We start from the raw sequence: 57,671 nt of genomic DNA on the forward strand, positions 1-57,671 counted from the left end.
CATGCGCCTTTATGACAGGGGCCTTCAAACCGAATAGGCCAGCACCGCCATACTCCGAATAATCCATTTTAATTTTAATGCCCTTTAGTTCCGGTTTGACCATTGCTGCAGCCATCTTACTCTTGAAGTTGCTCATCAAGGCCGTTTTCACCATTTTAAATACACCCATAGCCGTACCTTCAAGTGTCTTCAACACCATATTTCCCGTGAAGCCGTCCGTAACGACAACATCTGCCGGTCCATTTAGAAGGTCCCTGGCCTCTACATTACCTATAAAGGATATCTCCGATGATTGCTGTAGCAATGTAAAAGCCTGCTTAGTCAGTTCATTCCCCTTTTTTTCTTCTGTTCCGATATTCAGGAGTCCGACCCGCGGCTTTTCAATTCCCCGCACTTTTTGAGCATAAACAGATCCCATTATGGCGAATTGCAGCAGATGCTCCGGCTTCGCATCAGAGTTCGCACCTACATCCAGAAATACGAAACCTTTACCATCGATTGTCGGAAGGGTTGGAGCCAATGCGGGGCGTTCAATGCCTTCTATCCTTCCAACAACAAACAAGCCTGCAGCCATTAGCGCACCAGTATTGCCTGAAGAAATGCATGCATCTGCTTCTCCATCAGCCACTTGTTGTGCAGCTAGTACCATCGAGGCACTTTTCTTGCGGCGAACCGCACGAACCGGTTCATCGGTACTTAATATTTTTTCATCAGTATGTACAACCTTTATTCGGCCATGTTTCGTTAAGTATTGATTTATCTCCGCTTCATTGCCCACCAAGGTAATTTCCACATCGGAAAAAGCCTCAACAGCTTTCATCGCTCCTAAAACCTGTGCCTTGGGAGCATTATCGCCACCCATTGCATCTATCGTTATCTTCATTTTCTTTCATCCTTTACTAGAAAGTTAAGAGCGATACATTTCGAACTCGCCTTTAAAAACCAGTTCATTACCAACGTAGCTTCTGACTTCCACCACGGAACGATCGTTGGTGTGGTCCACGTTTTTAACCTTCGCTTTAGCTACCACTCTTTCATTTTCCTTTACAGAACGAGTAAATAAAATGGATGCTTTTGCAGTTAATGCCAGTTCGTCATTAATGACCGCTACAGCCAATGAATTCGCTTGGGCAAAAAGATGATGTCCCCTTGCAATTCCATTCCGCTTAAAGACATGCTCTTTATTTATATCCAAAATCGAAATAGCATTGTCATCTAAATTAAGATCAATTACTTCCCCGATGATTTCATCCAAAGGCAAAGCCCTAATTTCGTCACTGAATTTCTTCTCAGCCACGCTTTTAATACGTTCACGCAGTTCCGGTATCGATAATTCAAGACGATCAAGCCTAATAGTCTGGACGCTCACCGAATATTTTTCAGCCAGCTCCTCATCCGTTACAAAAGGATTCTGTTTAATCGTTTCGATTAATAATTGCTGGCGTTCCTTCTTACTTCTTCGCATCTGAAGGTCACCATCCGTAGTATTATGACTAGGTACTAATAGTAGTATATATATTTTAAAAACAGATTGCAAGATATTGAAGAAATTCTCGCAATCTGCTAATGGATTTTCATTCAGATCAGTCCAGCTTTTCTCCCGTAAATACGCCCGTACCCTCTAAATAGTTCCGTAGCGGTGCATACTCCGGGGAATGCCAAAAGCTTTGTGAGGCTATCAATTTTGAAGCATCCATCCTTGCCACTTCCAAGGTCCTGTAATCATGGACCATGTCGGCTACTTTGAACTCAGGAAGGCCGCTTTGTTTTTTACCGAAGAAATCACCAGGGCCCCGAAGTTCCAAATCTTTCTCGGAAAGAGCAAAACCATCGTTTGTCTCGGTCATGATTTTCATCCGTTCTTTGCCGACTTCCGTTTTCGGGTCAGCCAGGAGGATGCAAAAGGACTGATCACTCCCCCTTCCGACTCTCCCCCGTAACTGATGCAACTGTGAAAGCCCAAAGCGCTCCGCATCATAAATGACCATTACCGTTGCATTAGGAACATTCACCCCAACTTCAACAACCGTTGTGGAGACAAGGATTTGTGCTTCATTGGCACTAAACTGCTGCATCACTTCGTCTTTTTCATCCGTAGGCAGACGTCCATGCATGAGCCCCACTTTATACATGTTCGTAAAGTATTGTGTAAGCATTGCATGAACATCAAGAACATTTTGTAATGAATCAAGTTTCTCCGACTCCTCAATCAAAGGACAGATGACGTAAGCCTGTCTCCCTCGCCTTAGTTCCTTTTCGACGAAAGTTAAAATCCGATCGAGCATTTGGTGTTTCGCCCAATAGGTTTCTATCGCTTTACGCCCTGCCGGCATTTCGTCTATCGTTGAGACGTCCATTTCCCCAAACACTGTAATTGCCAGCGTTCGGGGAATCGGTGTTGCCGTCATGAATAGAACATCTGGATTTGCACCTTTTTCACGAAGGATCCGGCGCTGCTCCACTCCGAAACGATGTTGTTCATCCGTTATGACAAGACCAAGGTTCCGAAAATTCACTTCATCCTGTATCAATGCATGTGTTCCTATCAAAAGATCAAGCTCCCCGGACTCTAGCAATTGCAATAGTTCCTTGCGCTTTTTGCCTTTTACCGAACCAGTCAACAATGCGACCTTTACTCCACTTGGTTCCAACATGGCCCTAAGGGATTGTGTATGTTGCTCAGCCAAGATTTCTGTCGGGACCATAAGTGCACCTTGAAAACCTGCTGTAATCGTCGCCTTCAAGCATATGGCGGCAACCACCGTTTTTCCTGAACCGACATCCCCTTGAAGTAGGCGATTCATCCGATAGGGAGATTTCATGTCGTTCAATATTTCTTCGACGACCCTTTGCTGAGCGTTCGTCAATGGAAAGGGGAGAGTCTCAACGAAGGCCGCCACTTGCCCCACATCAAACTCCTGACCAATCCCTTTTGACTGTTCTCGCTGCACTTTACGAAGCGCCTGCATTTTAAGTTGAAACAATAAAAATTCTTCATATACAAAACGGCGTCGAGCCTTTTTTACATCATTAGCCGAAAGAGGGAAATGCATGGTACGAAGAGCATCGTTACGCGGCATCAGTTTGTATGTCGCCAACAATTGCGGGGGCAGATTTTCTTCTATCATTGCTCCGTACTGAGAAAATGCATTGGAGATAAAGCGGCGTAGCCCTTTAACAGTAATGCTGCCCTTTACTGAATACACAGGTTCGAACTCTTTCTCCCTGCTATGATCACCAACGTGGCATTCCGAGCCTGTAATGGTTTGGCGATGACGATCCCATTTCCCAGTTACAGTAACAGTTTCGCCTATTGCAAGCTTGGGCTTCAGATATGGCTGATTAAAAAAAATGACATTTATTAAATATCTCCCAGTCAATAATTTAATCGTAAGTCTGGATTTTTTCTTCCCAAAGTATCCTAACGTGGGCACCGTATGAACCTTTCCTTCTACAGTAACCCTCTCATCATGCTCGACCGTTTCTAAATCCCTCAATCGATAATCTTCATAGCGATATGGAAGGTGCTCAAGGAGATCCGCGACGGTATGGATCTCCATTTCCTCCAAAGCTGCCGCTGTTTCGCCCCCAATGCCTTTTACTGCTGTTATGGGTTCCTGTAAAGTGGAGTTCACTTCTTATTCAGCGGCAAGCCAAAGATTTTCGCTTCCAACTCCCGTCCAGTCGGTGTAGCCGCTAATCCTCCTTGTGCAGTTTCTCTAAGAGCCGATGGCATCGTTTGCCCAATTTTGTACATCGCATCAATCACTTCATCACACGGTATGCGGCTTGTGATACCCGCTAGCGCCATATCTGCGGCAACCATAGCATTGGCTGCCCCCATGGCATTCCGCTTCACACAAGGCACTTCCACAAGCCCAGCAACAGGATCACATACAAGACCTAGCATGTTCTTTAAGGTTATTGCCATCGCTTCTGCACTTTGTGCCGGTGTCCCTCCTGCCATTTCAACAATTGCTGCCGCTGCCATGCCCGAAGCAGAACCGACCTCCGCCTGACAGCCCCCTGCGGCTCCAGAAATCGAAGCATTATTCGCTACAATAAAACCAAATGCCCCTGCTGTAAAAAGGAACTCAATTTTCTGCTCCCGATTCGGTTTTAATTTATTTTGCAAAGCAAACAGGGTTCCAGGCACAACACCCGCAGATCCAGCAGTGGGCGTCGCACAAATCGTTCCCATCGCTGCGTTCACTTCGTTTGTTGCCACGGCTTTGCTGACCGCATCCAACAGCATCTCACCGGATAAGGAATTTCCGGATTTAATGTAATTCTGAAGAAGGACTGCATCCCCGCCCGTCAGCCCGGAAACGGATCGTACACCTTGGAGTCCCTTTTCAACTGCCTGTTCCATTACATCCAGATTGACTCCCATCTGGTGGATGATTTGTTCACGGCTTTTTCCCGTTACTTCTATTTCTTGTTCTATCATCAGTGTAGATATTTTTTTCTGCTTTGAATCAGCCAATTCTACTAATTCCGCTACATTTCGAAACATGATACCTTCTCCTTCCTAAGTGGAAACGATTGCCCTATCAATCAACAATCCTCGCTACTTGAGTGATATTGGGGAGCGCTGTTATTTCGTTGATGACCTGATCCTCCAAGTTATGATCCACTTCAATGGTCATCAAGGCCATCTTCCCTTTCTCTTTACGGGAGACTTCCATCTGTCCAATATTGATTTGATGCTTGGCTAAAATGTTTGAAACATTGGCAATGGCACCAAATCGATCATCATGAACGACGAGTATGGCAGGATTGTGGCCGGATAGCCTCAATTTAAACCCATTCAGTTCGACAATTTCAATTTTCCCCCCGCCAATCGATATACCGACAAGTTCCAGTTCGCCATCATCATCCCCCACCGTTATTTTTGCTGTATTGGGGTGTTCCGGCACGGCTTCTTCTTCACGAAAAGTGATTTTCATTTTCTTTTTCCGGGCTATTTCCAGCGATTCTTTGATTCTCTCATCAAATGTATCAAAATCAAGTAAGCCTCCTACAATGGCTACATCCGTTCCATGGCCTTTATAGGTTTTAGCAAACGATCCGTAAAAAGAAATATGGGCCCATTTAGGTTCCCGGTCGAATAAATGCCTGGCAACCCTACCGATTCTTGCAGCCCCTGCTGTATGGGAACTAGAGGGACCAATCATAACAGGACCAATTATATCGAACACACTTCTATATTTCATGAATCGCTCCTCCTTTTTTAGAACTGAACCCAAGGGAAACACTGGGAGTTAGTTTAATAATAACGCCAAATTTATTGTAATTCCATTCATGCTGTTCGTAATCCTTCATTTCACAAAAATAAAACTGCATAGCCTAATGACTTATGCAGTTTATTGCCTTTTATTTTTTTCAGGTCCTTCAAACAAAGAGTCGATGAAGTCTCACTTATCTTATGATACTCTTTTTATTCAATTGAAAAAATGAAAGAATATAAAGGTTGTTTCCCATTATGGACTTCAACTTCAACGTCTTCGAAATTCTCATTACAAAACGCAACAAGACCTTCGACATCTTCTGCCGTTGCATCCTCTCCATATAAAATGGTAAGGATTTCGGAATCTTCGTCAATCATATCGGAGAGAAGGTCTTTTGCCGCTTGAGTCATGTCTTTATCCTTGACTTTGATGGTTCCTTCAGCGATTCCCATGAAGTCACCGGTCTCAATTGCAAGGCCGTCAATGCTGGTATCCCTCACAGCATAAGTAATCTGGCCCGTTTTCACATGCGAAAGAGCTTCAATCATCGCTTTTTTATTCTCTTCAGCATCTAGTGAAGGGTTGAAAGCCAACAATGCTGCCATTCCCTGTGGTACCGTTTTCGTTGGTATAACAGTCACATGATCACCAAGTACATCTGCAGCTTGATTGGCCGCCATGATGATATTTTTATTGTTAGGCAAGATGATGACATGATCTGCATATGCCTCTTCAACCGCTTTAACAATATCTTCTGTGCTAGGATTCATCGTTTGCCCGCCTTCGATGACGGACTTAGCGCCGATGCTTTTGAATAACTCGCTTATGCCAGCACCCATAGCTACGGACACTACACCGTACTTCTCTTTGGTTGACGGTTTCGTTTGAAGTGATGTATTCGATTCACCTACTATCGCAGTATGCTGTTCACGCATATTATCGATTTTCAGTTTGATTAAACTACCGTATTGCTGTCCATAATTCAGGCACGTGCCAGGCTGTTCAGAGTGAATATGTACTTTGACAACTTCATCATCAGAGATGACTAATAGGGAATCTCCGAATTCACTTAAATCATTTCGGAATTTTTCTTCATCAAACGATTTATTGGCAAGTTTTTCACTTTCCAATCGGACCATGAATTCCGTGCAGTAACCATACAAGATATCTTCCGTATTCATATGCCCTTGTACGTTCATATGGTGTTCGGCATTGATCATGTCATCCATGCTTGGGCCATTAGCAGAACGGACTGGAAGGGCCTCACCTTTCAGCACAGCAAGGAAGCCTTCATATACAAACACTAACCCTTGCCCGCCGCTGTCTACGACTCCCACTTCTTTTAGGACCGGAAGAAGATCCGGTGTACGTTTTAATGAAGCATTGGCCTCCGTAACGATTTCTTCCATTACCTGAATAAGGTCTTGGTGGTTTGCTGCTGATGAAACCGCTTGCTTTGCTGCATCTTTTGCAACCGTTAAGATGGTTCCTTCAACAGGTTTCATTACTGCCTTATAAGCTGTCTGAACCCCAGCTTCAAAAGCTTGGGCGAATTCTTCACTATTGATTTCCGATTTATGTTCAATCGCTTTAGCAAAACCGCGAAAAAGTTGAGAAAGGATAACACCTGAATTCCCGCGAGCGCCCATTAACAGTCCTCTTGAAAGAGATGTACCCACTTTCCCAATATGTTCCTGGACGTTATTTTGCACTTCCTTCGCTCCGGAAGTCATCGATAAATTCATATTCGTCCCAGTATCTCCATCTGGAACAGGGAAAACATTCAACGCATCAACCATTTGGGCGTTAGCCGCTAAATGGTTGGAACCTTGAATGATCATTTCGGCAAAGCGCTTTCCGTTTAAACTTGTAATTGACACAAAACTTTCCTCCTATTACTTAAGGGTTCGTCACACGAACACCCTGTACAAAAATGTTAACGGAATCAACAGCCAATCCTACAGTTTTGTTCAAAGTGTATTTTACCTTTGATTGCACATTATGAGCAACTTCCGAGATTTTCGTTCCATAACTTACGATAATAAACATATCGATATGAACTTCTTCCTCTTCTTGACGGACTATTACACCCTTAGTAAAGTTTTCTTTTCTTAAAATTTCGGCAATGCCGTCTTTAAATTGTTTTTTGGAAGCCATTCCTATAATTCCGTAGCAATCCACAGCTGCGCCGCCTGCTACAGTAGCGATAACATCATTAGAGATATCAATTTGTCCATATTTCGTTTGTAATTCGATAGACATTTTCTTTTCCCTCCCAAAAAATCAAGTCAACTATAGACATTTTACTATAATGTCAATGGTTTTAAAAGTAAATGTCGTACGGCACTTTATATAATTCAATTTTAAAGTATGTATGTCAAGGTATTTTTCTTGAAAGTAATTAACTGAAGTATTGCATTCTAACGGTAGGTATGATAAATTATTAAAGTATTTTACAAAGACTTAAGACGACTGCGAAAAACTTAAGCTTGTTGTAGTTAGGAGGGAATTTAACATGGCACGTAAATGTGTAATCACTGGAAGAAGAACTCGTTCTGGTAACAGCCGCTCTCACGCAATGAACGCTAGCAAGCGTACATGGGGCGCTAACCTTCAAAAAGTACGTATTTTAGTTGACGGTAAACCTAAACGTGTATACGTTTCTGCAAGAGCTCTTAAATCGGGCAAAGTAGAACGCGTATAATGTTACGGCATCCTCTTAGGATGCCTTTTTACTTGTATTGGCCGGCATTTTAATGGGGATGGTTTTATTTTCGATGATCAGGTCTAGTCTGCATCAAGAAAAGAAGTCATCACCCATTAATAGATGGCCAACCCCTTTCATCATCCCCCAGAAATCCCGAAGAATAACACCTCCCTGAATTTGAGAGGTGTCATGGAGATAAGTATCAGCCTTTTTTAAACGCTCCGAGCATAGCCCTTACCAAACTGCCCAGAACTTTTGGCAATTTAATCGTATAAAATTTCATCATGCCCCTCCTCTTTGCATCCCACATTAAAAGATGAAGTGGAATTTTTCTATTACAACATAAGCTTTTAAGCGGATATAGGATGATTGAAAATTATATCCGAATCTGCTCTAAGCATGAATTTTAATCACTGCTTCTTATCACCATTAATATGCCTTTCTCAAATGAAACATTCCCAGATTCGGAAATTAGTTCATTGCTGATGCAAAGCGTCGAACCCATTTCCAGGCTTGCATCACTCAGTGGGTATTTGAAGCCTGATAGTGTAATGCCGCTGACTTCCGCCGTTACTGGGAGCAATGACATGTATTTCTTATCTTTCAAAGCAGCGACCTCATATGAGCCCGCTGTTTTCACTGTGAATATATTTTGCTGATCGACTATGTATATATCAATGTCTTCATGAAAAGGGAGGACACTTTCTTTTTGGAGCAGCTGGATATTACCAAGAAAATGATCCATTCTTCCCCCTGTAGCGCCCAGAATGTGAATTTCACTTGGTTTTTGCCCTAGAGCCCATTTAAATGCAATTTCTAAATCCGTTTCATCCTTTTCTGAAGAATATAGATTGATTTGTTCCAGTGTTTGCTCAATCTTCTTATATTCATCTTCCGAAACTGAATCAAAATCCCCAAAACCGTACTTAGGTTCGATACCTTTTTCAAGCAAGGCCCAGACTCCCCTGTCAACCCCGACCCAAAGATCAGTCATCTCCTTATACCACGTCAGATCCGGCCAAAAACATTCCGGACCTCCAGCCATTATACTAATAATCATCGAAATCATCCTTTTCTATGTATATTCATATCCAAGATGCCTTTGTTTAATTGATAAAAAAAGCCGATCACTATCATATGAATATGATAGTGTCGGCTTATATCACTTTCCCCGAATCTTTTGAATCGCTGCGTGTCGATCTTCTTGATTATAGATTGCCGATCCGGCCACCAGGACTGTCGCCCCTTGTTCAATACATAGTTTAGCCGTTTCTTCGTTTACTCCACCATCAATCTCTATTTCCAGATTTTGATTATACATTTCTGCCATCGCCTTCACCTCGGCAATTTTGGGCAGTACGGATGTAATGAACTTTTGCCCGCCAAAACCCGGGTTAACTGTCATCAACAATACCATATCAATATCTTCAATTATAGGTTGGATCAAGGAAGCTGGTGTGGCTGGATTAAGCACCACTCCTGCCTTTACACCAAAAGATTTAATCAATTGGATCGTCCGATGCAAATGGGTGCATGCCTCTAAATGCACAGTTATATAATCGGCTCCTGCTTTCGCAAATGCCTCGATATAACGATCAGGTTGTGCAATCATTAAGTGAACATCAAGCGGAAGTTTCGTCACCGGTCGGATAGCATGGACGATTAACGGACCTATCGTAATATTCGGCACGAAATGTCCATCCATGACATCTATATGGATTAAATCCGCTCCGCCCCTTTCTACATCTAGAATTTCTTCCCCCAATTTTGCAAAGTTAGCTGATAAAATGGATGGTGCGATTTTAACCATTTTAATACCTCGGCTTTCTATCTCTGATTTCCTCTAAGAATTGCATATAATGCTCATATCGATAAAGTGGAATTTCCCCGGAATCCACCGCTCCCTTCACAGCGCACTTCGGTTCTTTATCATGCAGACAAGCCCGAAATTTACAGTCCTCCCCATGCTTATGCATTTCCGGGAAGCAATAGGATAACCGTTCAGCTTCCATTTCCATGAATTCAAGTGAACTGAAACCTGGTGTATCCGCGACAAGCCCAGAGCCAATGTGAATCAATTCAACATGGCGGGTGGTATGCTTCCCACGTCCTAGGTGTGACGAAATATCATCCGTCTTTAAAGCCAATTCAGGATTGATTGCATTCAGCAAAGAAGATTTCCCAACACCGGACTGACCGGCAAATACACTCGTTTTTCCTTCTAAATACGGTACTAGTACTTCAATGCCTCCAGCGGTAACTGAAGATGTCTCCAGTACAGTATAGCCAAGTTTCTGGTAGTCCTTGATATACTGAGACAATTTCTGCTGGTTTTCAGAAGTAACCAAATCAAGTTTGGTCACAACGATAATGGGTTCGATCTCGTTATCTTCAATTAGTACGAGAAATCGATCAAGCAAAGCTGGACTGAAATCAGGTTCTACTGCCGAAAAGACTAGGATGGCTTGGTCTACATTTGATATTTGCGGTCGGATCAATTCATTCTTTCGCGGTTTTATTTCGGTAACGGTCCCATCCGTTTTATTTTCCGCTTGAAAAACAACATAATCACCTACAAGTGGAGTTACCTTATTTTTCCTGAATACTCCCCGTCCCCGGCATTGATAGACCTCTTCTCCATCAAGGACATAATAAAATCCACTTAATGCTTTGATAATTTTTCCTTCGGGCATAACCACACTCCTAATTATTAAATTTATTCTGGATAAGAGACGGCCTGGTCGATGATGACCTGATTATCCCGCATGACTTTATATCCTGCTTTCTTATCCGGGGAAACCGTTAATTCGATCGTTCGCTTGGCATTTTCCACGATAAAGAATGTTTCTTTAGGCTCCGTCATGCTATTGTTGATATCCTCAATGAAAATTTGTATCTTTTGGGCTTTGCCCGGCTCAACCGGATCATACTCGATTTTGATTTCCTCCGTTACCTTCTTAGGAGGAATCTCTTCTTTCCCTTTTGAAAGGACCACTTTCACCGTACTGCCCCTTTCCACCTTCGTACCCGGTTCTGGTGACTGGGAAATGACAAGCCCCTCTGCAACGGAATCATCATAGACTTCTTTTTCCACATCGACCTTTATTCCACTATCACTGGAATAATCATTAAGGCCAGTTTCATTGAACCCTGTTAAGTTCTTCAAGCTCAATAAATCTTCCCCTTTACTGACCGTTAACTCAAGCTCCGTTTCCGATGGTACGATATCAGTGGCACCCGAAGGCCTTTGTTCTATGATTGTACCGGGAGCACTGTCATCATATTTTTCGGTCACGATTATGTTTTTGAATCCCATTTTATCAAGCAATGATTTAATATCTGAGTAATCTCGGCCTTCATAGCTGGACAATGAAATCGTTTCTTTACCAATGCTTTGGTAAATATCGACTTCTGCGCCTGCCTTGACAGTCTTACCTGCCTTAGGGTTGGTTTTGATCACAAGGTCCGCATCAACCTCTTCATCTTCAATCTCAATCGTATCTCCGATGACCAAATCCAATTTAAGCAATTCAGTAATGGCATCATCCAATTCTTTCCCTTTAAGGTCAGGGATTGTCACTTCCTTCGAACCAAAGAGGGAAGGTAAAACAGTGACAGATAAAACAGCAAGTAGGGCAAGTACTAAAAAGGTGGTCACCAAAATGGCAGGCATTTTCTTTCGTTTTTTATCTTTTTGTTCTGACTTCGTTTTTTGTTTTTTCTGTTTCTTCTGTTTCTTTTGTTTCTTCGATTTACTCTCTGCTTCTGATCCACTTTCCCCATCATCCGCATAGACTAAAGTATTTTTTTCCGGACCTCTAATGATAGTCTCATCTATGCTTGAAAGCTGATCGTCCGTAATGACAGGGATGGCTTTGGTCGCATCATGATCTTCAGGAATCGTAAAAGGCAGTTCATTTGAACGTTCAGGATTAAGTGACGTCCGAATGTCATCTTCCATTGAGTCTACGCTCTCATAGCGGTAATATGAATCTTTGGCTGTCGCTTTCAAGATAATATTTTCCACACTCTGAGGTATTTCAGAGTTCCAGCGTTTTGGCGAAGGAGTTTCCGATTGTAAATGTTTAAGAGCTATCGAAACGGCAGATTCACCCGAAAAAGGCAATCTCCCCGTCAGTAATTCAAACATGACGATGCCAAGTGAATAAATGTCCGACTTTTTATTGGCCATTCCGCCTCTAGCCTGTTCTGGAGATAAATAATGAACAGAGCCTAAGACTGCGTTAGTCTGAGTTATATTTGTTGCACTCAGGGCCAATGCAATTCCAAAGTCCGTAATCTTGACGGTTCCTTCTTTATCAATCAAAATGTTCTGTGGCTTGATGTCACGATGGATGATCCCATTATGATGGGCATGAGAAATAGCTGCCGTGATTTGCTTCATGATATCCAAGGCTTTATCAACTGGAATGGGATAATATTTTTGTATGTATTGCTTAAGTGTAAAACCGTCCACGTATTCCATTACAATATAATAGATGGACTCTTCTTCACCGACATCATAAATGCTTACGATATTGGGATGGGCCAAACTGGTTGCCGATTGGGCTTCCCGATTGAAGCGCTTGATGAACTCTTCGTCGTTATTAAAATCCATGCGAAGGATTTTCAATGCAACATCCCTATCTAAAATCATATCCCTTGCAAGGTAAACATTCGCCATACCGCCGCCACCGACCATCTCGATCAGTTTATAACGGCCGTTGATTCTTCTACCAATCAACATTCAATTCACCTGCTTTCACTTTCTTCAGTAAATTGAACAAGCACAAGAGTGATATTATCTTCCCCACCGTAGTGATTGGCCATATCTATTAATGAATTCGCCTTTTCTTCAAGTGGCTGCCCATTGGTTATCGTATCTTCAAGTTCCTGTTCACTCACTTTATTCGTCAAACCATCCGAACAAAGCAATAGTAAATCATTTTCCTCAAAGATGACCGTCGTAATGTCCATTTCCACTTGCAATTCTGTCCCCAAGGCTCGTAATAAAACATTTTTTCGTGGATGGTTCTCGGCATCTTCCTTCGAAATCTGCCCAGAACGGACCAGTTCATTAACAAGTGAATGATCTTCCGTGACCTGCTTAAAACCGCTCTCATTATACAAATAACATCGGCTGTCCCCGATGTTGGCAATGGTAGCAAACTTGTCGGTGCAAATGGCTGCAACAATCGTTGTCCCCATACCCTTACATTCCGTATTTGCTTCGGCATGTTCAAAAAGCAACTGATTGACCAAGACGATTTGCTGTTTCAGCCAATCCTCAGCATCATTTGCCGTTTCGATCCCGCTTGATACTTCCCAGCCTTTTTTCAAAAGGTCTATCGTCATTGCACTCGCTACATCCCCGGCACGGTGGCCGCCCATGCCATCTGCAACGATGGCAAGGCGAACGCCTTCCGAGTTCTTAAAAATTCCGCCATTATCTTCATTATGCTGGCGGACTTTTCCACGGTCTGTTTTAAATATTGCCCTCATAGGGTCACCTCGTCTCTTCTTTGCGCTCCTTGGCCCGAAGCTGGCCGCAGGCTGCGTCAATATCACTGCCTTGTTCCCTTCGGATCGTTACATTAATGCCGCGCTTCTTCAATGTTTTTTCAAACTCAAAAATTTGGTCCCGAGGTGTACGTACATAGTTGCGTTCCGGTACATAGTTAACCGGAATTAAATTGACATGGCATTTTATCCCGCTTATTAAATCTGCCAATTCTTCGGCGTGTTCCACTGTATCATTTTCGCCACCGAATAGACCATATTCAAAACTTACACGGCGCCCTGTTTTTTCTGTATAGTATTTGATGGCTTCAATCAAGTCCGGAAGTTTGTAGGCCTTGTTGATCGGCATCAATTTACTTCTCAATTCCGTGTTCGGTGCATGCAGGGAAACAGCAAAGTTGATTTGCATGCTTTCTTCGGCAAATTTGTAGATTTTTGGAATGATTCCACTTGTGGAAACGGTAATATGACGTGCCCCGATGTTCAAGCCCTTTTCATGATTTATATTCTTCAAGAATGACATCATATTATCGTAGTTATCGAACGGTTCACCGATTCCCATGATTACGACAGAACTAACACGTTCTTCCACTTCGTCAAGTGCTTGCTGAACTTTTACGACTTGGGCAACAATTTCTCCCGATTCAAGATTTCTCTTCAAACCGCCAAGTGTCGAGGCACAGAATGTACAGCCAATTCTACACCCTACCTGTGTTGTCACGCAAATGGAGTTTCCATATTCATGGCGCATCAGCACCGTTTCAATCGAGTATCCATCATGAAGTTCAAATAAAAACTTCATCGTTCCGTCATTGGACGTTTGCTGAATCAAAGTTTTCAATGTAGTGAAGGTGAATTGTGATTCCAGCTTATCTCGTAAAGATTTCGAAAGGTTGGACATATCTTCAAAACTGGAGACACGCTTTTTATAAAGCCAGTCATAAACTTGATCGGCCCGGAATGCCTTCTCGTCATTTTGAATAAGCCATTCTTTAATTTGGTGAAGCTCTAATGAGTAGATCGATGGTTTTTCTGGTGTTGTGTCTTTTTTTACTCTAGATGATTTTGTGATTTCTGCCATTACAGCACCTTCTTTCTAAAACTCGCAATAAAGAATCCGTCACTGCTAAAATATTGCGGAAAAACTTGCAGTGTATGACCCTCGATAAATGGCTGAACGCTTTCAGGCATTCTTGCAGACAGGGTCGCATCGCTTTCAAAATCCGGATGGCTTTCCAAAAATGCTGCAGCGACTTTGTCATTTTCTTCTTTATCCACCGTACAGGTACTATATACTAACCGTCCGCCTTGCTTTACGAGCGGGGCGGCAGCTTCCAATAATTGTTTTTGTATACTTGAGAGTTTCATTATATCATCTTTTGTTTTTGTATACTTTACATCAGGCTTCCGGCGCATGACTCCCAACCCTGAACATGGTGCGTCGATCAGGACCCTGTCAAACCCTTCCTTATTAAAGTGTTCTCGCACTTTTCTGCTATCAAGGGCCATTGTCTTAATATTATTTCTGAGTTTCAGGCGCTCCGCCTGCTCTTTGATGAGTTTGACCTTATGCTCATGAAGGTCAAGAGCATATACTTGACCAGTGGTCAAGCCTTCTGCGATATGTGTCGTTTTCCCTCCAGGTGCAGCACAGCAATCGAGTACAGCATCATTTTCATTTGCACCCAATGCATGGGCTACAAGCATTGAACTTTCGTCCTGAATCGATAAATACCCCAATTTATAGCTTTCTGAATGAGCAAGATTACCTTTATAGCTGACGATGGCTTCGGGAACGACTTCACTTGCTTCAACATCATATCCTTCTTCCGTTAAAATGCTGATTAGTTCGCTGCGTGAAGTCTTCTTTAAATTAGCCCGTCCCGTCTGTAATGGTGCAGTCAAGTTGATTTCACACATTTCCTTGGTTTTTTCATAACCAAATTGCTCTACCCAACGCTTGACCAACCAAATTGGATGACTTACTTCGACTGAAAGCCGTTCCAGATCATCTTTGATATCATCAAAAGATGGAACCCCATTTCTTTGAATATTACGAAGCACGCCATTGACCATTGAAGAAGTCCCTTTATGTCCGCGCTTTTTTGAAATTTCGACAGCTTCAAAAATGATCGCATGATCTGGCACTTTATCCAAATAGACCATTTGGTAAACGGAAAGCCTAAGTAAATTGATGACCCAGCTTTGCGTTTTTTTAGGTTGTTTAATAAACGGGTTCAAATAGTAATCCAAAGTCATCTTCCGCTGTATGGTACCGTAGCTTATCTCTGTAAGCAAACCGCTGTCCACACCGGATAACTGATGCTTTTTAATCAAGTTGTTCAGTAATAGGTTACTGTAGGATTGGTTTTTCTCCACAGATTCCAAAATATCGAGAGCGATTTCACGTACTCCCTTTTTAGTTTGCTTCATTCTGTTCTCCTAACTTCATGCCTGCTTTAATGAACGACCCGGCTCCGCGCAAGTAATCTTTGGCCGGCATTTTTTTCTTTCCTGAAGGCTGCAATTCAGTAACTAGTATTGCCGTCTCGTTGCCTGTCGAGACGATGAAACCATCATTTCGTACTTCAATGACAGTGCCTGGCACGGCACGATTGCCCTCTTCACGTTTCTTTGCCTGCCAAATTTTTAAAGTGGATCCGTCTAAGGTTGTATAGGCAACAGGCCAAGGATTCAGGCCACGCACTTGGTTATAGATTACTTCCCCTGATTTCGACCAGTCAATTTTTTCCTCCGACCGTTTAATGTTAGGCGCAAAAGTCGCTTTATTCTCATCTTGCTTGATCGCCTGTAAACCCCCATTTAAAATTTTTGGCAGAGTCTCTGCAAGTAAATCTGACCCTATCTTGCTTAATTTATCATGCAGTGTGCCGACATTGTCTTCTTCCCCTATGGCAACTTCCGCCTGAGTCAATATATCCCCGGCATCCAATTTCTCCGCCATATACATGATGGTGATCCCAGTCTTATCTTTCCCCTGCAAAATGGAATAATGGATGGGCGCCCCTCCACGTAGTTCAGGAAGCAGGGAGGCGTGTACATTAATACATCCGTACTTAGGAGCATCCAACAATTCATTCGGAAGGATTTGTCCAAAAGCAGCCGTCACCACTAAGTCAGGATTCAATGCAATGATCTTTTCAAGTTCTTCTTGTTCACGGATTTTTTCTGGCTGATAAACAGGAATCCCCTGCTTTTCGGCTTCGACCTTAACTGGCGGCGGCGTTAGCACCTTTTTGCGGCCTACTGGACGATCGGGCTGTGTGACGACAGCAATCACGTCATACCCTTCATCGATGATTCTTTTCAATACCGGCACTGAAAAATCCGGTGTTCCCATAAAGATAATTTTTGTCATTCTTCTTCATACCTTTCTAACTCTTCTTCCGAAATATAACGAGAGACCTTACTCGTGAATAAAACCCCTTGAAGATGATCGATTTCGTGCTGAAGGGCCCTTGCGAGGAAATCTTCCGCTTCTAACTCGAAAAAAGATCCTTTACGGTCTTGTGCCCGCACTTTTACGCGGTATGGGCGAGTAACTTCACCATATAAACTTGGGAAGCTCAAGCATCCTTCAACACCAGTCTGTTCGCCTTCCATTTCCAGCACTTCTGGATTAATCAGTTCGATTACACCTGATCCTTCCTCTATTTCGACGACGGCCACTTGCTTTTTCACGCCAACCTGAGGTGCTGCAAGACCAACGCCATCCGCCTCCACCATCGTTTCGTACATGTTATTTAACATCTTTGCCAACTTTTTATCAAAACTTGTTATTTTATCGCATTTTTGTTGTAAAATTTTTTCAGGAAACATGACAATCGGTAAAATAGCCAAAATTAAAGGTACCCTCCTAGATATGAAAAACAGCACTTCATTATATAAAAACGCAAGCTTTAACAGCTCGCATAAACCATCCATTTCTTAATCAATTACATCATGATCTGTGGATTTAAATCTATTGAAATCTGCAGAAGATTTTGAGCCGTTTCTTTTTGATAATGCTCTAAAAGTGTACGTAAATGCTGATTAAGGTCCGGCTCTCGTTTGTATTTTATCAGACATTGATAACGATATCTATTGTTGATTCGGCTAATGGGCGAAGCAACAGGACCGAGAACGATAGAATCCCGATTCAATCGAGAACCTAAATAATTGGTTATTTTCTCAGTAACACTCACCGTCTTCATTAAGTCTTCATGAGAAACGGTTATAAGGACAACGTAATAATAGGGAGGATAATGACTTTGCCTCCGTAGATGCATCTCCCGTTCATAAAAAGCATCATAATCCTGCAAGGCAGAAAGCTCGATGCTATAGTGCTCAGGTGTATAGGTTTGGATGACCACTTCTCCCGGAAGCTGATGACGTCCCGCCCTTCCGCTGACCTGTGTCAGCAGCTGGAATGTCTTTTCCGAAGAACGGAAATCAGGCAGATGAAGCATAGTATCCGCTGAAAGGACTCCAACAAGCGTGATATTAGGAAAATCAAGGCCCTTGGCAATCATTTGGGTGCCTAGCAATATATCAGCCTTTCCTTCACCAAAGGCATTCAGCAAACGCTCATGTGAACCCTTTTTACTCGTTGTATCGACATCCATTCGTATCACCCGTGCATCAGGGAGAATTTTTGCAAGCTCTTCTTCAACCTTTTGGGTGCCTGTACCGAAGAACCTTATATGTTCACTTTCACATTCAGGGCAAACGGAAGGCATTCCCTCTTCAAACCCACAATAATGGCATTTCATTATATCATTAAAGCGATGATAGGTGAGTGAAATGTCACAATTAGGGCAATTGATGACCAATCCGCAGCTTCGACACATCACAAAGGAAGAATGTCCCCGTTTATTTAGCATCAATACTGTTTGCTCCCCTTTTTCAAGCCGGTCTTTGAGCTTGGTGAAGAGCAGTTCCGAAAACATGGAGCGATTTCCCGTCCTTAGTTCTTCCCTCATATCTACAATATCCACTGCTGGCAATGCATTTTTATTCATCCTTTGACTAAGGGTCAGTAATTTATAGACGTTTTTCTTGGCTCGCGCAAAAGATTCAAGTGTAGGAGTGGCGCTACCTAGAATTACCGGACACTGATAAGATTTCGCTCTTTCAATGGCAACATCCCTAGCATGATACCTTGGCGTTTCTTCTTGCTTATAGCTGGATTCATGCTCTTCATCAATGATGACCAGTCCCAGGTTTTCAAAAGGAGCAAACACGGCTGAACGCGCGCCCACCACAACTTTTACCTCTTTGCGGTGAATTTTCCGCCATTCATCATATTTTTCACCTACGGATAAACCGCTATGCATGACAGCGACCTGCTCTCCAAATCGTTCTTTAAACCTCTTCACCGTCTGTGGCGTCAAGGAGATCTCAGGTACCAGCATGATGGCTTCCTTCCCTTTTTCAATGACAGAGGCAATTGCCTGCAGATACACTTCCGTCTTCCCGCTCCCGGTCACACCATATAAAAGGAAGACATCATGTTCATCATGATTTATTTTCTCATGGATGGGCTTCAAGGCAGCTGCTTGCTCTTCTGTTAAAGTAAAGGGATTGGATTTTTTGAACACCCGATTTTCATAAGGATCACGGTATATTTCCTGATCCATTTCCGCCAAGGCCCCTTTTGACACTAGGGATTTGACGGTACTGCTTGATGTGTTGATCAATTCAAGCAATTCCTTTAACGGAACTGGCTCTTGATGTTCAATAAAGTATTGAAGGAGTTCCTGTTGTTTTTTTGCATGGCTGGAAATGGCTGATGCCATTTCTTTCAGTTCCTTAGAGGAAAGCAGGGATTTAATGACACGGACGGTCTTCTTATTAAGTCGGTTTTTCACATTATACACAAGCTCTAGATTGCCATTTTGTATTTCCTTTTGAAAAAGTGAGGCATTCTCCCCTTCAATCACTTCTTTCCAAGATAATGCATCATTCTTTCCGAAAAGACTTTGAATGAAGGGTGGGAGCTGATTCTTTTTATCTTCAATGACATTGATCACTTTTTCATACTTTGCTTTCATTGCTGCCGGAAGCATGGCCTGTAGGGCTGAAATTTTAAAACACATGGCCTCTTTGGTCAACCAGTCACCCAGCTGAAGCAATTCATCATTAAGGATGGGCTCCAAATCCATTGGTTCTTTTATATATCGTAATTTCGCAAAGTCGCTTTTAGCTTTTAATCCTGTGACGAACCCCTGCACCATTCTTGGACCGAATGGCACAATGACCCGCATTCCGGGCTTGATGACTAGGTTCCACTTTTCAGGTATACGGTAGTCAAATTCTCGATCCGTTTGTTTAGCAGGTACATCCACTATGACCGATGCAATATCCATAAGACATCATTCCTTTTGCATGCGAGATACTTCTGCCAGGATGCTTTTAGCTATATCCGCTTTACTCATTTTTGGAAGTTCTGTAGCACTTCCATTTTTATCGTAAATGGTCACTATGTTCGTATCCGTTCCAAATCCTGCCCCAGCGACGGTAACATTATTGGCAACGATCATGTCTGCATTCTTTTTCACTAATTTCCCTCTTGCGTATTCTTCAACATTGTTCGTTTCAGCCGCAAACCCTACCAAAATCTGATGGGTTTTATTTTCACCAAGTTCCTTAAGGATATCCTTAGTACGTTCAAATTCAATTACATTTTCACCTGGCTGCTTTTTCATCTTTTGAGCATGATAATTCTTCGGTTTATAGTCTGCCACCGCAGCCGTCATGATTACAACGTCACTGGAATCGAACTGACCGAAAACCGCTTCATACATATCTGCTGCCGATTCCACAGGTATTACTCTGGCCTTGGAAGGCGGCGTCAAGTTCACAGGGCCAGTGATCAATGTCACCTCAGCGCCCAATTCAATTGCCTGCTCAGCTAGGGCATATCCCATTTTTCCGCTGGAATGATTCGTCACGTAACGCACCGGATCGATTGCTTCACGAGTCGGCCCTGCCGTTATCAAATATTTCTTTCCTTTAAGAAGCTGAGGCTGTGATTTCCGTTCACCAAAATAATGAATGAGATGTGCCACGATCGTTTCCGGTTCCTCCAATCGTCCTTTTCCTACATAACCGCAAGCCAAATACCCTTCACCTGGTTCAATGAATTGATATCCGAACGTACGAAGTGTCTCCATGTTTTTCTGGACCGCCGGGTGGGCGTACATGTGCACGTTCATTGCCGGCGCCACCCAAACAGGTGCCACTGTTGCCAGAAGTGTGGTCGTGATCATATCATCCGCGATTCCATTGGCTATCTTGCCAATGACATTCGCTGTAGCTGGAGCTACTAGGATAATGTCAGCCCAATCAGCCAAGTCGATGTGGGCAATGACTGAAGAATCCTTCTCATCAAATGTATCTGTGTACACATCATTTCTCGAAAGTGCTTGAAAAGTAAGCGGCGTCACGAACTTTCGTGCCGATGCACTCATGATCACTTTAACATGCGCACCTTCTTGAGTTAATTTACTTGTCAGGGCAGCAGCCTTAAATACAGCAATCCCGCCGGTGACACAAAGAAGTACTTTTTTATCGATAAGCATGCAAATTTCCCCTAACTATACATTCTATTTTTATTAATTATGAACGATAACTGAAGATATTTCATTTGAATTGCGCAATAACTTATGGATTTCCTTAAACATTTCATATCTATGCCTGCTTCATCAATGGCATCGTTATCTTTGAGAAATCAAAACAAACAGGCCTGACACCTTGGCCGCAGGAAGGAAGCAACTTTCCAAATGTAACGCATCCTGTTTGCTTTAGGGTGTCAGGCCCGATGGGTCAAGCTTATTTGTTCTCTTAGTTTTCTTCGTAAGAATTATCGTAAGTCAATTTACCGGTATGAATTTCTTCTAGGGCACGACCTACGGATTTATGGGAAACCGGTTTGGTTATAAGGCAATTATCTTTAATTTGCATTTCCCTTGCACGTTTAGCTGCCACTGATACAAGCGAGTATTTAGAATCGATTTTAAGTAATAGCGAATCAATTGATGGATATAACATAGTTTATTCCGCCTCCAACATTTTTTTATATAAAACAGCAACTCTTTCCCGACGGCAATGCTCAGCAATTACAATTGCATTAATTCTGGCACATGCAGCATCCACATGATCATTTTCAACAACATAATCATAAAGATCCATAAGTTCTATTTCTTCCTTGGCCACTTTCATCCGTCCTTTTATCGCTTCCTCCGTCTCGGTTCCGCGAGTAACGATGCGGCTTTCGAGTTCGGTCAAGCTTGGAGGAGCAAGGAAAATGAAAAGTCCTTCAGGGAATTTCTCCCGGACCTGTTTAGCTCCTTGAACTTCAATTTCCAGAAATACATCTTTTCCGGAATCAATTGTTTCACGGACATAATCCACGGGCGTTCCATAATAATTCCCGACGAACTCTGCATATTCTAGCAATTTGCCTTCTGCGATCAATGCTTCGAATTCCTCGCGTTTTTTGAAGAAATAGTCCACTCCGTCAACTTCCCCATGGCGGGGCAGCCGTGTCGTCATCGAAATTGAATATTCAAATGCCGTTCCAGGCTGAGAAAAAATCGCCTTCCTTACTGTTCCTTTACCAACACCGGATGGACCGGATAAAACGATTAATAAACCTTTTTCTCTCATATTGTTTCAGTTACCCCTCTTCTACGCTGTCATCTCTATCTTGAAGCCGTGCGGCAACCGTTTCCGGTTGAACGGCAGATAAGATAACATGGTCGCTGTCTGTAATTATAACGGCCCTGGTTCTTCTACCATATGTAGCATCTATTAAGGATCCGCGGTCTCGGGCATCTTGGATAATCCTTTTAATCGGAGCAGACTCAGGACTCACGATGGATACGATCCGGTTTGCGGAAACGATATTGCCAAAGCCAATATTAATGAGCTTAATTGACATTTTTGTCCCCCATTCATATTTCTATTGTCACCTTGTTAGGTTCATCATAAACCGACTACTCGATATTTTGAACCTGTTCTTTTAATTTTTCAAGCAGACTTTTCATTTCCACCACATCTTTGGTAATGGCCGAATCATTTGCCTTTGATCCAATCGTATTAACTTCCCTATTCATTTCCTGGACAAGGAAGTCGAGTTTTCTTCCAATTGGTTCACTATGGGTAAGCGTCCTTGAAAATTGCTGTACATGGCTTTCGAGTCTGGTCAGTTCTTCATTTATATCACACTTATCGGCAAAAATGGCCGCTTCTGTCACAATACGGCTATCTTCAATCAATCCTTCTGTCAACTCGGCTAGTTTGATTTCCAACCGGGCTTTATATTTCTCGACGACTGAAGGTGCATAGTTTTTGAGCCCTACAACAATCTCACCAAACTTTTCAAGCTGGTATTTCATGTCCAGGGCAAGTTCCTGACCTTCCAGAGTCCGCATTTTTTTCAGATTTTCCAATGCCCCCATGACAGCCTTCAATAACAAGGCTTCCAAATCGGCAGGAACTGCAGGTACTTCTTCTGTCATGAAAATCGATTCAAGTTGCAGTAAATCCTGTAAGGTAATGGAACTTTCCAGATTGTATTTTCCCTTGGCTTCATCCATCAATCCCACATACTGATCAGCAAGCTCCCAATCGATCTTCACCTTTTTGGCAACCAGGCTCTCACCTTCCACCGTAATGAAGATTTCCACTCGTCCTCTTCTTATGTATTGATTCGCCTTTTTCTTCACCTTTTCTTCCAAAACCAAAAGCTGGCGCGGCATTCGAATCGTATATTCACAAAAACGATGGTTCACCGTCTTAATCTCGACAAAAACCTTGACCTGTTCGTTTTCCGCTTCTTCTCTTCCATAGCCCGTCATACTGGTAACCATGGTTCCACATCCTATCAAGCATAATGTAGTAATTTCGCGTTAACATTCATTATATATTAGCTACAGCATGAAAACTTTAGCTTACAAATAAAATACTACAAAAATAAAAAGGCAATAGAGCAAAACTCTACCACCTTAAAGATTATATCATATTTCATTGTGCTTTTCTTGCTAAAAAGGTTCCAGCCAGTAAAAAAGTTGGGATGGATGACATTCCTATTACCAATAGCCAATCCCTTCCTGAAATCGGTACAGTGTGGAAGATGGTTTGCAAAGGCTGCACATACATGACTGCTAGCATTAATAACAGGGAGGACAGTACTGCCCCCACTAGATAAAAATTACCGAATGGATTTCTCGAGAAGATCGAACGTTCACTTCTGCAATCGAAAACATGTATTAGCTGAGCTAGTACCAGGGTTGCAAACGCGATTGTTTGTGCATAAGCAAGGTTACCCGGATTTGCACGATATACCACATAAAATGCTATCAATGTAGAAATACCAATCAGAAAACCGCGTGAGATGATCTTCCAGCCAAGCCCTCGTCCGAAAACACCTTCGTTTGCATTTCTTGGATTTCTTTTCATTACATCTTCTTCTGGGGAATCCAGGCCCAACGCCATCGCAGGCAGACCGTCCGTAACAAGGTTCACGAATAAAATCTGGATTGGTATCAAAGGTAATGGCAAGCCACATAGCATCGCAAAAAACATGACCAAAATCTCCCCAACATTGGAAGCAAGCAAATAACGGATGAACTTCCTGATGTTTTCATAAATATTCCTGCCTTCTTTGATGGCTGATTTAATGGTGGCAAAATTATCGTCAACCAATATCAAGGAAGATGCTTCCTTAGCGACATCAGTCCCAGTTATACCCATTGATATACCTATATCCGCTGATTTTATCGCAGGTGCATCATTGACACCATCCCCTGTCATTGCGACGACATGTCCTTTATTTTGCAAGGCTTTTACGATTTTTAATTTATGTTCTGGGGAAACGCGGGCAAATACCGACACACTTTCAACAACTTCCTCAAGTTCCCCAACTTCCATACCAGCCAATTGCCTTCCTTCAAGTACACGGTCTTTTCCTTTTAAAATACCAAGTTCTTTAGCTATTGCCTTTGCGGTTATTACATGGTCACCAGTAATCATGACTGTTTTGATCCCAGCATCCCTGCATTCCTTAACTGCCTGCTTCACTTCTGGGCGGGGGGGATCAATCATGCCCTGCAGTCCCATAAAGGTCAAATTGCGCTCCGCTTCTGTTTCATGAAGCAAAATCGTTCCTTTGGGAAGGGGTTTATAACCAACAGCAATCATTCGAAGTGCCTGTGAGGCAAGCTCATTCATGTCCTGTTGCACCCTTTCCTTACTCTCGCGATTCAATATTTCCGACTTTCCTTCCCATAGAATCGTGTCACTCTGGGCGATCAATACGTCAGGGGCCCCTTTTACGATGACAAAATGATTATCTTTATCATCCTTCACTATGACACTCATCATTTTGCGGCTCGAGTCGAATGGAAACTCCTTGACTACCGTAAACCGCTTAGATAAGTGTTCCCTTGTCAAACCCGCTTTCATTGCCGCGACCAACATCGCCCCTTCTGTCGGATCACCTTCTAATATATATCGTTTGCCATTCTCATTTAACTCAGCTTTGTTACAGAGCATGCCGAATGTAATTATTTGAAGCAAGGCATTTTGGTTTTTCGGAGCAACTGAAACTCCCTCTAAAGAAAACTCACCGACAGGATTATAACCAGTCCCGCCGACATCCCAAGTTTTCCCCCCACTCCAAACCTTCGTCACCGTCATTTTGTTTTGCGTCAGTGTACCTGTTTTATCTGAGCAAATTACCGTTGCACAGCCAAGCGTTTCTACTGCAGGAAGCTTGCGGACTATCGCTTTTTGTTTGATCATACGTTGTACGCCCAAAGACAAGGCTACAGTAACAATGGCTGGCAAGCCTTCGGGAATCGCCGCAACAGCCAAAGATACCCCGGCTAAAAACATCGTATAGAGGTCATGTCCTTGAATGACGCCAGTCAGCACCACGATCACGGTTAATATTAAAGCCGTGACGATCAAAATTTTCCCTAACTGCTCCAATCGCTTTTGAAGAGGTGTTTCTTTTGTTTCTGCAGTCTGCAGGAGGTTCGCAATCTTTCCCATCGCCGTATTCATTCCTGTAGCGATTACGATTCCAACTCCATTCCCTCTTGTAACCATCGTTCCCATAAAAGCCATATTTTCCTGATCACCGATACCTTCGACCTCATTCATCAATGGATCAGAACATTTAACAGCCGGGAGTGACTCACCGGTAAGGGCAGACTCTTCAATTTCAAGGCTTGAATGGTCGACGATCCGTAAATCGGCACCAATTCGGTCACCGCTCGAAAACTTCAGAATATCCCCCACAACAACTTCTCTCGAAGGGATTTTCAGCCAGTGTCCATCCCGAAGTACGTTGACCTGCGGCGCTGCCATTTCCTTTAGGGCATCCAGGGATTTTTCAGCCTTCCGTTCTTGAAAAAAACCAAGTAATCCATTCAAAAAAACAATAGCCATGATGGCAATCGCATCGATATATTCGCCCAAAATCCCGGAGACTAAGGTCGCGGCAAGTAAAACTATGACCATGAAATCCTTGAATTGTGCGAAAAATAACAGGATGGCTGATTGTTTTTCACCTTCCTTCAATTCGTTAAAGCCATTCTTTCGCAGCCTGTCCTTTACTTCATCATCGTCCAAACCGTGTGTAACGTTTGTTTGAAGCGCTTTCTCCATTTCTTGATTATTCATTTTCCTGAACTCCATCAAGTATCACACATCCCTTTGAATAGAATGAAATAGGCTCCTGTATCCATCTCAACAGGCGCTCTCGCTTTACTCATCCAACAACACCTGCCGCTTACCGATACATAAAACAACCTGCTCTTCTTCCATGATTATTCAGACTCGTCCAAAATAATGCTATAATTAAACAGAATTGCGGAAAGAAGAACGATCCGGATAATATAATGAATGGACAAACTTTGTAATTAATATCACGAATCTATTAAAATCGCATCCATTCAATATTCCTGAACTGCAACTCCAGCTTTTCACCCAGTTCAACTGAATTAGTGAATACAGTTAAAATGGGCCGATCCTGATACATCGATAACGCCCTGCAGAATTTAGTATCATAGAAAATCTTATGTAAAGGAAGTAAAAATAGAATGTCATTTGATGGATTATTTACGAAAGCGATGACGGAAGAAATCGCTTCTATATTAAAAGGTGGACGAATCAATAAGGTACATCAGCCTTATAAAAATGAAGTAATACTGGTTGTTCGTGCTGGAGGTAAGAACCATAAACTCTTATTATCAGCCCACCCAAGTTATTCAAGGGTGCAATTGACCGAAGAAAGTTATGAAAATCCTAAAGAAGCACCCATGTTCTGTATGCTTCTTAGGAAGCACCTCGAAGGCTATACGATAGAAGATATTTATCAATATGAACTTGATAGGATGATCATCTTTGAGGTGAAAGGCCGCAATGAGCTTGGAGATGTTTCTAAAAAGCAGTTAATCATTGAAATCATGGGGCGTCACAGCAACATTGTTTTAGTCGATAAAGAACGGAATATGATTTTAGATAGCATTAAGCATGTTTCCTATGCAGTGAACAGCTATCGGGCGATATTGCCCGGCCAGGAATATAAGGTGCCACCCGCACAAGAAAAGGATAATCCCTTCAATGCTACGGAGGACGATATCAGGAAGAATATTGACTTCAATGCAGGAAAACTAGATAAACAGCTTGTTGCCCATTTTTCAGGAATTTCACCTTTAGCTGCAAAGGAAGCCGTTTACCGGGCTGGATTGGCCAACAGCACCACCCTTCCATCAGCTTTTTCAGGGCTTATCCAAGAAATCTCAGAACATAACTATGCCGCGACGATCAAACAAGATGGCAATAAAGAAGTTTTTTATATGCTTTCACTAGAGCATCTGACAGGAAAACAGCGTACTTTTTCTTCATTATGCGAAATGCTCGACCGTTATTATTTCGGAAAGGCAGAACGTGATCGGGTTAAGCAAAAGAGCCAGGATGTAGAACGTTTCATTACTAATGAAATGGAAAAGAACTCAAAAAAAATCGGGAAGCTTGAACGAACATTAAAAGATACGGAACGCGGGGAACAGTATCAGTTGTTCGGTGAGCTGCTTACAGCTAATCTATATCAAATGAAAAAAGGCATGAAGGAAATTGAAGTCGTCAATTATTATGATGAAGAACAAGGTACGGTCATCATCCCGCTTGATCCATTAAAAAATCCATCCGATAATGCACAAAAGTACTTCTCGAGATACCAAAAGTCTAAAAATGCAGTCGGTGTCGTTCAAGAGCAAATCGAAAAATCAAAATTGGAATTGGCCTACTTTGATGCCTTGCATCAGCAGCTCCAATCAGCTTCCCCCAAAGATATAGAGGAGATTCGCGAAGAACTTCAGGAAGAAGGCTACATCCGGCAAAAAAAGAAAAAAGGCATGAAAAAGCCAGCCAATGCAAAACCTCAGCTTGAAACATATTATGCTACCGATGGAGATCTCATTTTTGTTGGGAAAAATAATAAACAAAATGATTACCTAACGAATAAGTTCGCTCGCCGTGATGAGATTTGGCTTCACACCAAAGATATCCCTGGCTCACATGTAGTGATTCGAAATGAATCACCAAGTGAAAAAACGATTAAAGAAGCGGCCGTATTAGCAGCTTTCTTCAGTAAAGCAAAGCAATCGAGCTCAGTGCCCGTTGACTTTACACAAGTTCGCCATGTTAAGAAACCGAATGGCTCAAAGCCTGGTTTCGTGATCTATGATCAGCAGCAAACCTTATATATTACTCCAGATGCCGATATTGTCATTCGCTTAAAGGAAGAAGTAAAGGATTGAATGGTAAAAAAATAGAGGTGACCCAATCCTGAGTGATTGGGCCACCTCCATTTTCATGCTGAAATCCAAGCAGTATCTGCCGGATTCTCCCGCCATTTTTTTAGCTTTTCCAATTCATCTGCTGTTATATACCCTTTTTCATTTGCGACTTTTATCAAAGTCGAGTAGTCACTCAACGAATGGTTAGTGATACCCTCAGCATTGAATTTTTCTTTTCCCTTTTCCAATTCGTAAGTAAAGATCGAAACAACTCCAAGAACCTCACAGCCAGCTTCTTTTAGTGCGTTAACAGCAGTAATTACACTGCCTCCGGTTGAAATCAAGTCTTCCACAACTACAACTTTTTGTCCTGGAATAGCTCGGCCTTCGATTTGATTGCCCTTTCCGTGCTCCTTAGCTTTGGAGCGAACATAGCACATGGGTGCATTTAATTTTTCACTCACCCAAGCTGCATGCGGAATGCCGGCAGTTGCTGTGCCTGCGATCAGTTCAGCCTCAGGGAAATGCTGTTCAATCAATCCTTTCAGCCCTTCCGCTATTTCCTTCCGGACTTCTGGGTACGAAAGGGTCAAGCGGTTGTCGCAATAAATGGGTGATTGAATTCCAGATGCCCAAGTGAAGGGGTCATTCGGCTGTAGGTACACTGCTTTTATTTCCAATAAATGTTCAGCTATCTTTTGATTTAACATGAAATTCCCTCCCAAGCTGCTTTCATATCCAAATAGGCCTTTAATGGATCTTTAGCTCCCGTTATGGCTCTCCCGACAACGATGGCATCCGCTCCAAAATCCCTTGCCTGTTCAGGCGTGGCAATTCTCTTTTGATCATGCGTCTGTCCACCTGCACTTCGGATTCCAGGTGTGACTGTTAAGAATTCAAGTCCGATGCGTTCATGTATGTTCTTTACTTCATGAGTGGAACAGACAACGCCATCCAATCCTGCCTGTTGAGTAAGCTTTGCATAATGGAGGACCGAGTCCTCCAGAGAACCGGCAATGTTTTGCTCAACGTTCATTTGTTCTTGTGACGTGCTTGTCAGTTGGGTAACCCCTATGCATAAAGGACGTTTTTTTCCAGCTGACGTTCCTTTATCCAGACCCTCCATAGCTGCTTCCATCATCTTTTGACCACCCGCAGCATGTACATTGACCATGTCAGCTCCTAAAGTTGCCAAACCTGTCATGGCCATTTTGACCGTATTCGGAATATCATGAAGTTTCAAGTCCAAAAACACATCATGGCCTTGCTCTTTTACGTAAGAAATAATTGCTGGTCCATTCTGATAAAATAATTCCATCCCCACTTTTACAGCGAGTTTTTCGGAGGGGAACTGACTCAAAAATCTTTCCGTTTGAATGAGGTCCGGGAAATCAAGGGCGATAATTAGTGACTGCTTCATTCTGCTTCCAGCTCCTTCCGGTACATTCTGAAATATGGTCAAACCCAAGCTCATCCAACAATTTCGGTAATTCTTCGATTATGGTCGGGCATACAAAGGGATCCACGAAGTTGGCGGTTCCCACCGCAACAGCACTGGCACCTGCATAGAAAAATTCAATGACATCTTCTGCTGTAGCGATTCCGCCCATTCCGATTATTGGAATCGACACTTGCTGGCTCACCTCATAAATCATCCGGAGCGCAACAGGTTTTATTGCAGGACCAGATAACCCACCCGTTCTGTTCGAAAGAATCGGCCTGCCGGTTTTTAAATCCAAACGCATGCCGACTAATGTGTTTATCATTGTCAACCCGTCAGCCCCGCCTTCTTCTACAGCTTTGGCCATTTCCACAATATTACTGACATTCGGTGAAAGCTTCACATATACAGGAACCGAAGATACTTCCTTGACCGCCTTGGTTACCTCTTTGGCAACTTCCGGTACCGTACCGAAAGCTATGCCTCCTTCTTTAACATTCGGACAAGAGATATTCAATTCGAGTGCCTTTACATTCCCCACCTTACTTATGTCACTGGCAACCTTTACATAGTCAGCTATTTGTGAACCCGCAACGTTAGCGATGATAGGGACATCATATCCACCTAACCAAGCCAGTTCTTTACTGATGACTTTTTCTAAACCTGGATTCTGCAGACCGATGGCGTTCAGCATTCCCGAAGAGGTTTCCGCAACACGCGGAGTCGGGTTACCGAACCTCGGCTCAGGAGTGGTCGCTTTAATCATGATCGCCCCAAGAATATCCAAGTCAAAAAATTGACTGTATTCACGGCCGAACCCAAAGCATCCAGATGCTGGCATGACTGGATTTTTCAAGTGTAATCCTGGTAACTCAACTGAAAGCCTGCTCATAATACCACCTCTCCTGCCCGGAATACGGGTCCATCGCTGCATACCTTTTTGTAACTGAAACCAGTTGGATCATCCCCTGTATGACATACGCAGGCAAAGCAAGCACCGATGCCGCACCCCATCCTTTCCTCGAGGGACAGGTAAAGCTTTTTTTCACGATAGCCCGCTTCCAATGCTTTTAGCATTGGTGTAGGCCCGCATGAAAAGATCGTTGCAAACTCCTGTTCCAGGTTGTCAATCACAGTCGTAACAAATCCTTTTGTCCCATATGAACCATCCACTGTGGCAATATGGGTATCACCTAATTCACTAAACTCTTTCTCGTAAAAGATGGCTGACTTGGTCTGGAAGCCCAATACATGGATCACCCTGACACCATTTGCAACCAACATCTTTGATAATTGATACAGGGGCGGGACACCAATCCCACCACCAACCAATAATGCCGTTTCACCTTTTTTTGCTTCATGAACAGGGAATCCATTGCCAAGGGGACCTAAGATATCGACCGCTTCTGCCTGTTTACGCTGTGATAACAGCGTCGTTCCTTTACCTTCAGCCCGGTATATCATCGTGAACTGTTTTTCACTGCTGTTATAAGAAGAAATTGAAATCGGGCGTCTTAACAATGGCTCTGTGCCTTCTGTTGTCTTGACTTGGACAAACTGGCCTGGTTGTTTCATCTCTGAAACCAGTTCTCCTTGAAGAGTAAGTTCAAAGATGGATGGGGCCAGTTCTTTATGAGTTAACACCTTCATTCTTTCCTTCTTGATCATATATAGCTCACCTCACGACTTTTTTCCGTTTTTCCCATTGCCTCTGCCGAGAAGGTCATGGATTCTATCACTCTTAAAATGGCTTCTGCCGTATCGAGGGATGTAAGGCATGTCACTCCATTCTCAACCGATTCACGTCGGATTCTAAAACCATCGCGTTCCGGCTGCTTCCCTTTGGTCAAAGTGTTTATGACGAATTGTGCTTCCCCGTTTCGGATAACATCCAAGAGGTTTGTGCCTTCTTCGCCAATTTTACCGACAATCGCAGTCGGTATTCCGGATTGCTCCAATAAGGCAGCAGTTCCGCTGGTGGCTATCAGCTTGAAACCGATATTATGGAAGCGTTTTGCTAAAAGAAGCGCTTCTTGCTTATCTTTATCAGATATCGTCAATAATACCGAACCATGCCCCTCAATCTTGAAGCCGGAAGCGACCAGTCCTTTATATAAAGCCTTTTCAAGTGTGCTATCTTTTCCCATTACTTCACCAGTCGATTTCATTTCAGGTCCGAGTGAAATGTCCACACCTCTTAATTTTGCAAAAGAGAAGACCGGAACTTTTACATAAACCCCAGTTTGTTCTGGCACTAATCCGGATTCATACCCCTGGCTTTTAAGTGAGTGGCCCAGGATGACCTTTGTGGCTAAGTTAGCCATTGGCACATTCGTAATTTTACTTAAGAATGGAACGGTTCGGCTCGAACGTGGATTTACTTCAATGACATACACTTCTTCATTGCTGATGACATATTGAATGTTCAAGAGACCAATTATATTCAAGCCTTTTGCCAATCTTGTCGTATAGTCTATGATTACCTCTTTTTGTTTTTCCGTTAGATTTTGAGGCGGATAGACTGCAATCGAATCACCGGAATGGACGCCAGCACGTTCAATATGCTCCATTATTCCTGGGATTACGACCGTTTCTCCATCGGAAATTCCATCGACTTCGACTTCCTTACCTGTCAAGTAGCGATCTATCAGGACAGGATGATCTGGATTTATCTTCACAGCATTTTTCATGTAATGCAGTAATTCCTCTTGTTTATAGACGATTTCCATCGCTCTTCCCCCGAGTACATACGAAGGCCTTACTAATACCGGGTAACCAATGTCTTCAGCAATGACGATCGCTTCATCAACCGATGTTGCGGTTTTACCCTTCGGCTGCGGAATGTCTAAATCCTTAAGTGCCTTTTCGAATTTATTACGGTTTTCCGCCCTATCCAGGTCTTCAAGTGAAGTACCAAGGATCTTCACTCCTCTTTCAACAAGACCATCTGCAAGGTTAATCGCCGTCTGTCCACCAAACTGGACAATGACCCCTTCTGGTTTTTCCAAATCGATGACATGCATGACATCTTCAAGAGTCAATGGTTCGAAGTAAAGTTTGTCGGAGATACTGAAATCCGTCGAAACTGTTTCGGGATTGTTGTTGATGATGATCGCTTCATACCCCGCTTCTTTGATGGCCCATACTGAATGTACTGTCGCATAATCAAACTCTACACCTTGTCCTATACGAATTGGGCCAGACCCCAGGACAATGACACTTTTCTTTTCGGTAACGATGGATTCATTTTCATCTTCGTATGTCCCATAAAAATACGGTGTTTCCGATTCGAATTCCGCAGCACATGTATCGACCATTTTGTAAACAGGGATGATCCCTTGTTGTTTCCGGTACTCATAAACGTCAATTTCGGGAACTTCCCAAATTTCTGCGATTGTTTTATCAGAAAATCCTAGTTCTTTAGCCTTTTGCAGAACTTCACGATCAAAAGAATGTTCTTGAAGCTCCTTCTCAAAGTCGATTATCTTTTTCAACTTATGCAAGAAGAATAAATCGATCTGGCTCCATTCGTGAATGGTTTCGATCGTTTTCCCCCTTCTTAATGCTTCGCCGATATAGAATAACCGTTCATCTCCCGCTTTTCGGATCCGCTTCTCTATTTTTCCATCCTCAAACTCGTCATTCAATTCAAGATGGTATATACCTGCTTCAAGGGAACGAACAGCTTTTAAGATGGATTCTTCGAATGTACGGCCGATTGCCATAACTTCTCCGGTCGCTTTCATTTGTGTCCCAAGCCTGCGATTTGCGCTCTCGAACTTATCGAAAGGCCAACGCGGAATCTTCGTAACTACATAGTCTAGTGCCGGTTCGAAGCTCGCATAGGTTTTGCCTGTGACAGGGTTCATCATTTCATCAAGCGTTAAACCGACTGCTATCTTTGCTGCTAGCTTCGCAATTGGATATCCTGTTGCTTTTGAAGCAAGTGCTGACGAACGGCTGACCCTAGGGTTCACTTCAATGACATAATATTGATAGCTGTTCGGATCAAGCGCAAGCTGAACATTGCACCCACCTTCAATTTTCAAGGCACGGATAATCTTTAAAGACGTATTTCTAAGCATTTGATACTCTCTGTCACTTAATGTTTGGCTTGGTGCGGCAACTATTGAATCGCCTGTATGGACACCTACAGGGTCGAAGTTTTCCATATTACAAACGACAATTGCATTATCATTGGAATCACGCATCACTTCATATTCCACTTCTTTGCAACCGGCAATGCTCTTCTCAAGCAGACATTGGTGAACCGGACTGCTTTTCAGGCCACCCTCAACAATCTCGATCAGCTGCTCTTCGTTATCACAAATCCCACCGCCTGTTCCTCCAAGCGTGAAGGCCGGACGAACAATGACCGGATAACCGACTCGTTCCACGAAAGTATAAGCCTCTTCCAAATTATGAATTATGTCGCTGTCAGGTACTGGTTCCCCAAGATCGTTCATCAGGGTACGGAAAAGGTCACGGTCTTCGGCTTGTTGGATAGCGGAAAGTTTCGTTCCAAGAATTTGCACATTGCATTCTTCAAGGATTCCTGCTTCGGCAAGCTCGACTGCCATGTTCAATCCAGTCTGTCCGCCCAGGGTAGGTAATAGTGCATCTGGACGCTCTTTACGAATGATTTTGCTGACAAATTCCAATGTGATCGGTTCGATATAAACCGCATCGGCCATTTCACTGTCTGTCATGATTGTAGCCGGGTTAGAGTTAATCAGGATCACTCGATAACCTTCTTCTTTTAAGGCTATACATGCTTGGGTTCCTGCATAATCGAACTCGGCGGCCTGTCCGATGACGATCGGACCGGAACCAATTACTAGGATGCTTTTTATATCAGTGCGTTTTGGCATGTTTTTTCCCCCTTGGTGTTTGCAGCTTCAATCATTTGTAAGAATTCATTGAATAAGTAGTTGGCGTCTTCCGGTCCTGGTGATGCTTCCGGGTGATATTGTACGGTGAAAGCCGGATATTTTTTATGGCGCAGCCCTTCAATCGTATCGTCATTCAATGCTGTATGTGTCACAATAAGATCAGTCTTTTTAATGGAAAGCTCTTCGACTGTGTATCCATGATTTTGAGATGTGATGGATATCTTCCCGGTACGAAGGTCTTTAACCGGATGGTTAGAGCCTCGATGACCGAATTTTAATTTTTCCGTATCCGCCCCGTTTGCAAGTGCGAATAATTGATGTCCTAAACAGATTCCGAATAATGGCACTTCCGTTTGGATTGTACGGATCATTTCAAGCGTTTCATGAACACTTTTCGGATCTCCAGGACCGTTTGAAAGCATCACACCATCTGGGTGATATTGCATCACTTCCTCAGCGGTAACGTTATAAGGCACAACCACGACATCACAGCCGCGCTTCGTTAACTCACGTAAAATCCCATGCTTCATGCCATAGTCTACAAGAACTACCCGCGGGCCTCTGCCCGGGCTTGAATATGGTGTTTTTGTTGAAACCTGTTTCACTTGATTAGAAGGAATTACCGTTGCTCTCAACTGGGAAACAACCTCTTCGGCATCTTTATTGATATTGCAGAGCGCTCCTTTAAGTGCACCAGATTTCCTGATGATCCTTGTCAGCTTTCTCGTATCGATTCCGCTTATTCCAGGTATGTTCTTCATTTTCAGGTATTCATCAAGAGATGATTGGTTTCGCCAGTTTGAAGGAAGTTCTGCTGTTTCCTTAACGACGAATCCTGATATTGCCGGATTGATGGATTCAAAGTCATCCCGGTTTATCCCGTAGTTCCCGATCAATGGATACGTAAGTGTAACGATTTGACCGCAATAAGATGGATCGGATAGAATCTCCTGGTATCCTGTCATTCCTGTGTTAAAAACGACTTCACCTATTTTTTCTACGTCCCCTCCGAATGCTTCCCCAAGGAAAACCGTACCGTCTTCTAAAATTAGTTGTCTTTTCATCCTTGAACACGTCCTTTTTCCCAAACTGTTTTTCCTTCTGCAATCGTCATGACTGGCCAGCCATAACATTTCTTCTCATTAAAAGGTGTATTTTTTCCTTTTGAAGCAAACTCTTCATTATTAATTCCTTTTTCCGTTTCCAAATCGATGAGCACGATATCGGCAGTAGCACCTTCCTTTAGCTCTCCATAAGGAAGCGAGAAACTTTCAGCTGGTTTGATCGTCAGGAAATCGACCAATTGCTTTAATGTTATGACGCCCTTTTTAACCAATTCGGTGTAAAGCAACGGGAAGGCCGTTTCCAATCCCACTATTCCGAAAGGAGCTAGCTGCATTCCCTGCGCTTTTTCCTCAGCCGCATGCGGGGCATGGTCTGTTGCTATAAAATCGATTGTTCCATCAAGCAGTCCTTCTATCAGCGCGTCCCGATCTTCACGCCCCCTTAATGGCGGGTTCATTTTATAATTCGTATCAAGTCCCGGTATATCATCTTCACACAATAATAAATGATGCGGTGTAACTTCGGCTGTGACACGAATACCTGCACGTTTGGCATCCCTCACCGTTCTAACCGATTCCTTCGTGGATATATGGCAAACGTGATAATGGCAGTCTGCCGCTTCCGCAAGGAGGATATCCCTGGCAATATGTACAGCTTCACATACTGACGGAATTCCATTGATCCCCTGTTCCTTTGAGAATCTTCCTTCATGGACGGAGCCTTTATTGATTAAGCTATTATCTTCACAATGAGCTACTATGGCCATATCCTGTGCGGCTGCCCGTTTCATCGCTTCAAACATCATCCCGGCTTCTTGAATTCCTACGCCATCGTCCGTAAAGGCGAAAGCACCCGTTTGTTTTAATGAAGAAAAGTCGGTCAACTCCTTGCCGGCTTCCCTAATCGTTATGGATGCATAAGGGAGGACCCGGACATGCGCCGTTTCTTCAATTTTTCGGTTAAGAGCTTCAAGGTTTTCCACTGTATCAGGAACTGGCCTTGTATTAGGCATCGCCGCTACCGTAGTGAAACCGCCTCTTGCCGCTGCAAGCGTTCCACTTGCGATTGTTTCCTTATGTTCACCGCCCGGTTCGCGCAAATGGACATGCAGGTCAATAAACCCTGATGTAATAAGTAACCCTTCAGCGTCAACAACCTTACAATTTTCCGTTGATAAGTTCTCGCCGATTTTTGTGATGACCTTTCCTTCTATTTCAATGTCCGCTTTTTTGAATGAATTTTGATTATCTAGCAATACTCCATTTTTGATTACAGTTTTCATGGTTGATTCCCCCTTCGGATTGTTCAAGCACATTTTTCAATACGGCCATTCTTATGAACACGCCATTTTTCATTTGTTTAAAAATTCTTGAGCGGCTGCATTCGACTAATTCACTGTCTATTTCAACACCGCGGTTTATTGGTGCAGGATGCATGATGATCGCACCCGGTTTCATATTTTTTTCACGTTGTTTGGTCAGACCAAAATTCTCCAGATAATCTCCATTTGCCTGGTCGTATTTTTCGATATGCCTTTCATGCTGTATTCTGAGCAGCATGACTACATCCGATGTCGCCATCGCTTGATCGATGTCTTCATATCTTCCTAAACTGTTGGTTCTGTCAAACCATCCAGGCGGACCTGAAAATACGACATTCGCTCCTAAACGAGTCAATGCTTCTGCATTCGATTTTGCAACCCGACTATGCCTCACATCCCCGATTATCGCAATCTTCAGCCCTTCAAAACGTTTAAACTCCTGTTTTATCGTCAATAAGTCAAGTAATGACTGGGTTGGATGATTTCCGCATCCATCCCCTGCATTGATTATCGGAATACCGATTTTCTCTTTTAACTCGTCAAAGTAATTATCCTGCTCATGACGGATGATCAAGGCATTGACGCCTATTGCTTCGAACGTTTTAACAGTGTCATATAAGGTTTCCCCTTTTAACACGGATGATGTACCCGCATCAAAAGGAATGACCTCAAGACCCAGTTTTCTTTCAGCCATTTCAAAGCTTGATTTTGTTCGTGTGCTTGGTTCAAAGAACAGATTGGCAACTGTGGTCTGCTGTTTAGGATTCCAGCCAGATCCGTTGGCAAATCCCTCAGCCTCATGTAATATTTTTTCAATGTCAGTTATAGTTAATTCATTCATCGTAAATAACATTTTCATCGATCCTGCTCCCTTCACATTTGTGATGCGGGGGATAAAAAACACCCCGCCATTAAGGATAGGGTGTAGGTCATAAAGAATTGTGAGTACGAGGAATGGTTCATCATTTTATCCCGTTCTCATTCATCTTTACAGCAACACCCTTTTAAGCCTCTCTGGACTTCTTTTAAAAGGTGATCTATTGTTTTGATGCAGTTTCACTTATTTTTCAAAGATGTCTCCGGATATTTTTTCCCGTTCCGGAAGAATCAAGTTAAGAAGGATCCCGACGATGGCTGAAAGTGCCATGCCGGAAAGCGATACTGTTTTCGATAGTTGTACAAACGCGCCTCCGATTCCTAACACCAGTATGACTGAAGCTATCATCAGGTTTCTTTTCTTGTCAAAATCAACCTTATTATCAATCAGCATCCTTAAGCCACTTGATGCGATGATTCCGAAGAGTAAGATGGAAATGCCGCCCATCACTGCTGTAGGAATCGAGCTGATGACTGCTGAAATCTTACCGTTAAAGCCAAAGATGATTGCAGTTAACGCTGCCCCCCCGATGATATAAACACTAAATGCCTTTGTCATGGTCAGGACCCCAATATTTTCACCGTATGATGTGAGCGGTGGCCCACCGATTAAGGAACCAATCATGATTCCTGCCCCATCTCCTAAAATCGAGCGATGCAAACCGGGCTTTTCCAAAAAATTTCTTCCGACTACTTTGCTCAGTACCATCTGGTGCCCGATATGTTCTGATAAAGTGACGACAGCCACAGGGACCATGATCGCAATGACTTCCCATGAGAAGGTCGGTGTATAGGTTATATAAGGAAACATGAATTTCGGCATTTCCCACCATTGTGCAGATTTAATTGGTTCATAATCTATAATTCCCGCAACTGCTGAACAGCTGTAGCCAACTATTATTCCCATCAATATAGGAATCAAGTTAATGAATCCCTTAAAGAACACGTTGCAGATGATGGTTACCGCTAAAGTTATTAGCGCTATTATAATATAAGTGACACTGTAATTTTTTTGCGGATCATACATCGCCATGTCCACGGCCGTTCCAGCGAGGCTTAACCCGATTACAATGATAACTGGGCCAACCACAACTGGAGGAAGCAAATTCATTAGCCAGCGCAATCCTACTTTTTGGATAATCAAAGCTACTATCCCATATATGAACCCTGCTGCAAAACAGCCGATCATGGCCGCTTCCGGTCCTCCTAAAGCCTTTGCCGCGATGATTGGCGTAATGAAGGCAAAAGATGAACCGAGATATGCAGGAATCTGACCTTTTGTAATCAATAAGTATGAAAGTGTTCCTAATCCGCTTGAAACCAGTGCTACCGCCGGGCTTAACCCAACCAAGAATGGCACCAGTACCGTTGCTCCGAACATGGCGAACAAATGCTGGATGCTTAACGTAATCCACTGGCCAGCCTTTGGCACGTCCTCGACATCCAGTACGATGTCCCTTTTTGTTTCTTCCATTTCCGAATCCCCCTCATGAAAATTGCATCAAGACTGCAAAAACCCTCTTTGCAGTTTATACAAAGAGGGTTTCTCAGAAGGCGGAATGCCTATACATAGACACAACTCTCCCGATTGACTCCCTTTGCCAGCCTCTCTGGACTGTCTTTAAAAGGGTTATGAAATTTTCATGTTGTTTATTTTTCTAATATAGTGACTTGATCTATTTCGTCTACTTCTGTTAAAGTAACTGTAATTTTTTCAGATTGGGAAGTCGGAACGTTTTTTCCGACGAAATCCGCACGTATCGGCAGTTCCCTATGTCCCCTGTCAACTAATACCGCGAGCTGGATTTGCGAAGGTCTTCCCAAATCCACCAGAGCATCCATTGCCGCTCTAACGGTTCTGCCGGTAAAAAGAACATCATCCACTAAAATCACTTTCTTGTTGCTGATATTGACCGGAATGTCTGAACCTTTTACTACGGGTTCCCCATCATTGGACTTTTTCGAGAGGTCATCGCGATAAAGTGTAATATCCAGTTCACCCAGCTCTATTTCCTTACCTTCTATTTGATTGATGCGCTTTGCAAGCCGGTCGGCGAGGAAAATCCCGCGTGTACGGATCCCGATTAAGACGCAATTCTCAATACCCTTATTTTTTTCAATAATTTCATGGGCAATTCTCGTCAAGGCTCTGCTAATGGCCTGTTCATCAAGTACTATGGCTTTCTCATTCAACATGTCGGCCACCCCGATTCCCTATTTCTGATTGGTTTTCTTCAATAAAAAATCCTCATGCCAAGAAGGCATGAGGATTTTATCGCCATGGGTAGAATTATCCCAATTTGCGCATCCGTTTCCTTCTCAGTCTCTCTGAACTGTGTTAAAGGTTCTTATTAAGTTGTTATTATAATATATCAGAAAAACGTATTTGTCAATCCTTACTTCTACGCAATTGATTAATTAGATTTTCAAACTCTTCCGGAATCGGAGCTTCGAACTCCATATACTCATTTGTACGTGGATGAATGAAACCCAGAAGACCGGCGTGCAATGCTTGTCCATCTAATTTCAGGGTCTTTTTCGGACCATATTTCGGATCTCCGGCAAGTGGGAACCCAATGTATTTCATGTGAACACGGATTTGATGCGTCCTGCCTGTTTCAAGCTGGCATTCCACCAAAGTGAAGTCATTGAAACGTTCAATGACCCGGAAATGTGTAACAGCATTTTTGGAATTTGAATCTGTGACAGTCATGCTTTGGCGATCCTTTTTATCCCGGCCGATCGGTGCATCAATTGTTCCGAAGTCATGAGGGATCACTCCATGAACTACAGCTTGATACTTACGGGTAACCGTTTTGTCAACAAGCTGCTGCACAAGTTTTTCATGTGCCATATCATTTTTTGCAACCATCAATAGACCAGATGTATCTTTGTCGATTCGATGGACGATTCCAGGTCGCATCACACCGTTGATTCCAGAAAGATCGTTGCAGTGAGCCATCAAGCCATTTACAAGCGTGCCTGATACATGTCCAGGTGCTGGGTGGACGACCATACCGCTCGGTTTATTAACCACGAGTACATCAGCATCTTCATAATAGATATCCAAATTCATTTCCTCTGCTACTGCATCCAATTCCTCAAGTTCAGGAATCGTCACTTCGATCGTATCGCCAGGAATAGCTTTGTAATTCGTCTTTATAGCCGAGCCATTTACTAAAACATGGTCATCTTTAATCCATTGTTGGACCTGAGTACGTGACCATTCCTCATTCAAAGTGGAGAGAGCCTTATCAATCCTAACTCCTTTTAGTGTTTCATCGATGCTGTATAACCTTTTATCCATTATCTTTCTCCTTAGCGTTTTTTTCTTCTAAAAACATATGAATCACGAGCAATCCGACACCAATTGAAAGCGAAGCATCAGCAACATTAAATACCGGGAAACTGTAGCTGAAAATATAGGTATGAACGAAATCCACTACTTCCTGACGAGCAACACGATCGATGAAATTACCAATCGCACCGCCTAGCATGAGAGCAAGTGCAACTCCAAGCAAACGGCTTTCCTTCGCCATCTTCTGAATATAATAGACAAGTCCAATAATGACAGCGATGGTGATGATGTAGAAAAACCACATTTGACCTTGTAGAATTCCCCATGCTGCCCCACGATTACGATGCGAGGTGATATATAGAAGGTTTTCAATAATTTCAATGCTTTCTCCGTACTCCATTTTTTGCACAATCATCCATTTTGTCAGCTGATCGAAAGCTATGACCAAAAGGGCTATTAAATAATAAAACACACTTTTTCCCCCAAACTAATCAAATCTTCACTTTTGAATTGTAGCATAAACTAGAAATAATAACTAATACGAAAAACAGAAGTCTGTTTTTTATAGTACGGATAATATTGGATAATGAAGAAAAAGTCAACATTCCCTAATGTAGGATGCTTACAGCCCTTTCTGTTCTCTTTCCCACAAAAAAGCCGGTCCCTTCATAAGGGACCGGCCTTCCTTTTGGAATTATTGATTCACATAATGCTTCTTCACGACTGTTGCACAACGTGGGCAAAGTGTTGGATGTTCTTCCACTTGACCTACTTCTTTCGAAACATTCCAGCAACGTTCACACGTTTCACCTTCTGCTTTTGTAACAAGGATCGCTATATCCTCAAGTTTAACCGCTTCTGCCGGGGCATTTGCAACATTGCCAGCGATTTCAAATTCGGAAACGATGAATAACTGTTCAAAGCTTTCCTTAATGCTATCGAGCAAATTCTTCGTTTCTTCATTAACATATACCATCACTTTTGCGTTCAGTGATTTTCCGATGACTTTTTGGTTCCGGGCTTCTTCTAATGCTTTCAGTACATTATCACGGACATTCATGAACGCCGTCCATTTTTCTTCAATGATTTCAGCATCATCGATGGAAATTTCCTTAGGCATCAATGTCAACTGTACACTTTCTTCCGTCACTCCCGGAATGAAAGCCCATACTTCATCAGCTGTATGAGAGAGGATTGGTGACACCAATTTCGTTAAGCTGACCAATGATTCGTAAAGAACCGTTTGAATGGCCAAACGCTCTTTTCCATTTGGTGCTTCACAATAAAGAATGTCTTTCGCATAATCAAGGTAGAACGAACTTAAATCCTGTGTGCAGAAATTATTGACCATATTATAAATTGTGGCAAACTCATAATTTTCATAACTTAGCTTCGATTGTGTGATCAGCTTATTCAATTTAACTAGCATGTAACGGTCGACTTCAGGTAATTCTTGGACTGCCACTTTATCGGTTTCTGGATTGAATCCATCCAAGTTCCCTAACAAGAAGCGGAATGTATTACGGATTTTCCGGTACACTTCAGAAACTTGTTTTAAAATAGGATCGGAAACCCTGACATCCGATTGGTAATCCACCGAAGCAACCCAAAGGCGTAAAATATCTGCACCAAGTTGGTTCATGACCTTAGATGGCAGGACGACGTTCCCAATCGACTTACTCATTTTACGACCTTCGCCATCCAATGCGAACCCGTGGCTCAGCACGCCTTTATATGGCGCTTTGCCTGTGACCGCAACACTTGTTGAAAGTGATGAGTTAAACCAGCCGCGGTATTGATCGGAACCTTCTAAATAAAGATCAGCAGGCCACTGCAGGTCGTCTCTTTCTTCAAGTACTGCCTGATGAGAAGAACCGGAGTCGAACCATACATCCATGATATCCGTTTCTTTTGTAAAGATACCATTCGGGCTGCCTTCATGTGTATAGCCTTCAGGCAGAAGATCTTTCGCTTCACGCTCAAACCAGATGTTTGAACCGTGTTCGCGGAATAGGTTTGAAATATGGTTGATGGTTTCATCCGTAATGATCGGCTCGCCATTTTCTGCATAAATGACTGGAATTGGCACGCCCCATGCACGTTGACGGGAAATACACCAATCCCCGCGGTCACGGACCATATTGAATAGGCGCGTTTCACCCCAAGCGGGTACCCATTTTGTTTCTTCAATTGCTTCCAGAAGTTCACTGCGGAAGTCTTTGATTGAGGCGAACCATTGTGCCGTTGCACGGAAGATCGTTGGTTTCTTCGTCCGCCAGTCATGTGGATAAGAGTGTGTAATGAACGTCAAGTTCAATAACGCGCCTGCTTCTGTTAATTTTTCAGTAATTGGTTTATTCGCTTGATCATAAAATAATCCAGCAAATTCTCCTGCCTCTTCCGTCATGACCCCTTTTTCATCTACAGGACAAAGTACGTCCAAGCCGTATTTTTGCCCAATGATAAAGTCATCTTCACCATGTCCAGGTGCAGTATGAACACAACCCGTACCAGCTTCAGTTGTTACGTGCTCACCCAACATCACTAAAGATTCGCGGTCATAAAGAGGATGTTTGGCAACAGCGCGGTCCAACTCGCTCCCTTTTACTGTTTTCAAGATAGACGGGTTATCCCAGCCTAAAGTTTCTGTAACCGATTCAAGTAGCGCTTCGGCAATTAAGAATTTTTCATTTTCGACAGCCACTACTACGTAATTTAATTGCGGATGCAATGAGATACCAAGGTTAGCCGGGATCGTCCAAGGAGTTGTTGTCCAGATGATGATCTTTACGCCTTCTTCGATTACACCTTTGCCATCTGTGACTTCAAAAGCAACATAGATCGATGCAGAACGTTTGTCTTGATACTCAATTTCAGCTTCGGCAAGGGCCGATTCACTTGATGGAGACCAGTAAACAGGTTTTTTCCCTTTATAAATATAGCCTTTTTTCGCCATTTCACCGAAGACCTTGATTTGCTGTGCTTCATATTCAGGCTTTAATGTGATATAAGGATTATCCCAATCACCACGGACCCCAATTCTCTTAAACTGCTCACGTTGATTGTTAATCTGAACATAAGCATATTCTTCACAAAGCTTTCTGAATTCGGCAATGCTCATTTCTTTCCGTTTCACGCCTTTTTTTGTCAATGCCGTTTCGATTGGAAGCCCATGCGTATCCCAGCCAGGTACATACGGTGCTTGAAAACCGCTCATCGATTTAAATCGGACAATGAAATCCTTTAAAACCTTATTCATTGCATGGCCCATATGGATATCGCCGTTAGCATATGGTGGTCCATCATGCAAAATGAATAAAGGCCGTCCTTCCGTTTGTTCTTGCACTTTTTTATAGATGTTCATTTCATTCCATTTTTCTTGGATTTCCGGCTCACGTTTCGGTAAATTCCCCCGCATTGGAAATTCAGTTTTAGGCATCAATAAGGTATCTTTGTATTCCATTATAAAATCCTCCATCCATCTTTATAAAAATTCATTCGAACCGATGACTTGATATCCGGCCAAAATAAAAAGCCCCCTCATCCCTAAAAAAGGGACGAGAAAGCTTTGCTTCCCGCGGTACCACCCTGGTTAGAAAGATTCACAAAGTGAATCCAACCTCTCGAGCATTCGTAACGTGAATGAAACGCTTCATTTACTTTCTGCAAAAGCAGGTTCAACTCAGAACTCAAGGGTGATCTTCAATATCTTCGCTTATTCCGGGCTTTCACCATCCCCGGTTCGCTAAAAATAAGTGTGTGAAGAATTTACTTTCCCTGTCATCGTCTAATGTCATAATGAATAGTATTGTTAAAAAATTATATGCGAAAAAAGTGTTCAAAGTCAAGGAATCGTTTAAATTTCCTCTTCCACTTTCTCATTTAATTCTATTTCAGTCGCATCTACTTCATAATCCAGCAGGTGGTCCCAATCGTCATTGTCCAGCAAATCCAGCTGCGCTCCGACAAGCATTTTAAAACGTGTCCGGAATACTTTGGATTGCTTTTTCAAATCTTCGATATCCATCGCTATTTTCCTTGCTTTCACAAGTGACTCATTGACGATCCGGTCCGCATTTTTCTCTGCTTCCTTTATGATCAGTTTCGCTTCTTTTTGGGCATTGCGCCTTAATTCTTCGGCTGCCTCTTGTGCGACAATAATCGACTTATTTAGTGTACCCTCGATTGTCGTAAAATGTCCCAAACGATCATAAGTCTCGTTCAGCTTATCCTCAAGTTCTTTCTTCTCTCTCAAAATCAATTCATAATCCTTAATGACCTGATCGAGAAATTCATTTACTTCATCTTCATCATACCCTCGAAATACTTTGTTAAATTCCTTGTTATGTATATCTATCGGGGTTAAGGGCATTACGGCACCTCCAGAACGGTTTCTACTCTAGTATGTTAAAACTCTATATTCGACAATAAATGTATGAATCCTGCTTGATATTGAATTATTTTTGTCTGCCTAACGAGACTCTCCACTTATCCTTCTTGGTTTTCCCATCAATTGAAGCTATTTTACATCTGCCAAAACCTCTGATTGAAAGTGTATCACCCTCACGGCATTCTTCCGAGACGTTTTCCGTTTGCTTGAAATTAACCTTTACTTTTCCTGATGTTATCAAGGCCTGGGTTTTTTGACGGGACATATTCAGGACGGACGATAGCACACTGTCAAGCCTAAGGGAACTGACTGTGGTGACCTGCTCTTCCCATTTTTCATTAACTTGGATGATATTCTCGATTGGAAGCCTTTTGATCGAAACGGAAGCGCTACCTATTTTCTCCAGGTTTCCTGTGAGGTATAAATCCATCTCTCCGGCAGCGATAAATTGAATATGCTCCTCCGTCACTATTATATCACCAAATTTTTCACGTTTTACCCCTAGTGACATCAAGGTTCCAAGTATTTGCCTATGTTCAAGCGTAACAAACTTTTTTGGATAGGAGATATCGTATAAGGAGATATTGAAATCCGATGGTTCAGGAGAGTAATAATCAGGGTAAATGAGCACACGCTTTCGCTCTACGAAATCGCTCCCGCCATTAAATTGCATTTTCGCATCCGGATCATTCCCTAATAAGGAAGTAAGGATTTCCTGCTGGCGCGGATCAAGAAAATCAGATAGTTTCGGAGCGTAGGAATTCTTGACCTGATCGATCCAATTCATTGCCTGATCAATAAAATCTTTTTCCTCCGGCCTGAAATGCTGATAAATACTCATGATTGAATAAATGCTCCTTAGTTATCAAATTAATGGTCGATCATAAGGAATTGATTTAATTGTTCTTCGTTGCTACTACACAGCGGAAATTTTCCGACTGTGTAGTAATATGCATGTTAGGTTAATTGTTGTTGATCATCCTATTAAAGTCTGTAGGTAATAGATTCCATAACCGCTGGCAAAGTTAAGCACCAGCAGGGCCACAAGCGGTGAAAGATCAATCATGCCAAGTGGCGGTATGAACTTTCTGAACGGTTCTAAATACGGTTCGCAAATCTTTTCCAGGAATTGACCAATCGATGTCTCCCTTGCGTTGGGGAACCATGACATCAATATGTAAACGATTAATGCCATTGAATAAATTTCAATTAAATAATATAAACCTTGAAGCACTAAACCCATTAACCATTACCACCTCGCTTCTTCGTACTCCTCATCGGCGGCGAAGCCGGTAATATTACCGGAAACATCGACGTTGTCCGGGGTACATAAGAATATATCTGTTCCGATTTTTTGGATGTCCCCGCTGATTGCATAGACAGTCCCACTTAGAAAATCGATGATTCGCTTTCCTTGATCATGCTGGATTCGTTGAAGGTTCACAACTACTGCACGTCTATTTTTTAAATGGTCAGCTACCTCCTGGGCTTCTGCATAAGCTCGAGGCTCCAATAATACTACTTTAGAAGATTTCTGTACGCTTTGCAAACTTACGATATTCTGATTGGTATTATTCCCTGCAGAAGCGGGCTGCTGTTGTTTAGCTGACTTCACGGCTTTAGGTTCAGCCTCCTCTTCTTCCAACTCTTCATCCTTGTACTCATACTCATCATCCAGCGCGAAATAAGATTTAAATTTTGATACGAATGACATCTATAGCGTACCTCCTTAAAATTATTCGCCTACAAGTGCAGTACCAATCCTAATCATTGTAGCGCCTTCCTCAATGGCAAGCATGAAATCATTGGACATCCCCATGGACAATTCAGTGCAGGGAGCATGCTTCAAACCGGCATTTTGTATTTCCGCCTGGATGCCCTTTAGTTTCCGGAAGCACTCCCGCAAAACCTGTTGATCATCAGTCAATGGAGCCATCGTCATCAATCCTGCAACATTCACCTTATCAAAATGAGATAACCCTTTTATGAAATCCATTGTCGCTTCAGGATTCAAGCCATGTTTTGATTCTTCACCTGAAACGTTCACCTGCACTAAACAGTTTATCGGCTCATTTGCGCGTTTTTGAATTTCTTCTGCCAAAGAAATGCGATCCAATGAATGGATATACGCAATTTTATCGATGACATTTTTTACTTTGCGTGTTTGCATGGAGCCAATATAATGCCAGTTGGGCTTGTCCTTCAGCACTTCATATTTTTTCAATAGCCCTTCGTCACGGTTTTCACCCAAATCGCTTATTCCCGCTTCCAATGCTTCCTTTGCTCTCTCGACCGAAACATATTTTGTCACTGCGATTAACTTTATACCTTCACGGTCCCTGCCACTATTTTCACATGCTATATTTATTTTTTCTTCGATGTTTTTTAAATTGTCCACTACTTTCACTGTTACCCTAAATCCTCCTTCCAACCGATAAAACTCATCAATCTACCTGTCTTTCCGTTATCGCGGCGATGTGAAAAAAACAATTCATGATCACAGCTTGTACAGTATGATGAAACGTCGATCTGACTTTTTGGAATTCCTGATTTTTGAAGAATCAATGCATTAAGTTGCTTAAGATCCAATCGATATTGTCCTTCACTGATTAAATTATAGGGCTTTTCGTCATTATCTACCAGCAAATTCTGCACTAAATCGATGACTTTAGCATCAACTACATAGCACTTAGAACAAATCGACGGCCCAATAACAGCAAATATCTCCGTTGCCTTTATACCCTCATTTAGCCATGCCTCAACCATTTTTCGTGCAATTCCATTAACGGTACCCTTCCAGCCGGCATGTGCCACCCCAATCAAACCATGTGCCGGAGCAAGAAAGTATAAAGGCACACAGTCCGCATAGCAAAGAGTCAATAAAACATTTTGATCCTTCGTATAGAATCCGTCAGTTGCCTTAAAGGCTGAATCATAATCCATCGAACCCCTCCCGCCATCGCGTTCGGTAACATGATGGATTTTCGTTTCATGCGTCTGCTCGGCCCCTACCCATTCATTAAGCGGAAACAACAGCTTATCGGCTAAAATCCTGCGGTTTCCCTGGACATCTTCAAGCTTATCCTTGACATGAAAACCGGTATTCAATGTTTGGAAATCCCCTGAACTGACTCCCCCATTCTTTGTGGTGAAGCCCGCTACGAGCTGGAGATTTTGTTGTCTCCAGCTGTCAATGAGCATATATTGGTCTTTTATTAAAACAAATGGCTCTTTCATCCTTTAACCTCTTTATTTTTTAGTCTAGTGTATCATATATTTGCGCCATGTACCTTTAAAACCGTTCATCTTTCAGCTCAGCTTGAAATACTGTCTGATGTTCAACAAGAATGACATCCGCACCTATTTTTTTTATTTTGCGCCATGGGATTACTATATCCTGTTCCCTGCCGAAGAAGCCCATTAGCCTTGTTCCATTTGAAACGATGATGGCCTCTATTTTCCCTGTGGACGTATTGATTTCAAGATCTGACATATTACCTAGTTTCTTTCCATCCGCTATATTGACGATATCCTTAATTTGAAATTCGGAAATCCTGGTCACATCACTCAGCTCCTCAAAATTTCATCATGGATGTTGGTCCTATTCCTATGTATATGACATGATTCACTCAAGGATGAAGAATACGATAAATAAACGTCCATTCATTTCATGACTTCCCTTCTGAAAGGGGTTTTTCACAAAATAAAAAAGCCGCTATGGAAAAGTTGCTGATAAGCGGGTAATCGGCATTTGCCCTACCCGCTTCAGCTAACTTTTTCTCATGTCCAGCTTCTACTGTTGGATATTTTTATTCATTTGCTTGATTGCCGCTTTTTCCAATCGGGATACCTGCGCTTGTGAAATGCCAATTTCCTCGGCTACCTCCATTTGCGTCTTCCCTTGGAAGAAACGTTTGCGAAGGATCATTTTTTCCCGGTCATTCAACCGTCTCATTCCTTCATTTATAGCTATCTCATCAATCCAGGTACTATCTTTATTTTTTTCATCACTCAGTTGGTCGAGTACATAAATCGGATCCCCGCCATCATTATAAATCGGTTCAAAAAGGGAAACTGGATCTTGTATAGCATCTAGTGCAAAAACAATTTCTTCATGAGGTACTTCCAACACCTTGGCGATTTCTTCAGCTGTCGGCTCACGAAGGGTCTGGCTTATGAGCTTTTCTTTTACCTGTAAAGCTTTGTAAGCGATGTCTCTCAAAGAACGGGATACCCGAATCGGATTATTGTCACGAAGATATCTTCTGATTTCTCCAATAATCATCGGTACAGCATACGTTGAAAACTTAACATTTTGACCTAGGTCAAAGTTATCTATCGACTTCATCAACCCTATACAGCCTACCTGAAATAGATCATCTACATACTCTCCCCGATTGTTGAAGCGTTGAATGACGCTTAGAACGAGTCGAAGATTCCCGTTTACCAGTTTCTCTCTTGCTGAAATATCGCCATTTTGCAGTTCTTTGAAGAGTTTTCTCATTTCTTCATTCTTTAAAACCGGTAATTTTGATGTATCCACACCGCAGATTTCAACCTTATTACGAGACAAAATTATTCCCTCCTCACAGGAGCGCTGTACAAAAAACAGTATTTCCGCGGGAGGAAAAAATATGCACATGGCTAGAACTGAAAATCACCATTATTTTTCATTATGGCTGCCAAAGTATTGATTTAATTGGCATTTATCCACTTTATTTTTTTACACCATTTTATTAAATTCTTTTCGAAGCCTCTTAATAATCCTTTTTTCCAAACGTGAAATGTAAGATTGGGAAATCCCCAGCATATCGGCAACATCCTTTTGGGTTTTTTCCTCTCCACCTGCAAGTCCAAACCGGAGTTCCATTATCTGTTTTTCACGCTCGGATAACTGCGTAAGTGCTTTCGTCAACAGCTTGCGGTCAACGTTTGCCTCGAGGTCTTTCGTGATAATGTCATCGTCCGTCCCAAGAACATCGGATAACAGAAGTTCATTTCCATCCCAATCAATATTCAGGGGTTCATCAAAAGAAACTTCAGAACGGATTTTATTATTTCTACGTAAATACATTAATATTTCATTCTCGATGCATCTCGAAGCATATGTAGCGAGTTTAATTTTCTTTTCAGGATTGAATGTATTCACAGCTTTGATCAAACCTATGGTACCAATGCTAATTAAATCTTCAATATTGATGCCCGTATTTTCAAATTTCCTGGCAATATAAACAACCAGCCTTAAATTCCGTTCAATTAAGATCGATCGTGCAGCTTCATCGCCCTTGGGTAATTTATTGATCAGTATTGCCTCTTCTTCCTTTGAAAGGGGCGGTGGCAGTGCCTCACTCCCTCCTATATAAAATATTTCGTCCGTTTTCAATCCGAGCTTGAACAATAGTTTGTACCAAAAATAAGTGAGCCGAAGAATGAATTTCTTCAAAATAATTCTCCCTTCTAATAAACGGATTATGGGTCTAAATTTAGAGTGAATCAAAAAGTTCAGGAGGCATTTTGCACCGGTATCCCGGTTAACATTTTCGGATGAACGATAGATTGATAGCTATTGTCGGGAGAGAGTTGCTGAAAGGTAAACGATACGAGACCCTGCTTAACATGATATTCTTTTTCTCCTTTTAAGATTTTAATGTAATCCGGTTTGATTGCGGTTAACAGCTGGTGTTCATGACCAACGACTTTAAAAGGGATGACACGCATTCTACCAGTCCATGAATACTCGGGCTGTACTTCCTGGCTAATCAGGTTATCAGGGTTTTTAAAGAGCTCTAGCATATCGTCTGGAATTCCCGCTTCCCCGCCTGAAAGTGAAATGATCATGACTGGGGAACGTGTAATCGGATCATATAATTGATTGCCGCTATCCACCAATCCATGAAACGTACCTTCAAAGTCAGAAATTTTAACCGAGACCGAAACCATTTGTTCATGCGAAAGCTTTGTCATCTCCATCCCTTCAAGTGTCCTCTTGGAAAATTGCCAAGCGAGCGGGAAGCCAATCATTACAAATATCCAGCTGACAGGGTCACCAAAACGATTGATTCCTGCATATTGGCCAGGGTCCTTGGAAACGATTTGAAATTCAAATAGGTAGTGAAGTCCAAGAAGGATTCCTCCCGATAAAAACGTCACAAAATATAAGGTGGCCACCGATTTCATAAAAAGTTTTAACCTATTAAACCCAAAGGTTGCTAGCACCATGACCAGGGATACTAAAATCTTCATGTACACTCGGTCGGCAATTGCATAAAAAGGAGTGAATGCCAATACGATAATGAGGGAGCCTATCAGCCCGCCGATGCATACCCGCCAAAGAGCTACCCTTCGTTTGAGGATGATGGCGGTCCAATATAAAAGGAGGCAATCAAATAACCAATTCAATAACCAGATCACATCTAAATATAAGGTCAAATACCTACCCTCCTTTTATGAGCTAACCTTCCACTAGCAAAAAGTATAGCGTACCTGCCCTAAGAAAGTGTGTCACTTTTTGTACTGAAAACTTAAGAGTTTTTCAGTCATTTTTACCCTTTTTGTAGAAAAACAGCTATTGATATTTTCAATACTGTCTTAGAGTCTATCCTGCTCCCTTTTACTTCTGTCGATTTATGTTATAAAAGTTTAATAATTTCTCGATGCTCTTTTCTTTTTTCATTTACGTATGAAAAGTGAACGAAAGCTTAACGAAAAGAGGGTACTTACCCCAGATACTCCATCATGCAGCGGAAACAGGTCTTCCACCGCATAGGGACATTTAGACATCAATCAAGGATGCTATTATTAAGATTTCAGCTAGCCTTGGAATCGAGTGACACCACTCGAGAAAAGTCCCATTATTCCAAAGTCCTTGGAATCGAGTGCTTTTTTAGGCATGCATCTTTTAAACGGCAAAAAACCGTCCCCAAATGGGAACGGCATATGACGTCGATATTAACGACGTCTATTACGGTTACGGAGGAAGGTTGGAATGTCCAAAGCCTCTTCACCTTGATTAGCATTACGTGCAGGCTGTTCATTGACTTCTTCTCTCTTCACTTCACGCTTCACGTTTGACTGTGGCGTTTGTTGTGCCTGAGGTCTTGATTGCTGCTGTTGTCCGAGTGTGGGACGTCCAGTAGGCCTTATTGAAGCTTCAACCTCGTTAAAGCCTGTGGCAATCACAGTAACGACGATTTCATCCTTAAGGTTTTCATTGATAACCGAACCAAAAATCATGTTTACGTCTTGATCGGATGCAGTAGCCACGATATCGGCCGCTTCCTGGACTTCAAAAAGACTTAGGTTCGTTCCACCTGTTATATTCATCAGTACGCCTTGGGCACCATCAATCGATGTTTCAAGCAGCGGACTGGAGATGGCTTTTTTTGCCGCCTCTGCTGCACGGTTTTCCCCGGAGGAAATCCCGATTCCCATAAGAGCGGAACCTTTGTTGGACATGATGGTCTTAACATCGGCAAAGTCCAAGTTAATAAGACCTGGAACTGCAATTAAATCTGAAATCCCTTGTACCCCTTGACGTAGAACATTATCGGCTTCACGGAACGCTTCAAGCATTGGCGTGCTTTTATCGACGATTTCAAGAAGACGGTCGTTCGGAATGACGATTAGTGTGTCAACCGATTCCTTCATGGATGAAATGCCGCCTTGAGCCTGTGTTGCACGTTTTCGGCCTTCGAAAGTAAATGGACGAGTAACAACACCCACTGTAAGAGCCCCTAAATCTTTAGCAATGCCAGCGATGACAGGAGCCGCTCCCGTTCCAGTACCGCCGCCCATTCCAGCAGTTACGAATACCATATCGGCACCTTTAAGCGCTTCTTCAATCTGCTCTTTGCTTTCTTCTGCAGCTTTTTTTCCTACCTCCGGATTGGCGCCTGCACCTAGACCGCGTGTAAGCTTCCCACCGATTTGCATTTTAATTTCTGCTTTTGATAGATTAAGTGCCTGTGCGTCTGTATTGACAGAAATGAACTCGACACCCTGTACACCATGCTCGATCATTCTGTTTACCGCATTGTTTCCGCCGCCGCCAACACCTATTACTTTTATCGTTGCTAATTGTTCTAAATTAGAATCAAACTCCAACATGACAATCCTCCTATTTTGACGAAATTCCCGATTCTTAATGATTGTTATTCAAAAAAGTAACCCAGGATTTTTTTGAATTTAGATTCACCTTTTTCACCTTGGTTTTTAGCCGTGTTCTCTTTGCTTTTCTGAGAAACCTTTTGGCTACGCTGGTCATTATCTTCTTGTGCTTGTCCAGCTGCTACAGGAGTTTTATTAGCGGTGTTTTTTTGCATTCTCTCTTTCTTGCATGCGTGTTTAATCAGACCAACAGCTGTCGTATAATGTGGTTCCCTAACACCGATGTAGTTCGGTTCAGCTGTCCTGACGCGGTTTTGGAACACATATTGAGCAAGCTCCAGGACTCCCGGCATCTTAACTACGCCCCCGGTCAACACAAAACCACCCGGAATATCCTGGAAGCCAAGTCTTCTCAAGTCATCTTGAATCAACTCGAATATTTCGGTCACACGCGCTTCAATGATATCCGAAAGCATTAACTGGTTGCAGGGTTGCTGCTGGTCGCTGCCGATGATCGGTATTTGGAATACTTCATCTTCAGACGCGTCATCATAAAAGGCATGTCCATGCTTTACTTTTATTTTCTCAGCTTCTTCCATCGTAGTCCTTAGAACGATGGAAAGATCCTTCGTAAGTGTTTCCCCGCCTATCGGTATCACAGACGTATATTGTAAATAGCCTTGTTCGAAAATTGCAAGAGTCGTGGAACCTCCCCCAATATCGACAAGTGCCACACCAAGTTCTTTTTCATCCTTGGATAAAACAAGGGAACCTGCGGCTAAGGGTTGAAGAGCGATATCGGTTATTTCTAACCCTGCCCTTTCCACACAACGCAGCGTATTATGTAAAATTGTCCGAAGACCTGTGATTAAAATCCCTCTCATTTCCAATCGAACACCTATCATGCCCCTTGGATCACTGATTTCATCAAGTTCATCAACTTTGTAATGAATCGGCACCACGTCGATAATTTCCCTGTCGGACGGTATCGTTATTAACTCCGCCGCTTCCCTGACACGGAAAACGTCATGCTCAGTAATTTCTTTATTGTCACTGGATACCGCTACTACCCCATGACAAGGCTGAAGCGTCACGTGATTTCCACTTATACCTACGATTACCTTTGTTATCTCCATCCCAATCATCCGTTCTGCTTGTTCGACAGCCTTTTGAATGGATTGGACGGTTTCATCTATACCGACGATTGAACCCTTTTTGAGCCCTTCTGATTTAACATTTCCAACGCCGATTATATTTAATGTGTCATTGACCATTTCCCCAATGATAACTTTTACACTGGATGTACCGATGTCAAGACTTACGTATATTTCGTTGCTGTTCATTCCATGGCACCTCCTTCAGGTTTTACATGTATTAGTAGAATAACATTTTTATATCTAAAGACTTATTCATTATAAAATAACAGAACTGATTACAACAACTCGCTAATTCATTATGCTTTTCATTTATCATTTCCCAAACAAACTCGTAGATTCTTCTGTTTTAAAGTGCTTATTGTTCGCTTCTCAACATAACTGATATCATTTCTAAACTAGATACTGCCATAAACTATTCGTCATTTACAACTTAATTCCCTTTAAAATTATAGATTTTTTTTCTGCTTTTTACGGGAAATGGACCATTTTTCAATTAGTATCCTTCTAATCAGGGCGATATTTTGAAAGAGCCTTACGCCGAACACAAAGATTGCGGCTAAATACAAGTCTACACCAAGATGTACACCTAGAAAAGCCAAACCTGCGGCCAAAATAATATTAAAGAAGAATCCTGTTACAAATACAACTTCATCATAAAGGTTTTGCAGATGAGCCCTTATGCCTCCAAATAAGGTATCAAAAGCAGCAAGCACGGCAATGGAGAGATAATTTGAATATTCATGGGGGATATCGAAATCCACCAAAAAACCAAGGGTGATTCCAATCAAGAGTCCAAAAACTGGCAACCACATTACGATTCCCCCCCATCCATAATGGGTTCCATATGTTCCACATTAATAGCATTTTGGTAGGCCGGCAATGTCAACTCACCTGAAGGTGCCTTAATCAGCACTTCAAAATTATCTATAAAGAAATCATCCATAAGTTCAGATCCTTCAATACGCTGCTTCAATTTCGTTGGATTAACGGTAATTGCCTTTATTTCGACCGGGTAATCAACTAGAGGGTATCCGTCTATTTTCGGCTGCCCATTTATATCACGTATAACCGATGTTGAAATATACCTTTGTCCTGAAATGGAAATTTCGTCAGCGCCAAACCTATACATTTCATTTATGAGCCGAATGATCAATACAGGTGAAATATACTCGATCCTCTTACCAAGAAGGATTTCTTCTTTTATAGGCTGTATAGACACGATTACCCCTTTACCTTTTATTTCGGTCAAACCTGCATCAGTCTTTAATTCGGTCAGGGTGTCACGTAATACTTCCTCTTTACTCTCATTTTTCTTTGTTTCATAGGATGCAATTTTCCCCTCAAGCTTACTGATACCCTCTATTAATTCCGCCTGGGTCTGCTGTTCTTTCAATAAATCATTTTTCAGCTCCCACATATCCCTTGTATCGGAAACGACAGGGTGATTCACCAAATTGAATTGAATTGCGAGCATGAAGCCAGCAATCAAAGTAACCAAACTAAAAGAAAGCTTTTTTTTCATTTCCAGTTTCTCACCAATCTTTCATCGAATCCGGCGATCTAATCACCCTCCAATAATTGGATCAAAAATGATATTCTTTTGCTTTTCCACTGTAAAGATAATATTCTCATTAACCAGCTGTTCCTTTATGCCACCGGGTAAGTCCAGTGAAGCACCCAGGACATCAGGGTCCCCAATCGCAGAAATGATAAATGGAGCTGGATGCTGATGGCCATCAATTGTGATCACAGGCCCATTACATACTATGTAAGAATCATGATTTAACCTTTGACCGTTAATCGCAACAGCCTCTGCACCTGATATGTATAGTTCATTGACGACCTTGAAGACATGCTGTTCATGAACCAGGTAGTTATTAACATTGGCCTCTGAGTCCATATCTGTACCATCTTCAAGAGTCACCTGAAGGCCTGTGCCTTTCACTTTCACTTTTCCAAGAAACATCCGGTATTTTTCCGTATCCTTGGCCAAATTGAAAAATAACTGCTTTTCCTGCGCTAAGTCTTTCTCAATTTTGGATACATTTTCTTGCTTTTGAAGGAGTTCATTCTGAAGATCCCTGTTCTGTTTCTCTTGTTCGATCAGTTGCTGCCTTAGCTCATATTCCTGATCCCAGGCTTTATCCTTCACTACTCCTTTACCATCTTTGGTCAGATTGTAAGAGAAGGCAATCATAAATCCGAGAACAACGCAAACTAGGGGTAAGACCACCCGTTTGCCATTAATTTTACTCATTGGTGCCTTCCTTTTGTTCAGCGTCTTCATATGCTTTAAAATAAGAACCCACTTCCAGATCAATGACTCCCTTTACCTTTGGATCCAACTGGCTGACAATCGATGGGTAGTGGATCATTTTCTCGTATAAAGTCCGGCTTGTCGCACTTACTTCAAACCCATCGTTCATAAACATGACGATATGGTAGTCATCGGTTTTGGTTGGAGCATAATGAATTTCAGATATGGCATTCTGAATCTCGACAGGAAGCTTGTCCAGCTCTTCTAAAAGCAACTTTAATGCTTTACCCTCTTTGAAACCAATTAAAACCGGGGCAAATACTGGAATTTCGCCTGTTGCTAATTCCTCCAAAACCGACCCGTTTTCCAAAATTGGAGCAAACTTGCCATTATTGGACAGATATGCCATCCTATTATGTTCCGAAACCGTGATTTTAATGGAATTAGGAAATACAGGTGTTACCTGAACGCTTTTTATTTCCTTATTTTTTTTGATATTAGCGGCGGCGGTCCCTGTGTCAACCTTCCAGATGCTTTGATCCTTCTTCACCTTACTCAATTTAATGATCTGCTTGGAAGTAAAATAACGATTCCCCT

Annotated in this window: 55 protein-coding genes and 1 other annotated feature (2 of these 56 cut by a window edge); of the genes, 2 read left to right on the forward strand and 53 right to left on the reverse strand. The window is 42.4% G+C overall.

Annotated features, from left to right (window positions below; genetic code table 11):
• The 7 genes from plsX to ACFX4L_RS05475 form a co-directional block, all read right to left on the reverse strand.
• Positions 1 to 883 carry the 5' portion of a phosphate acyltransferase PlsX gene (gene plsX, locus ACFX4L_RS05445; protein WP_061462377.1) on the reverse strand. Its footprint begins 107 nt before the window's first position, so the window shows 883 of its 990 coding nt (coding positions 1–883); the start codon lies at positions 881 to 883; its stop codon lies off the left edge, out of view.
• A 24-nt stretch (positions 884 to 907) separates the two neighbouring features.
• Positions 908 to 1,465 (reverse strand): transcription factor FapR, encoded by a 558-nt coding sequence (gene fapR / locus ACFX4L_RS05450; protein ID WP_089362437.1) that lies wholly within the window; start codon positions 1,463 to 1,465, stop codon positions 908 to 910.
• A gap of 118 nt (positions 1,466 to 1,583) precedes the next feature.
• Entirely contained in the window at positions 1,584 to 3,635 is a 2,052-nt protein-coding gene (recG, locus tag ACFX4L_RS05455; protein ID WP_377383056.1) for an ATP-dependent DNA helicase RecG, read from the reverse strand.
• Complete coding sequence (gene sdaAA, locus ACFX4L_RS05460) at positions 3,632 to 4,516, reverse strand: L-serine ammonia-lyase, iron-sulfur-dependent, subunit alpha (RefSeq protein WP_061462374.1); 885 nt, start codon at positions 4,514 to 4,516, stop codon at positions 3,632 to 3,634. The genes recG and sdaAA overlap by 4 nt, the downstream gene beginning before the upstream one ends.
• A gap of 37 nt (positions 4,517 to 4,553) precedes the next feature.
• Positions 4,554 to 5,216 carry an L-serine ammonia-lyase, iron-sulfur-dependent subunit beta gene (sdaAB, locus tag ACFX4L_RS05465; RefSeq protein ID WP_061462373.1) on the reverse strand — a complete coding sequence of 221 codons (663 nt, stop codon included), beginning with the start codon at positions 5,214 to 5,216 and terminating at the stop codon, positions 4,554 to 4,556.
• A gap of 224 nt (positions 5,217 to 5,440) precedes the next feature.
• The gene (locus ACFX4L_RS05470; RefSeq protein WP_284471301.1) at positions 5,441 to 7,111 is read right to left on the reverse strand and encodes a DAK2 domain-containing protein; all 1,671 of its coding nucleotides are present in this window, start codon (positions 7,109 to 7,111) and stop codon (positions 5,441 to 5,443) included.
• A gap of 19 nt (positions 7,112 to 7,130) precedes the next feature.
• Positions 7,131 to 7,493, reverse strand: coding sequence for an Asp23/Gls24 family envelope stress response protein (locus ACFX4L_RS05475; RefSeq protein ID WP_061462371.1), 363 nt, complete (start codon positions 7,491 to 7,493; stop codon positions 7,131 to 7,133).
• 253 nt (positions 7,494 to 7,746) lie between these two features.
• Between ACFX4L_RS05475 and rpmB the strand changes: the two genes are divergently transcribed.
• A complete protein-coding gene (gene rpmB, locus ACFX4L_RS05480; RefSeq protein WP_034313767.1) occupies positions 7,747 to 7,935 on the forward strand; it encodes a 50S ribosomal protein L28 in 189 nt (62 codons plus the stop codon).
• A gap of 205 nt (positions 7,936 to 8,140) precedes the next feature.
• Here the strand turns inward: rpmB and spoVM are convergent, their stop codons facing one another.
• The 17 genes from spoVM to ACFX4L_RS05565 form a co-directional block, all read right to left on the reverse strand.
• The gene (spoVM, locus tag ACFX4L_RS05485) at positions 8,141 to 8,221 is read right to left on the reverse strand and encodes a stage V sporulation protein SpoVM (protein WP_034313769.1); all 81 of its coding nucleotides are present in this window, start codon (positions 8,219 to 8,221) and stop codon (positions 8,141 to 8,143) included.
• Positions 8,222 to 8,344: 123 nt separating this feature from the next.
• A complete protein-coding gene (locus tag ACFX4L_RS05490) occupies positions 8,345 to 8,998 on the reverse strand; it encodes a thiamine diphosphokinase (protein ID WP_089362432.1) in 654 nt (217 codons plus the stop codon).
• A gap of 102 nt (positions 8,999 to 9,100) precedes the next feature.
• Positions 9,101 to 9,748 (reverse strand): ribulose-phosphate 3-epimerase, encoded by a 648-nt coding sequence (rpe, locus tag ACFX4L_RS05495; RefSeq protein WP_377383054.1) that lies wholly within the window; start codon positions 9,746 to 9,748, stop codon positions 9,101 to 9,103.
• 1 nt (position 9,749) lies between these two features.
• The gene (gene rsgA / locus ACFX4L_RS05500; RefSeq protein WP_377383053.1) at positions 9,750 to 10,631 is read right to left on the reverse strand and encodes a ribosome small subunit-dependent GTPase A; all 882 of its coding nucleotides are present in this window, start codon (positions 10,629 to 10,631) and stop codon (positions 9,750 to 9,752) included.
• Positions 10,632 to 10,654: 23 nt separating this feature from the next.
• A complete protein-coding gene (pknB, locus tag ACFX4L_RS05505) occupies positions 10,655 to 12,685 on the reverse strand; it encodes a Stk1 family PASTA domain-containing Ser/Thr kinase (protein WP_089362430.1) in 2,031 nt (676 codons plus the stop codon).
• A 5-nt stretch (positions 12,686 to 12,690) separates the two neighbouring features.
• Positions 12,691 to 13,440 carry a Stp1/IreP family PP2C-type Ser/Thr phosphatase gene (locus ACFX4L_RS05510; protein WP_061462366.1) on the reverse strand — a complete coding sequence of 250 codons (750 nt, stop codon included), beginning with the start codon at positions 13,438 to 13,440 and terminating at the stop codon, positions 12,691 to 12,693.
• A 4-nt stretch (positions 13,441 to 13,444) separates the two neighbouring features.
• Positions 13,445 to 14,539 (reverse strand): dual-specificity RNA methyltransferase RlmN, encoded by a 1,095-nt coding sequence (rlmN, locus tag ACFX4L_RS05515; protein ID WP_061462365.1) that lies wholly within the window; start codon positions 14,537 to 14,539, stop codon positions 13,445 to 13,447.
• Positions 14,539 to 15,891, reverse strand: coding sequence for a 16S rRNA (cytosine(967)-C(5))-methyltransferase RsmB (gene rsmB, locus ACFX4L_RS05520; protein WP_377383051.1), 1,353 nt, complete (start codon positions 15,889 to 15,891; stop codon positions 14,539 to 14,541). The genes rlmN and rsmB overlap by 1 nt, the downstream gene beginning before the upstream one ends.
• Complete coding sequence (gene fmt / locus ACFX4L_RS05525) at positions 15,878 to 16,837, reverse strand: methionyl-tRNA formyltransferase (RefSeq protein ID WP_377383049.1); 960 nt, start codon at positions 16,835 to 16,837, stop codon at positions 15,878 to 15,880. Before fmt ends, rsmB begins: the two co-directional genes overlap by 14 nt.
• Positions 16,834 to 17,319, reverse strand: a complete 486-nt coding sequence (def, locus tag ACFX4L_RS05530; protein WP_061462362.1) for a peptide deformylase — start codon at positions 17,317 to 17,319, stop codon at positions 16,834 to 16,836. Before def ends, fmt begins: the two co-directional genes overlap by 4 nt.
• Before the next feature lie 95 nt (positions 17,320 to 17,414).
• Positions 17,415 to 19,826 carry a primosomal protein N' gene (priA, locus tag ACFX4L_RS05535; protein WP_061462361.1) on the reverse strand — a complete coding sequence of 804 codons (2,412 nt, stop codon included), beginning with the start codon at positions 19,824 to 19,826 and terminating at the stop codon, positions 17,415 to 17,417.
• 6 nt (positions 19,827 to 19,832) lie between these two features.
• Complete coding sequence (gene coaBC, locus ACFX4L_RS05540; protein WP_284471304.1) at positions 19,833 to 21,041, reverse strand: bifunctional phosphopantothenoylcysteine decarboxylase/phosphopantothenate--cysteine ligase CoaBC; 1,209 nt, start codon at positions 21,039 to 21,041, stop codon at positions 19,833 to 19,835.
• A 262-nt stretch (positions 21,042 to 21,303) separates the two neighbouring features.
• Positions 21,304 to 21,510, reverse strand: coding sequence for a DNA-directed RNA polymerase subunit omega (rpoZ, locus tag ACFX4L_RS05545; protein WP_061462359.1), 207 nt, complete (start codon positions 21,508 to 21,510; stop codon positions 21,304 to 21,306).
• 3 nt (positions 21,511 to 21,513) lie between these two features.
• Positions 21,514 to 22,128 (reverse strand): guanylate kinase, encoded by a 615-nt coding sequence (gmk, locus tag ACFX4L_RS05550; protein WP_061462358.1) that lies wholly within the window; start codon positions 22,126 to 22,128, stop codon positions 21,514 to 21,516.
• Positions 22,129 to 22,138: 10 nt separating this feature from the next.
• A complete protein-coding gene (gene remA, locus ACFX4L_RS05555; protein ID WP_034313813.1) occupies positions 22,139 to 22,402 on the reverse strand; it encodes an extracellular matrix/biofilm regulator RemA in 264 nt (87 codons plus the stop codon).
• A 55-nt stretch (positions 22,403 to 22,457) separates the two neighbouring features.
• Entirely contained in the window at positions 22,458 to 23,333 is an 876-nt protein-coding gene (locus ACFX4L_RS05560) for a YicC/YloC family endoribonuclease (protein WP_061462357.1), read from the reverse strand.
• Between the two features lie 154 nt (positions 23,334 to 23,487).
• The gene (locus tag ACFX4L_RS05565) at positions 23,488 to 26,166 is read right to left on the reverse strand and encodes a calcium-translocating P-type ATPase, SERCA-type (RefSeq protein WP_284472098.1); all 2,679 of its coding nucleotides are present in this window, start codon (positions 26,164 to 26,166) and stop codon (positions 23,488 to 23,490) included.
• 404 nt (positions 26,167 to 26,570) lie between these two features.
• Between ACFX4L_RS05565 and ACFX4L_RS05570 the strand changes: the two genes are divergently transcribed.
• Positions 26,571 to 28,292 (forward strand): Rqc2 family fibronectin-binding protein, encoded by a 1,722-nt coding sequence (locus ACFX4L_RS05570; protein WP_377383044.1) that lies wholly within the window; start codon positions 26,571 to 26,573, stop codon positions 28,290 to 28,292.
• Positions 28,293 to 28,345: 53 nt separating this feature from the next.
• On the opposite strand, the gene pyrE is transcribed toward ACFX4L_RS05570, so the two are convergent.
• The 29 genes from pyrE to ACFX4L_RS05715 form a co-directional block, all read right to left on the reverse strand.
• Positions 28,346 to 28,981 (reverse strand): orotate phosphoribosyltransferase, encoded by a 636-nt coding sequence (gene pyrE / locus ACFX4L_RS05575; RefSeq protein ID WP_061462355.1) that lies wholly within the window; start codon positions 28,979 to 28,981, stop codon positions 28,346 to 28,348.
• Positions 28,975 to 29,691, reverse strand: coding sequence for an orotidine-5'-phosphate decarboxylase (pyrF, locus tag ACFX4L_RS05580; RefSeq protein WP_061462354.1), 717 nt, complete (start codon positions 29,689 to 29,691; stop codon positions 28,975 to 28,977). The genes pyrE and pyrF overlap by 7 nt, the downstream gene beginning before the upstream one ends.
• Positions 29,663 to 30,604: a dihydroorotate dehydrogenase gene (locus ACFX4L_RS05585; RefSeq protein ID WP_377383042.1), complete on the reverse strand. Its 942-nt coding sequence runs from the start codon at positions 30,602 to 30,604 to the stop codon at positions 29,663 to 29,665. The genes pyrF and ACFX4L_RS05585 overlap by 29 nt, the downstream gene beginning before the upstream one ends.
• Entirely contained in the window at positions 30,601 to 31,380 is a 780-nt protein-coding gene (locus tag ACFX4L_RS05590) for a dihydroorotate dehydrogenase electron transfer subunit (RefSeq protein WP_061462352.1), read from the reverse strand. Before ACFX4L_RS05590 ends, ACFX4L_RS05585 begins: the two co-directional genes overlap by 4 nt.
• Positions 31,377 to 34,583 carry a carbamoyl-phosphate synthase large subunit gene (carB, locus tag ACFX4L_RS05595; RefSeq protein ID WP_377383039.1) on the reverse strand — a complete coding sequence of 1,069 codons (3,207 nt, stop codon included), beginning with the start codon at positions 34,581 to 34,583 and terminating at the stop codon, positions 31,377 to 31,379. The genes ACFX4L_RS05590 and carB overlap by 4 nt, the downstream gene beginning before the upstream one ends.
• Positions 34,562 to 35,668: a carbamoyl phosphate synthase small subunit gene (locus ACFX4L_RS05600; protein ID WP_061462350.1), complete on the reverse strand. Its 1,107-nt coding sequence runs from the start codon at positions 35,666 to 35,668 to the stop codon at positions 34,562 to 34,564. The genes carB and ACFX4L_RS05600 overlap by 22 nt, the downstream gene beginning before the upstream one ends.
• The gene (locus tag ACFX4L_RS05605) at positions 35,665 to 36,951 is read right to left on the reverse strand and encodes a dihydroorotase (protein WP_377383037.1); all 1,287 of its coding nucleotides are present in this window, start codon (positions 36,949 to 36,951) and stop codon (positions 35,665 to 35,667) included. Before ACFX4L_RS05605 ends, ACFX4L_RS05600 begins: the two co-directional genes overlap by 4 nt.
• Complete coding sequence (locus tag ACFX4L_RS05610) at positions 36,914 to 37,849, reverse strand: aspartate carbamoyltransferase catalytic subunit (RefSeq protein WP_377404141.1); 936 nt, start codon at positions 37,847 to 37,849, stop codon at positions 36,914 to 36,916. The genes ACFX4L_RS05605 and ACFX4L_RS05610 overlap by 38 nt, the downstream gene beginning before the upstream one ends.
• 201 nt (positions 37,850 to 38,050) lie before the next feature.
• A complete protein-coding gene (locus ACFX4L_RS05615) occupies positions 38,051 to 39,340 on the reverse strand; it encodes a solute carrier family 23 protein (RefSeq protein ID WP_377383034.1) in 1,290 nt (429 codons plus the stop codon).
• A gap of 176 nt (positions 39,341 to 39,516) precedes the next feature.
• Positions 39,517 to 40,062 carry a bifunctional pyr operon transcriptional regulator/uracil phosphoribosyltransferase PyrR gene (gene pyrR / locus ACFX4L_RS05620; RefSeq protein WP_061462346.1) on the reverse strand — a complete coding sequence of 182 codons (546 nt, stop codon included), beginning with the start codon at positions 40,060 to 40,062 and terminating at the stop codon, positions 39,517 to 39,519.
• 193 nt (positions 40,063 to 40,255) lie between these two features.
• On the reverse strand, positions 40,256 to 41,173 hold the full coding sequence (locus ACFX4L_RS05625; protein ID WP_061462345.1) for an RluA family pseudouridine synthase: 918 nt from the start codon (positions 41,171 to 41,173) through the stop codon (positions 40,256 to 40,258).
• A complete protein-coding gene (gene lspA, locus ACFX4L_RS05630) occupies positions 41,166 to 41,636 on the reverse strand; it encodes a signal peptidase II (RefSeq protein ID WP_125161793.1) in 471 nt (156 codons plus the stop codon). Before lspA ends, ACFX4L_RS05625 begins: the two co-directional genes overlap by 8 nt.
• A 222-nt stretch (positions 41,637 to 41,858) precedes the next feature.
• Positions 41,859 to 44,627 carry an isoleucine--tRNA ligase gene (gene ileS / locus ACFX4L_RS05635; protein WP_377404144.1) on the reverse strand — a complete coding sequence of 923 codons (2,769 nt, stop codon included), beginning with the start codon at positions 44,625 to 44,627 and terminating at the stop codon, positions 41,859 to 41,861.
• An 87-nt stretch (positions 44,628 to 44,714) separates the two neighbouring features.
• Positions 44,715 to 44,957 (reverse strand) — a binding site (T-box leader).
• A gap of 63 nt (positions 44,958 to 45,020) precedes the next feature.
• On the reverse strand, positions 45,021 to 45,536 hold the full coding sequence (locus ACFX4L_RS05640; RefSeq protein ID WP_061462342.1) for a DivIVA domain-containing protein: 516 nt from the start codon (positions 45,534 to 45,536) through the stop codon (positions 45,021 to 45,023).
• 85 nt (positions 45,537 to 45,621) lie between these two features.
• The gene (locus ACFX4L_RS05645) at positions 45,622 to 46,395 is read right to left on the reverse strand and encodes a YlmH family RNA-binding protein (protein WP_377383030.1); all 774 of its coding nucleotides are present in this window, start codon (positions 46,393 to 46,395) and stop codon (positions 45,622 to 45,624) included.
• A gap of 135 nt (positions 46,396 to 46,530) precedes the next feature.
• Entirely contained in the window at positions 46,531 to 46,797 is a 267-nt protein-coding gene (locus ACFX4L_RS05650) for a YggT family protein (RefSeq protein ID WP_034313862.1), read from the reverse strand.
• A gap of 6 nt (positions 46,798 to 46,803) precedes the next feature.
• Positions 46,804 to 47,268, reverse strand: coding sequence for a cell division protein SepF (locus ACFX4L_RS05655; RefSeq protein WP_061462340.1), 465 nt, complete (start codon positions 47,266 to 47,268; stop codon positions 46,804 to 46,806).
• Between the two features lie 21 nt (positions 47,269 to 47,289).
• Positions 47,290 to 47,961: a YggS family pyridoxal phosphate-dependent enzyme gene (locus tag ACFX4L_RS05660; RefSeq protein WP_377404147.1), complete on the reverse strand. Its 672-nt coding sequence runs from the start codon at positions 47,959 to 47,961 to the stop codon at positions 47,290 to 47,292.
• 2 nt (positions 47,962 to 47,963) lie between these two features.
• Positions 47,964 to 48,791: a peptidoglycan editing factor PgeF gene (gene pgeF, locus ACFX4L_RS05665; protein WP_061462338.1), complete on the reverse strand. Its 828-nt coding sequence runs from the start codon at positions 48,789 to 48,791 to the stop codon at positions 47,964 to 47,966.
• Between the two features lie 55 nt (positions 48,792 to 48,846).
• Positions 48,847 to 49,116, reverse strand: coding sequence for a YlmC/YmxH family sporulation protein (locus ACFX4L_RS05670; protein ID WP_061462337.1), 270 nt, complete (start codon positions 49,114 to 49,116; stop codon positions 48,847 to 48,849).
• A 231-nt stretch (positions 49,117 to 49,347) separates the two neighbouring features.
• Positions 49,348 to 50,127, reverse strand: coding sequence for an RNA polymerase sporulation sigma factor SigG (gene sigG, locus ACFX4L_RS05675; protein ID WP_061462336.1), 780 nt, complete (start codon positions 50,125 to 50,127; stop codon positions 49,348 to 49,350).
• 150 nt (positions 50,128 to 50,277) lie between these two features.
• Positions 50,278 to 50,997, reverse strand: coding sequence for an RNA polymerase sporulation sigma factor SigE (gene sigE / locus ACFX4L_RS05680; RefSeq protein WP_053345247.1), 720 nt, complete (start codon positions 50,995 to 50,997; stop codon positions 50,278 to 50,280).
• A gap of 59 nt (positions 50,998 to 51,056) precedes the next feature.
• Positions 51,057 to 51,983 (reverse strand): sigma-E processing peptidase SpoIIGA, encoded by a 927-nt coding sequence (gene spoIIGA / locus ACFX4L_RS05685; RefSeq protein WP_089362416.1) that lies wholly within the window; start codon positions 51,981 to 51,983, stop codon positions 51,057 to 51,059.
• Positions 51,984 to 52,502: 519 nt separating this feature from the next.
• Positions 52,503 to 53,660 (reverse strand): cell division protein FtsZ, encoded by a 1,158-nt coding sequence (gene ftsZ / locus ACFX4L_RS05690; RefSeq protein ID WP_061462334.1) that lies wholly within the window; start codon positions 53,658 to 53,660, stop codon positions 52,503 to 52,505.
• Positions 53,661 to 53,704: 44 nt separating this feature from the next.
• Positions 53,705 to 55,003, reverse strand: a complete 1,299-nt coding sequence (ftsA, locus tag ACFX4L_RS05695; RefSeq protein ID WP_061462333.1) for a cell division protein FtsA — start codon at positions 55,001 to 55,003, stop codon at positions 53,705 to 53,707.
• Positions 55,004 to 55,263: 260 nt separating this feature from the next.
• A complete protein-coding gene (locus ACFX4L_RS05700; protein ID WP_076366662.1) occupies positions 55,264 to 55,629 on the reverse strand; it encodes a small basic family protein in 366 nt (121 codons plus the stop codon).
• Positions 55,629 to 56,339 carry a DUF881 domain-containing protein gene (locus tag ACFX4L_RS05705; RefSeq protein ID WP_061462331.1) on the reverse strand — a complete coding sequence of 237 codons (711 nt, stop codon included), beginning with the start codon at positions 56,337 to 56,339 and terminating at the stop codon, positions 55,629 to 55,631. The genes ACFX4L_RS05700 and ACFX4L_RS05705 overlap by 1 nt, the downstream gene beginning before the upstream one ends.
• A 42-nt stretch (positions 56,340 to 56,381) precedes the next feature.
• The gene (locus ACFX4L_RS05710) at positions 56,382 to 57,074 is read right to left on the reverse strand and encodes a DUF881 domain-containing protein (RefSeq protein WP_377404150.1); all 693 of its coding nucleotides are present in this window, start codon (positions 57,072 to 57,074) and stop codon (positions 56,382 to 56,384) included.
• A protein-coding gene (locus ACFX4L_RS05715) for a cell division protein FtsQ/DivIB (RefSeq protein ID WP_377404153.1) crosses the window boundary here: on the reverse strand, positions 57,067 to 57,671 show its 3' portion. Its footprint extends 172 nt past the window's final position; 605 of the gene's 777 nt are visible here — the last part of the coding sequence; the start codon falls outside the window, past its right edge; the stop codon is at positions 57,067 to 57,069. The genes ACFX4L_RS05710 and ACFX4L_RS05715 overlap by 8 nt, the downstream gene beginning before the upstream one ends.

This window comes from Peribacillus sp. YIM B13482 (assembly GCF_042787975.1).
In the GTDB taxonomy this organism is placed as follows: domain Bacteria; phylum Bacillota; class Bacilli; order Bacillales; family DSM-1321; genus Peribacillus; species Peribacillus simplex_A.

Bases quoted from the DNA above. Each gene is read 5' to 3' on its own strand.
- priA (WP_061462361.1), bottom strand. From the start codon at position 19,826: ATGGATATTGCATCGGTCATAGTGGATGTACCTGCTAAACAAACGGAT.
- ACFX4L_RS05615 (WP_377383034.1), bottom strand. From the start codon at position 39,340: ATGGAAGAAACAAAAAGGGACATCGTACTGGATGTCGAGGACGTGCCA.
- ACFX4L_RS05705 (WP_061462331.1), bottom strand. From the start codon at position 56,339: ATGAAAAAAAAGCTTTCTTTTAGTTTGGTTACTTTGATTGCTGGCTTC.
- ftsA (WP_061462333.1), bottom strand. From the start codon at position 55,003: ATGAACAGCAACGAAATATACGTAAGTCTTGACATCGGTACATCCAGT.
- ACFX4L_RS05585 (WP_377383042.1), bottom strand. From the start codon at position 30,604: ATGAGCAGGCTTTCAGTTGAGTTACCAGGATTACACTTGAAAAATCCA.
- ACFX4L_RS05600 (WP_061462350.1), bottom strand. From the start codon at position 35,668: ATGAAAAGACAACTAATTTTAGAAGACGGTACGGTTTTCCTTGGGGAA.
- ACFX4L_RS05565 (WP_284472098.1), bottom strand. From the start codon at position 26,166: ATGGAGTTCAGGAAAATGAATAATCAAGAAATGGAGAAAGCGCTTCAA.
- ACFX4L_RS05645 (WP_377383030.1), bottom strand. From the start codon at position 46,395: ATGAGTATTTATCAGCATTTCAGGCCGGAGGAAAAAGATTTTATTGAT.
- ACFX4L_RS05710 (WP_377404150.1), bottom strand. From the start codon at position 57,074: ATGAGTAAAATTAATGGCAAACGGGTGGTCTTACCCCTAGTTTGCGTT.
- ACFX4L_RS05610 (WP_377404141.1), bottom strand. From the start codon at position 37,849: ATGAAAATGTTATTTACGATGAATGAATTAACTATAACTGACATTGAA.
- rpmB (WP_034313767.1), top strand. From the start codon at position 7,747: ATGGCACGTAAATGTGTAATCACTGGAAGAAGAACTCGTTCTGGTAAC.
- spoVM (WP_034313769.1), bottom strand. From the start codon at position 8,221: ATGAAATTTTATACGATTAAATTGCCAAAAGTTCTGGGCAGTTTGGTA.
- ACFX4L_RS05605 (WP_377383037.1), bottom strand. From the start codon at position 36,951: ATGAAAACTGTAATCAAAAATGGAGTATTGCTAGATAATCAAAATTCA.
- rpoZ (WP_061462359.1), bottom strand. From the start codon at position 21,510: ATGTTATATCCATCAATTGATTCGCTATTACTTAAAATCGATTCTAAA.
- remA (WP_034313813.1), bottom strand. From the start codon at position 22,402: ATGTCAATTAAGCTCATTAATATTGGCTTTGGCAATATCGTTTCCGCA.
- ACFX4L_RS05655 (WP_061462340.1), bottom strand. From the start codon at position 47,268: ATGTCATTCGTATCAAAATTTAAATCTTATTTCGCGCTGGATGATGAG.
- rsmB (WP_377383051.1), bottom strand. From the start codon at position 15,891: ATGAAGCAAACTAAAAAGGGAGTACGTGAAATCGCTCTCGATATTTTG.
- pyrE (WP_061462355.1), bottom strand. From the start codon at position 28,981: ATGTTAAATCAAAAGATAGCTGAACATTTATTGGAAATAAAAGCAGTG.
- ACFX4L_RS05490 (WP_089362432.1), bottom strand. From the start codon at position 8,998: ATGATTATTAGTATAATGGCTGGAGGTCCGGAATGTTTTTGGCCGGAT.
- ftsZ (WP_061462334.1), bottom strand. From the start codon at position 53,660: ATGTTGGAGTTTGATTCTAATTTAGAACAATTAGCAACGATAAAAGTA.
- coaBC (WP_284471304.1), bottom strand. From the start codon at position 21,041: ATGCTTATCGATAAAAAAGTACTTCTTTGTGTCACCGGCGGGATTGCT.
- pyrF (WP_061462354.1), bottom strand. From the start codon at position 29,691: ATGAAGCAGTCACTAATTATCGCCCTTGATTTCCCGGACCTCATTCAA.
- ACFX4L_RS05650 (WP_034313862.1), bottom strand. From the start codon at position 46,797: ATGGGTTTAGTGCTTCAAGGTTTATATTATTTAATTGAAATTTATTCA.
- ACFX4L_RS05560 (WP_061462357.1), bottom strand. From the start codon at position 23,333: ATGGTTACCAGTATGACGGGCTATGGAAGAGAAGAAGCGGAAAACGAA.
- pyrR (WP_061462346.1), bottom strand. From the start codon at position 40,062: ATGTTGAATGAGAAAGCCATAGTACTTGATGAACAGGCCATTAGCAGA.
- ACFX4L_RS05590 (WP_061462352.1), bottom strand. From the start codon at position 31,380: ATGATCAAGAAGGAAAGAATGAAGGTGTTAACTCATAAAGAACTGGCC.
- ACFX4L_RS05640 (WP_061462342.1), bottom strand. From the start codon at position 45,536: ATGCCCTTAACCCCGATAGATATACATAACAAGGAATTTAACAAAGTA.
- ACFX4L_RS05700 (WP_076366662.1), bottom strand. From the start codon at position 55,629: ATGTGGTTGCCAGTTTTTGGACTCTTGATTGGAATCACCCTTGGTTTT.
- ACFX4L_RS05510 (WP_061462366.1), bottom strand. From the start codon at position 13,440: ATGAGGGCAATATTTAAAACAGACCGTGGAAAAGTCCGCCAGCATAAT.
- ileS (WP_377404144.1), bottom strand. From the start codon at position 44,627: ATGGAATACAAAGATACCTTATTGATGCCTAAAACTGAATTTCCAATG.
- gmk (WP_061462358.1), bottom strand. From the start codon at position 22,128: ATGAGAGAAAAAGGTTTATTAATCGTTTTATCCGGTCCATCCGGTGTT.
- sdaAA (WP_061462374.1), bottom strand. From the start codon at position 4,516: ATGTTTCGAAATGTAGCGGAATTAGTAGAATTGGCTGATTCAAAGCAG.
- carB (WP_377383039.1), bottom strand. From the start codon at position 34,583: ATGCCAAAACGCACTGATATAAAAAGCATCCTAGTAATTGGTTCCGGT.
- ACFX4L_RS05475 (WP_061462371.1), bottom strand. From the start codon at position 7,493: ATGTCTATCGAATTACAAACGAAATATGGACAAATTGATATCTCTAAT.
- rlmN (WP_061462365.1), bottom strand. From the start codon at position 14,539: ATGGCAGAAATCACAAAATCATCTAGAGTAAAAAAAGACACAACACCA.
- pknB (WP_089362430.1), bottom strand. From the start codon at position 12,685: ATGTTGATTGGTAGAAGAATCAACGGCCGTTATAAACTGATCGAGATG.
- rpe (WP_377383054.1), bottom strand. From the start codon at position 9,748: ATGGTTAAAATCGCACCATCCATTTTATCAGCTAACTTTGCAAAATTG.
- fmt (WP_377383049.1), bottom strand. From the start codon at position 16,837: ATGACAAAAATTATCTTTATGGGAACACCGGATTTTTCAGTGCCGGTA.
- sdaAB (WP_061462373.1), bottom strand. From the start codon at position 5,216: ATGAAATATAGAAGTGTGTTCGATATAATTGGTCCTGTTATGATTGGT.
- ACFX4L_RS05570 (WP_377383044.1), top strand. From the start codon at position 26,571: ATGTCATTTGATGGATTATTTACGAAAGCGATGACGGAAGAAATCGCT.
- rsgA (WP_377383053.1), bottom strand. From the start codon at position 10,631: ATGCCCGAAGGAAAAATTATCAAAGCATTAAGTGGATTTTATTATGTC.
- pgeF (WP_061462338.1), bottom strand. From the start codon at position 48,791: ATGAAAGAGCCATTTGTTTTAATAAAAGACCAATATATGCTCATTGAC.
- ACFX4L_RS05625 (WP_061462345.1), bottom strand. From the start codon at position 41,173: ATGGATAAAAGGTTATACAGCATCGATGAAACACTAAAAGGAGTTAGG.
- fapR (WP_089362437.1), bottom strand. From the start codon at position 1,465: ATGCGAAGAAGTAAGAAGGAACGCCAGCAATTATTAATCGAAACGATT.